Genomic DNA, 47098 nt, shown 5'->3' with positions numbered 1-47098 from the left:
TAAAATTTAAAAATATATTTCTTTTAATAATACTTCTTGTAATTGTTTTAAGTTTTTAAAAGCTTGATTTATGCTAGAAGTATTTTTTAAAGCATAAATGATATTTTCATCTTTAGAAATTGTTCTATTTATATTATATTGCAATAAAGGATTTTTATAAAGTGTATCACTATTGATCAAGATATTGATATGAAAAGATTCTTTACTTTTATTAGTTAATTGAAGCAAAAATATAACATCTTTTATAACTTGTAAAATATCATTTGCTACTTCACCATAGCCCCAAGTAAAGATAATATGATTATCATCTATATTTGTAGCACCAAATAATAAAGAAGGTGCAAAAATTAAAGCACTAAGGAATAAAATGTAAAATCTTTTCATCAATTGTATTAAAGAAGTTAAAGAGTTTGTTTGGTATAATTATATTAAGGGTGCAACGCCAAAGGGGCGCAACCCTTTAGCGTTAATTTACCGCCCAGAAGGGAGGTGAGCATAATGCTAACAAAAATTATCCTTATAATTATACTCTTAACACTTTGCTATGTCAAGGCTCATTGAGTACCCCCTGCTTTTGCAGGGTTTAGGATAATCCCTTTGGCTTACCAAACAAACTTTTAACTAAACTCTATCTCCTTTCTATAGTTTTATTTTTCTTTTTAATTAGTAGGTTTTCTTGTTAAATTCTCAAGATTGCTTTCAATCTTTTCTTGTATTTTTATAGAATCAGCTTGTATTTTATCCACATCAATACTTCCAACAATATCAGCAATAAATTCACTTAAATCTATTTCACTAAAATCTAACTTTTGAAATTCTTCTGGAGTAAATCCTCTACAATCAGGACTTTTTGGAGAACCCCAACCTCTTCCAATTTGTGGGCGTCCTTGTTCATTAAATATTCTTGCTAATTTTGAGTTAAAACAACAGTGTGTTTTTTTATGCTGAATACAACCTATGAATTTAATTTTTTTAGAGCAATATTCACCAACTTCTACACATCTATTTTGCTTATTGAGTTTTGCTAGCTTTTTTTCATCTTCTTTACAAGGTACAAGCCCTATAAATACTTTATCTTTATCACAGCAACCACCACCAGTTAAGCCAAAAATTTGTCTTTAGAGCGACATCTATTATCTTTTCCATTAAAGATAAAAATTTGTCCTCTATAAGAACCATCATCTTCCCAACCATTATTATTTTCATCATTAATACCAACTTGAGCATCATCATCTTCGATATGGCTAGTGCTTTTTTAAAACACAACTATTACATTAAAATAGTTATTGTTTTAAACATACAATATCTTTACTAACTTCTAAAACTATCTAAAGCATAGCATTTATATTTTATTTTACAGTATAAACAGGACATAAAATAAAATATTTAGTATAGTATAATGTAGAAGAAAAAATTTAAATGGTAATGATTTTAAAAATGTTTATAGCTTTGAAAAAATAGCTAAAATTATACTAGGGGTTAAATCTTTAAAATAAGATTTAATCTACTTTAGCAATTCATATAATAGCAAATATTCTATTTTTGAAATTGTTTCTTGAATATATTAACACTTACTCTTCATTAGTCAGGCAGTATTTTTCTTTATTAGAATTTAAATTCACAATATTCTTTCCTTGAAATTCACACTCTAAAAATTTTAATACATCACCTATTTAGCAAAACAATATCACTTTTTTACACATTTTTACAATAAAATACAAAGTATGTGCAAAAGTATGTGCAAATGAAAAATATTTCATTAAAGTATGGATATTTAGGAGTTTAGTTGGTAAATTACACGCCTGCTAAATCCACCATTTGTATTTACACTTCTTGTAATTTTTTAATCTAAACTCTATTTTATTTCGAATTTTCTAAGCTAGGTAGTTTAATCTCTTCTATTTCATAGGTTAGCGATGAAGATGCTATAAATTTTATATTTAATTTAGGATATAAAAAAGAAGTATAAGCCCACATAAAAGCCATTACAGGTGTACCTGGGCTTAAAAATATTTCTATGTATTCTTGATCGCTTAATTCTTTCAACACATCATCGATTGCTTTATGCATAGCATAAGTATCACTAAGACTATCTAAAAACACATCATAAACTACAATATCAGCTTCTGCATTCTCTTTCAATAATTTTTCTTGCAACCATGATTTGAAATTTTTATTTGCATATAAGGTATTAGAGTATTTTTTTATAATTTCTACTATGTCTAATCCTTGAAAATCGCTAAAAAACTCATCTATTTTTTTATCCTTATCAACATAACCCAAAATTATAGCTTTGTCGTATTTTCTTTGCTTTATAGCGTTAAAAATAGGTCCATTGTTCTCATCAAGCTTAAAAGAAGCTTTTAGATCTGTTATACCATACCAAGACAATAAAATCTTTTTCATACTACCACTCTAATAATCCTTTTCCTTGGCAAAGTTTGTCTATAACATCTTCTTTGTTTTTACATTTTATTTCTTTTTGATAAAGTTTTGAGAGAGAATTTAAAGACACATAAATGGCCTCACTATCATTTTCAGCTCTTGCTTGATGAAAATTTTCTAAAAAAGCATCTATAGCAAATAATCTTTCTTGATGAATTTGAGTAATCATAATTGTTAATTCTTTTCTTTTTGCTTGCAATATAGGTATTTTTTCCATGCATAGTGCTTTTATTTCTTCATATCGAATTTGAGATAAACTTTTACGGCTCATATCCATATAATACATAGCTACTGCTATAGCAATCCCTGTCAAAACACCAACAAACACAGAAGTTATCACACTAGAAAACATACCTAAACCCAAAGAAACCAAAAATGCTTCCAAACTTTGCTCTATAAATATTCCAAGTCCTGTGATACATCCTGCTACAAATAACTTTTTCGCCTCATGCCACGCATCTTTAAGGCTCATTCCATCTGGTGGAAAAAGTAAAATTTTTATAGCCTTAAAAAAAGAAAAAATCCCTTCTCTAATCACACGTACTATTCTTGAAGATGTTGTTACAAAAATATTAATCGCAGTTGTAGTTAAATTTGAAATCACACCAGATAAAAATCCATCGCCAAAACTTGAAACAATAATACTCCATTTATCTTTAATACGCTCTGCAACTTTGCTTGCAACAAGTTTAATTCTCTCTTTTAAGGTATAAAAAAATCCCTCGCCTTCAAAATTATTATAAAAGCCATTTTTATAAATATCAACAATCTCATCTAACAACACACTAAAAAAATCCACCAAAATCAAGCCAAATGCTTGCTGAATTCCCATTTTAGCACCTTCTATAGCAGAGCTTTGTGCTACATTTTGAGCAAATTTAGCACTAGTATAGTATTCTTTTTCTATAATGCTATTTATATGCTCTCTAGCTTTTTTATCAGCTTCTAGTGCTTTTTCATCATCGATTTTTAACTGCTTTTTTAATTTTTCTAATTCATTAAGCTCATTAGAATTTAAAGAACGTTTTTGCTCTAGTTTTTCTATCGCCTCTAATCTTTTATCCCTTCTTTTTAAAAATTCCTCCATAGATAAAGCGCGCTTTGATCTATTTAAGCTACTTTGAGTTAGTTTTAAATTTTCTTTATTATTAGCTAGTTTTGTTCCTTCTACTTCAGCTAAAATTCTACCAGCGTCATTGTGAATTTCATAAGCAGAAACAATATGATCTAAATCAGTTTTTTCATTTTGAATGATTTTCTCACCAGTTAAATAATCAACAGCCAAACCAGCCTTTTTTTGCCGTGATAATTCTTTATTGATATTTATAAAGTTTGGATCTTTATGGTAAATATCACTATTGTATTTTTCATTTTTTTTATACTTTTCTTTTTCGGCTTGAGTGGCGTATATTCCTTTACGCGCATTATGTATGGTATCTACATTTGCACCTACTTGATCATAAATAGCCATAAATCTTCCCAAACCAAAAGGCGTGATTATAGATCTTATCACGCTTTGTTTGCATTCTTTTATAAGCTGATCAAATCTATGATTTTTACTTCCACTACGATAGTAATCATCAATAAATTTAGCGGTTTCTTTTTGATTTAAATATATTGTTTCTGACATCTTAATCCTTTATCAAGACCATTTTTCTTCTATTTCTTTATTTAGCTTTACGCATTCTTTTTGCAAAGATATGATTTTTTGCGTAGTTGTATCATTATCACTTAAAATAGGCGATTTAATGATATTTACCATAGCTTCTGAAATTTGTATCATTTGTTTGAGAATTTCAAATTCTTCTTCGCCCCATTCTTTGACTTTATATCCTTTTGCATGAGCTATTTCTTCTACTTTGTATATAACATCACGCAAATCATCATCAAGCTCTCTAATAGAAAGCATTTGCTCTTTAGTTTTATTATGAATTTCATTCCATAGCAAAGCTTCAGCTTGCATTGTTTCGCTTAGTGCTTTAACAGAGTAATAATAACTTCTTGCATCATATTTTTTATCCTCAGCCATAGAAGCAAAAATACTCCCAGCTACAGCTATAATAGGTGCAGCCACAATACCACCAAGCACCAAAGTACCACCAGCCATACCAAATCCACCAGCAGCCAAAGAACCACCTCCAAGCCACGCAAGTGTCGCATTAGTAGCAGCTACTCCACTTAAACTTCCTATAGCCGTGCCAGTTGAAGCTGTACCCAAAAGTCCAACAGCTCCATAAGCACCAAATCCAGCCATAGCTCCAGCAGTACCACTACTTAACAATCCTCCAACAGCCATTTGTATAGTTATTAGTTCTTGATTAAAACTAGCAATACTTTCAAAATCAACACTTTGTAATACCTCATCGATATTTTTTTGATAATCAATATCTAATTTTTCTATAAGTACTTGGTATTGTTTTAAACTACCTTCAACAATTCTTGCTTTTATTTTTCCAAGTTTTTCAAATTCATTTGTAGCAGTCTTTTTGCTCTCTTTTAGCTTAGCATTAGTACTATCAAACAAATTTTCAGCTCTTTCATGATACCTTTGTGCTTCTTTTGTATCACAATATCCATCATATCCTTTTTTAGCACCATATCCTGCCGCACCCAAAGCAGCAGCACCTAAAATAACAGGTATAAGAGGTAATGGCATTTTACATCCTTTTTAATTTTTATTAAATTTATCTTGCAACTTTTGACAAGCTTGCATATTTATATGTATAAATTCATCTTCTGAATAATATTTTTTAAAAAATTTTTTATACATAAAACCAACATCACAAACATCGGGTCTTTTTTTATAAATTTTGCATTTATTTGTTTTTAAATCCAAAAATTTACATACTCCATTTCCAAGATCAAAAGAAGCTAGTTCTTTGATATTTGATATGTTTTTACAACAAAGCCCACATTGCGTACAAGGAAAAAGCATTATAGTTCTATTAAAGCTTTTCCTTGGCGAGTTAAAGACAATACAGCCTTAGTCCATTCTGCATACACAATAGCTAAGTTTTTAGACAAACCAAACTCTTCTAGCATAGCTTCGATAACACTTTTTTCCTCTTTATCTAGCTCTTCAAAATGCGTAAGTTCATCAGCCATAGCAAGCGCCATAGTTTCTAGCAAAATGATTTTTTGACTTTGAGGGGATTTGATATTTTTTAAAGTCGATCTTAAATCAAATTTAGAATCATCATAGCTTATATTTGCTATTTGCATTTCAGCACAATACCCGCTAATAACTACAGACTCAGCATTTGAAACACTACCATCGCTATGAGCTAAATGATGTGCTATCTCTAAAAATGAAATTTTTTCTTCTGGTGTTAGTAAATTTAAAAACATGTATTTTCCTTTTGTTATAAATTTTTAAATTTTATATATTTTACTTTAATTTACATTAACTTTTATGCAACCTCCCTATTTTTTACAAAATTTACCACAAACAAATGACAGCTTGTGTCATAAATCCCTTTTAATAAGGTCATATTGTATTATTTGTAGCTATTAACTTAAATACTGGTTGGTTTAAAAGTTGCTTCAATCCCTTTTAATCAGGTCATATTGTATTTTTATTTATGTGGAACAATGGTGAGGAACGTGATAACTTGTTTCAATCCCTTTTAATCAGGTCATATTGTATTTTTATTTATGTGGAACAATGGTGAGGAACGTGATAACTTGTTTCAATCCCTTTTAATCAGGTCATATTGTATTTTTAAAAAATGTTAGAAAAATTAAATCAGATAGAGAGTTTCAATCCCTTTTAATCAGGTCATATTGTATTTTTGATTTATAAAAGAATGTTTTAAAGATAATGTTAAGGTTTCAATCCCTTTTAATCAGGTCATATTGTATTTTTTCCATATAGAAGTATGATAGCTAGTTATAACGCTGGTGTTTCAATCCCTTTTAATCAGGTCATATTGTATTTTTACCAGCGCCATATGGTTATGACACAAAATATAAACCACAATTGTTTCAATCCCTTTTAATCAGGTTATATTGTATTTTTTAGAGTGAGTGAGAGATTATTTACAGATAACTCTAAAGAGTTTCAATCCCTTTTAATCAGGTCATATTGTATTTTTGAACACTACAATAAAGGAATTGAAGCTACTACTGTTTCAATCCCTTTTAATCAGGTCATATTGTATTTTTTTCAGCTAATGTAAAAGAAACAGCTAGAGAATTAGCGTTAGTTGTTTCAATCCCTTTTAATCAGGTCATATTGTATTTTTTTAGAAGTAGATGTTATGAAAACAGCACAAATTGTAGAGAAGTTTCAATCCCTTTTAATCAGGTCATATTGTATTTTTTTTAAAGGTAGTTTCTCAGATTTATCATTTTATCTATTAGGAGTTTCAATCCCTTTTAATCAGGTCATATTGTATTTTTATAGTAGATAATGCGAAGGAGACTTATAATATTAAGTTTGTTTCAATCCCTTTTAATCAGGTCATATTGTATTTTTAATAGCTATATACTTATTCACGCAAGTGATAGAGTATAAGATGTTTCAATCCCTTTTAATCAGGTCATATTGTATTTTTAGCTTAATTTTGAATGTTTAAAAAGATATGAGATTATAACATCTTTTTATAAATACCGATGTGATAGTCATTTGAGTTATGTAAATAAAAAGTTGGCAAATGTAGGTTAATTACGATTTTTAAAAAGGGTGTTTTTGATTAATTTTTGCTTAAAATGACTATATTTCAATACTTCTAAATATCAAAAAAGTTCGCAAATGTTTTTAGGAAATTTTACAAAACCACATTTTGTGATTTTTTTGGAAATTTTAAGTTTGCAAATGCCTAAATTTTCAGCAGTAAAAACTTAAAAAATTATAAAAGTTAGCAAAAGTATTTTTAAAATGCATAAAAACACAAAATTGCGAAGTCATTTTAAAAATATAGTCTTTAAATTCAAGCTTTTAATGCTTAAAAAGTTCGCAAATTAAAAAAACAAATCATTATCTGGAGTAAAAACATTTTTGTCTTTATTAGGGTGTAGTATAAAGGATTTTTCTATGCATTTTTGGCATAAAAAATAAAATCTAATATTATCTGTTTTTGGATTTAACAAAGTCAAAAGCTCTGCTTTTAGTTTTTTAAATTTTGTTTGATTTATCTCGCATTCAAAGACAGAGTAATTAACCCTATATCCATAAGCTTCTAGGATGTGTGCTATTTTATTGCGTTTTTTATCATTTGGGATATCATAGCTTATGAGAATTTTCACTAGTATTTTCCTATAAAACCATTGTATTTTTTATCTTTATTATTGATCACTCTAGCTAAATGATAGCATTGATGTTGAATGATGTTTTCGCATTTGATGGATTGTTTTTTCCATTTGGTATATGAGTTTAATTTCTCGTTGATGTTTTTTATGATGAGAATTTTTGATTGTTTATCTAACATTCCATTAGAGTCTATTTTTAACGGCTCTTCTTTATTAAACATGGAGATTATGGTTCTATCTACTATAAAGGTTCTAAATTCTTCTATCATGTCAAAACACAATGTTGGTTTATTTGAGTCTATAGCGTGCAAAAAAGAAATGTTTAAGTTTAATCCAGCTTGTACTAAATAATGTTGAATTTTTCCATATAAAATAGCATAAGCGTAATTTAAAGATGAATTAACTAAGTCTTTGGCTTTATAAGTAACTCTAGCTTCAAAAGGAAAATCAAAATTTTCTTTAAAACAAGAATAATAAATATTTGAAACTATCCCTTCATATCCTAGCAATTCATCGGTATTTTGTGCTTTTGGTATTTTTAGTTTTATTATTTTTGTGATTTGATTGATATAGCTTGTTAAGTTTTTATGGTATTTGTTAAGGTATTTTAGATAGTTTAGTTGATTTGTTGTTTTTGAAGTGATGATTTCTTTTGCTATTTCTAGCTTTCTTGGTGAATTATAAAATTCTAATTGCGCTAGAGCTGTTTTAGAGGCTATATTTTTATAGCTTATTAATTGCGCATAAGAAATAGAATGATGATCTATAAAATCTATGGAAATTTGATTTTTTGCACAATAATAAATAAGATCAGTAGAAAATGAAACACCTTGACCTTCTAAAATAATCCTTTTGATTTTTTCTTTGGGAAATTTCTTTATGATTTTATTTTTCATTTTAAGTACAAATGAATTATGGTTTATGCCGATGAAGCTTCCTGCTTGAGATATATACAAAGTGCTAGATTGAGCAAATTTTTTATCATACTCTCTTGCTTTTTGATTTAGCTTTTTATCAGTTTGTGAAAAATCTATGCTTTTGTTAAATACATCAGAAACAATAAGCTCGATTATATCATCTATAAGATGAGCATCTATAATATAAGATAAATTAAGTTCTTTAAGTAAGTTTTTAAAGTCCTTTTTAAAGATTATGGTTTTTTGATTTTTATATGAAATCAACTTTTGAGTAAGAGAATTTAAAAAAGAATTTTTAAGCAAAATATAATCACTACAATCTTTGGTAAGAATTTTAAAATAATAATTTTTTAAACTTTCTAATAACACATTAGCTTCTTTTATGAAGTCCTTTTCGTATGCCAATTTTTTTATTTTCGATAGTATCTTTTGCAAAGAACTTTCTTTTAGATTTCTTTGTGAGCCTATAAATTCTACACCTAAAAAAACAAAGCCTTTTTGGTAATTTGTTATATATGTTTTTTCTTTATTTAAAGACAAATCAATTTTGCATAAAAAATTTTCTATATCCAAAAGACAGTGTTTTGCTTGCTTTTCTTCTTTAAATAAAACAACAAAATCATCTGCATAGCGTATAAATTCATAGTTTTTTGTTTCTAAATATCTATCAAAGGAATTTAAATAGATATTTGAAAGTAAAGGTGATAATATATCGCCTTGATGAATTCCTAAGATGTGTTTTTTATAATCTATATTACAAAATGAGCCGTTTTTGATAAATAAAGCTAAAAGCTTGATAATGTTTTCATCTTTGATGTATTCTTTTAGTAGATTTATTAGTCTGTTTTGGTTGATACTATCAAAAAATTCTTTAATATCGCTTTTGAGTATAAAATGATATTGCTGGGCTAATAAACTATTAACACGATTAAGTGCTTTTACAATGGATTTTCCTTTTCTATAAGCATAAGATCGATTGCTAAATAAAGACTCAAAATATACGCTTAATTTGGTGTATAAAACTTTTTGTACTAGCTTATCTTTGATAGAGCTTATAGCTATAGGTCTTTTTTTATCATTTTCTTTTTCGATGTAAATTTGTTTTAATGGTTCTGGTGTATAGGTATTTGTCAATATAGAATTTTTTAACTCATCTAAATTTGTATTTAAATTCACACAAAAATCTTTTTTGCTTAATTCATCTAAGCCTGTATTGAAATTTATACTTTCGAATGCTTCATATAAAGCTTTGAAAGTATAAATTTCTTCTAATGTTTCTTCATACATATTAAAATAATAATTGCTTTAAATTTCCAAAAGGATTGTTTGGTTCATCTTTGCTTTGCGTGCTGTATTTATCATAAGATTTTTTTTGAGATGATTTGTTTTTACATTTTTCTCGCATTTGTTTTTTGATATTTGCAAAATCTTTTAATTCTAGGTATTTTAATTCTATATCGTTTGGCATTTTTTTAGCAATGCTTTTTAATTTTTCAATTTGTTTTTGGATATCAAAGCCATTTTCTTGCAATAATTGTTTATATTGAGAGATGAGAGTGTTTAATTTTTCATTATCAAAATTTATTTGTATATGACAATCCCCATATCCAAAAGCCTTTGCGCCACCTATTTTATAATAATACTCTTGAGAATCAAACACACTAAGAGTAAGTAACAATAAGCCCAATTCTTGTGGAGTGAGATTAAAATAACGCATTTTTCCTTCAAAGACAGCACCTTTATCAAGAGCTTGTATTTTGGTATCTATCTTTGGATTTTCTTTGTTATTTTTTTGATACATATTGTTTTTTGGTACATAAAATTTAAACCCGCTAAGCTTTGCATTTGCATCATCATAAGTAAAGCAAGTATCATTACCTTGAAGTATATAATAAGGATAAAAAGTAGGTCTTGGAGATGATAAAATCAAAGAGATCGGTTGTAATTCTTTAGCATTATGGGTGTAAAAATTTGAAAAATTTACCCTAGATTTTAAAGCTTCGTCTTTTTTTACATAGCCAAAAATTCTCTCTACCATATCTAATTTATCATCATCATAATTTATTTGGGTTTGTTTTAACAAATCTAAGGTGGATTTTTTATAAAACAATTTTTTTGATTTATTATAAGAAAGTCTTAGATCTTGAGTTTTTAATTTTGCAAAACTTAAAACCTCAGCTAAGGTTCTCACAACCCCACGAATACTACTAGAAGGAATGCAAAATTTCTCATCTATTTTAAAAAATTTAACTTCTTTATCATCTTCACTTTTTTTATCACCTACAAAAATAGGACTTTTGGCAATGATTTTTATATCTATAACACCACTTTGCTCATCTTTATATGGGACATCAAAGCTTATTTCTTCATCTTTTGGATAAAAAACTTTTTCATGTAAATTTACAAAACGATATGGAGCGATTATTTTCATTTATTTCCTTTCTCTAAAAATCCTGCAAATAAAAGCATAGTAGGTCTTAAGCTCGTATATCCATTGCAACTTTCTTCTTTGAATTCTTGCCATACTTGATAGAATTTTATTTTAGAATTTTTGCCTAAGAAAATTTGCTCGTTTATATGCTCAAAAGATGTGATTTTTTCCTTTACTATCATAAAACCTTGATTATAATGGCGTATAGCCATAGAATATTCTCCATCAAAAAAACAAGCTTCTAATATGAAATTTTTTCCATTATGTAGCAACTCCCAACTTGGCAAAAGTGTGTCGTTTTGAAAAAATAATATTTCTTGACTATCTGACATTTGTATATACGCTTGAGCATTTTTTGGAATGCTTTGATAAAATTCTCTTGTTTGATCTATGGTTTTTAGCATATACTTTCTCCATTTTTTATAACTTTTCCATAAAAATAACCATGTCCTTTAGTGCTTTTACCCCCAAGAGCTAAATTAGCCTTTGCAAGATCACATAAAGCAAACTCAAAAGCTTCAATGGCTTCTTTATCTTGTATATCTTTTTTTAGATAAATATCCAAACAATACTCATTGCAAGAAATAGCTTTTTCTTGAAATAAAGCACCATTTATCGCACCAGAAGTAAATCTATCTATACCTACATGATTAAAGACTTTTTCTTTCGTTTCTTGTAAAAAAACATCATGGATTAAAATTTTTGCTTTACTGCTATTAGTCTGTTCTTTTTTACTTCCAAATATACTTTCGACATTATCAACAACGGTATTTGAACCTATAAAATTACCTTTTAATTTATTATAATGAAAACATGTTCTATGCGATAAAGCACCTTTTATAGAACTAGCAGGTATAACACACAAATGCTTACTTAAACATTGATTAGCATAATCTATGGCTTGTTCTTTTAAATTTACATCATCTGCTTCATTATCAGCACATGAAGAACCAAAAATAAAATAATCTTCTGGACTTAAAAGCAATCTATAATGATCAAAACTATCATCAATATTTTCTTTTATAGGATATTCTTGGCTTAGATTTTCATTTAAAGAACTAGAAAAATCAATATATTTTTGCGAAGAGCTTTCAAAAATATCGTATTTGATAGAAATAACCTTGATTTCTCCATATCCTTTTGTACTACCCCCACCTACTCTAAAAGTGTTTTTAGATAATAAATCAAGAATATGGTTAAAATCTTTTTCATCTTGCTCTGAATTTACAGGCATTTCCATGCTAAATTTAAAACGACTTCCTTTGTAGATTATTTCCTCATCAAATTTAGCCGCATTTTTTGTAACGCCTTTAGATGATATGCTATTATGATCTCTTTGTGTTAATCTTGAGGCTAGTTTTAAAAACTCACTTTTTTCAAGGATTAAATCCTCATTGACTTTTTCATTTTCATCTAAAAACAAAGCATTTGAAAAAATAATTTTAGAGGCATTTTCTTTTCCAAAAATTTCATCTTCATTATCATAAGCATAATCTTTTCTTAAAATTCCACACAAAGAAGTCCCTAAAATCATAGGCAAATCATTCCAGTCTCTTTGTATAACACTATCTTTGAAAAAATCAAAACGATTAGATGAAACCTTTAGTGGAGTTTTTGCTTCAAAAACAATATGAGCTATGATTTTTTTACACATTATCATTCCTTGTGTTGATTTTTGGCATTAAAACAGCCAGTAATCTTGTGTTTTCTTTACCATATTTGCTTATAAAATCTAACAAATCCTTGGAGCCACTTTTCCATTGAAATTGTGCATTTGCGGTAGTGATTTGCTCTATTACTTTGTCTAAAAATTCTTCTTGATGACAAAGTTGTGTTAGCATTCTGATTTGACCCCATTGAGAATTAGAAACACCTAGGAAGCTTTTTTGATGTTTTTGGATAAAATCTTGTACTATTTGCAAATTACTTGTTTGTGATTTTTCTAAAGAAGCTTGATGGCTTAGATAATTGCATAATTTATTTTGAGTTAAATCTTTTTGAATTTGTTCATGTTTTTTTAAGCTTGCTTTTTTAAGAGTAAATTCCTTTTTTAATAAAAATTTAGGATTGATTAAAATTTCTCCATAGCCTTCGCTTAAAAAGCCACCCAAACCTTGTTTAATACGCTTAGCTTCTTCTTGAGTTAAATTTTTTAAAGCTATTACACTACCTTGTTCAATCACTAGCCTAGAATAATCATTGTTTTGTCTTTTAAAATTAAATGGAGTAAATTCTCTTGTTCTAATTTGAGTTTTTTCCCATATAATTGCAGCTTGATCTAGCTTTAAATTATAACGATCTAACATATAACTTGCAAAACCTTGCTCATTAAATAAAGCCAAAGAGGACTTAAGATATAAATAATCCACTTCGCCAGTGATTTCTTGCTCTATATTTTGAGTGAAATTATCATATTTTTCGATAACAACTCTTCCATATTGAGATGTTTTTGATTTTCCAATATGATGATGACCTAAAAGATGAGAAATGACTTTTTCTCTTTCAACTTGTGCAACATCATCATCAAAACATACACTAAATATCCACTCTATACCACTCTCTATCGCACTATATCCAAACATACCACCTTTTTTTGAAGCACCTGTTTCTGGGTCTTTAGATGATTTTTGTGTATAAACATAGGGTATCTCATAAACTTCTAATTCTTCATTAATATAACCACTACGAATTTGCTGTAACTGCATAGAAATTATACTAGGATCTAAAACATCAACCAAGTGGATATTATAAGCTTTATCTTTGTTTAATTTTGGAGCATAAAAAGAATAAGGAATTTTATAAAATTCTTTAGCATTGAAAAAAGGCTTAGCTTCACCAAATCTTACACTAGAACTATGAAAAATTTTAAAAGGGTCTTCAAATTCATCATAATATCTTGCAACTAAACCTAAAAATACAGTTCCGCTTATATAGTCTAAATTCTGACCACCTGCTTGAGTGTTTGAGTTTTTTAACAAAACCACATCATCTAAAAATCTAATCTTAAAATATTCTTTTTTCATATTCTACTCACCTATCAATTCTATTTTACAACGTCCTAGTCCTCGGTTTCTATTTAAACCCATTCTTTTGATACTTTTTAACGCATTAGCTATACTGGCTTCGTATTTTGGTGGTATATTTTCAATACTTCCAAACAAACTCAAAGGTTTAACAACTTCTAATTCTCTTAAAGAGCCATCTTTTGTCACACCACTATCTTTTTCTATACTAATATTTGCAAGTTCATCATATAAATAAAATTTCATACTAGGGTCATTTACTATAAAAGCTCTTACTTCATCTTCTAAAAAAGCATTACTAAAATAACAACAAGCTATTTTTTCTCCCTCATCTCCAAAGCATACCCTTAAAACTTCCTCATCTTTTATAAGATCTCTTAATAAACCCTTTATAGTTTTCCCTGGAACATAAGGTAAGCCTTGAGAATCTTTAACTACACTTTCATCAAATTTAGCACCACCACTAAGGCCGCTACTTAAATGCCAAAAATCTAAAAAAGTTATTTTATATTTCATTTTTAACCTCTTGCTTGCACTGATAAAATTTGCAATATATCATAGACTGGAGTTATGATTTTATTGTCTTTTTGGATTGTCAATTGATTTAAAGATAATTCTGCATGTAAAGATTGTAATTTAGAGCTAACTTGATCATCTTCATTAATAAAATCAAATCTATTTAAAAATTCTTGAGCTAGATTTTTATCTTTTTGCAAGATACTAAGCCATTCTCTTAATTTTGCATAAGCAAAATCAGATGTTTTTAGCCAATCAATAATTTCTTTAAATTTTTTAATATTAGGATTGTGTTTTTCATTTAAATAATATGGGCCAAAATTACAATATACATCATTGATTATTAGCTCATTTTGTATGATTTTTTCATAACTTTCAATGTTGCATGATTTTATATTATGAAACATCAAAGAAGAAGGTGGATTTTCTTGGGATATATTTTTTGAATATTTTTTTGCATAAGAACACAAAAGCTTAGCTAGCTTAATAACATAGTGTATAGGGTATTTTTCATTAAAATATACCAAAACACCGCATGCACTTAAAGAAGAATTTGCATAAATATCTTTTGTGTTAATTTCAAATCTTTCTAAAAAATTAATACTAAAATCTAATGCAATATCTGCATCACATACCATAACTAAATCATCACCGCCTAAGATAATATCTCTAATCTTATCATTAGATATTTTTTCTTTGCTCTCTTTGTATGCTTGTTTTGTTGCTGTATCGAGTTTTTTTGAAAAGTTTGCAAATTCATCAGCATTTTTTATCATAGCAACAATTTTTCCTAAGCTATTACCATCTGCATAAAATAAGGCAAGTTTTCTTTTTGAATTTGCTAGATATGAAAGTTGAAGTTTTTCTTTTTTATCAATCCTTATACACTCATCAAAACATTGTCTTTTTTGCTTGCTTGATTGATCGATAATTTCATCCTCATCATAATCTACAGCAGGTAGGGATGTTTTTGGATTTTGTTTTAATACACTAAAATGAAAATCCAAAGGTATGGTTTTTTTATTTCTTTCTATTTTTAATAAATGCTCTAATTCCCTAGATGCACTAGAATAATCACCTGTATATACTACAAGTGCTTGTGCGATATTAAGCCCATAAGCTTGTTGTATTATAAATTTTGGCAAATATTTTACTATCTTTTTAACATCTTCTTCATCATCAACAATAGCTCTAATATTTCCAGCAGCTTGGATGATGATTTGTGGTTGTTTTGATAGGTCAAATTCTTTTTTTAAGTCTATGTTTTCTATATTTTTTATGATTTGACTTGCTCCGATGATCTCTTTTAATTTATTAGTTTTAAAAATAAATTCTTGAACACCTTGAACGCTAAGTCCGTATAAAAAACTACTCATTTTCTTCCTTTATGATGATTTTTCCAAGTCCAAAGACACATTGTTTTCCTACTCCAATATACTCTCCAATTTTAAGCAGCTTATATGTTTGATGATTTAAATCTTGTATTTTTATAGTGCCTATTAAACCACCTAGCTGCATTTTTGTATTTTGTCTATTGCTTTTTCTATTTAGCTCTTGATAGGATAAGTTTTTACTTACAATCTTACCTTCTAGATTGATTTTAAAGTTAGCTTGATTATATATAAAAGAATATCTTTTTTGTATAGAGTTTATAATGTCTAATAACTCTATATTCATATCTCTTATGAAAACATTATTTTTCTTTATTCTCAAAGGTGTTAGTAGGATTAATTCTATATTTTTGGAAAAGGTATTTAAATTAATATTATCAATGTAATTTTCAAGTTGATAAAAATGATTATTTTGGTAAATTTTCTCATCATTTACATAAATACTAAAATCATTAATGATTTCTCTATTTTCACCTATGCCAAATTCAGTAAGCATTTTATGAATAGCACTAATATAGTCAAAAACATACTCACACTCATCATCAAAAACATAAAGATTAAAATCATAATATGGTTTGTTTAACTCAAAATCTAAGCGGTATTTATGATAAGAATTTTTTTCTTCAAATGCGCGATAATATACACAGTTGTTATAAAATTCACAATTTTGACAAATTTTACTTTTATCTTTACAAGCAACATCTTTTAAAGCATATCCTAAAGCACCTCTAAGCTGACTACCTATAAAATACGGAGGTTTATTTTTGCTTTTAAATAAAACACTAATCTTACAAAAGCACATGCTTATCATCTTCTCTTATGAAAATTGTTATCGAATTTGCTTTTCCTTTTTGAATATTTAAAACATCTTGCATAAATTGTGGCTCTGTTAGATATGCTATATTAAAATTTTGTGTAGAATTATTATAAATACCAAGATAACCCAAAAGCTCAGCTCTAGTAAAATTACGTCTTAAAATTTTTACCGGAAGGGTTTTTGATTGTGAATTTGTTTGCAAGATGATGGTGATTTCATTGTTTTCTTTAAGTTTTTGTTTAAAACTTAAAACAACTATTAGCATAGTTATAAAACTAAATACTATAGTACATTGATCTAAAATTTCAATCATTAATTTAAAAATTTCCATTTTTTATCCTTGACTTTTTTAAATTAATTGTTATTATATAATAAATAATTAAAAAAGAAAATAAAGGCTTTATTGATGCATATTATAAATTTTTTAGGACTTAGTGGAGAGTTAAAAGTAAATTATGGTAAACTTGAAGAATTAAATTTAAACGAAACAAATAATAAATATTTTAACACAACGCAACTTCTTTTAGAGCATTTTCATTCTAAAGCTACTTTTAGCTTTATCGGAACTAAAGAATCAATACAAAAACAACGCGAATTATTAAAAGAATACAACTACTCAATCAATATCTTAGAATACTCAAAAGAAATAAACGAGCACGAGCCGTCTTTAATCTTCAACACCATATTAGAAATTATCAAAGAACATCAAAATGATTATATTATCTTAGATATCACTCATGGTTTTAGAACATTACCACTTATTGCTTCTTTTGGGAGTATTTTTGGAAAAATCAACTACACAAATAAAATAAAAATCATCTTTGCACAAGAAAATATCAAAGGTAAACAATATGATTTTATATCTTTGGATCGTTATTTAGATATTAGCGTTTTGGCTGTATCTTTAGATACTTTTTCAAAAACACTTAATCTAATCAAGAACCACTACACAGATGATTTGATTTTGGCTTTAGAATCTTTTAGTCATAGTTTGCACGCAAATGCCTTTAAAAAACTTTTTAAAGAAAATTTAATAGAAGCAAAAAAGCAAATAAACATTGCAAAGACTAATGAATTTTATCAACCGCTAAATAATATTTTGTGTGAAATAGAAAACATACTTAATTATTTTGAAAGTATAAAAGATAAAAAAGAATATGAAAAGTATTTTTATATAGCCAAAATTATGTTTGAAAAAAACTATTATCTAGCTAGCACAACTTATATTTTTGAAGGATTATCAAAATATATTTTAGAACATTTTAAAGATTTAAAAATCTTACGTAACAACCAAGAAAATTCTTATGATAATTCTCAAGCTATTAATAATTTTATTTTAAACAACAGTGCTAATAATAAAATTTTCATTTATTGCAAGGCTAAATTCTATAAAAATAAATACAAAGCTGAATTTGATATAATATACAAACTTTTAACAGACATCAAAAATCTAAGAAATAATCTTGCTCACATCTCTCAAGAGCTTGAAGATAATATCAAACAAAATCTTTCAAAAATCATCAAAGACTTTAAAACACACATCATTGATAATAAAATACTTCCTTATTATAATCTTGATAATATATATGATGATTTTCAACTAGCTCAAGATATCAAAGCGTATATAGAAAATAAAATTCCAACTTCTACTAATCTTCCAAAAGATTTAAAATCATGGATAAATTTTAGTCAAAGTTACAAGAAAAATAAAAATATATTACAAAATTTCCTAAGAGTAGAACATAGAAAGGATATTTCTTTATTAGATAATAGCTTAAAACCTATATTAAATTGTCTTTATTTATATCAAGAAAACAATACTTGCAACATAAAGCAAGAACATTACGAAAAAATTATCACTATAATAGGAAAAAATGACTTTTGAATTAACGTATTTTAGAGATAAGTAAAAATTAAAAAAGTTGGTTGCGAAGGGGAGATTTGAACTCCCGACCTTCGGGTTATGAGCCCGACGAGCTAACCACTGCTCTACTTCGCGGCATCATATGAAGTGGATGGGGTAAAGGGATTCGAACCCCTGAATGACAGGACCAAAACCTGTTGCCTTACCGCTTGGCGATACCCCAATAAATGAAGTAATTTCTAAATTAGAAATGGTATTATATATTATTTTTTACATAATGTCAAGAAAAATGTTATATAATTTCTTAAAAAATAAAAAAAGGAGATTAATAGTGGGATATATTAGTGTAGAACAAGCTATAAAAGAACTTCAAGATGGCAAAATGCTAGTTATGGTAGATGCAGAAGATAGAGAGAATGAAGGAGATTTAATTTTCCCTGCGCAATTTAGCTCACAAGAAAAAATAAATTTTACCATTACTCACGCAAGAGGTGTGGTGTGTGTAGCATTGAGTGAGAACTTAGCTAAAAAATTTGAACTACCTTTAATGGTACCTAAAAATACATCAAATCACGAAACAGCTTTTACTATCACTGTCGATGCAAAAAATGCAACAACAGGAGTAAGTGCTTATGAAAGGGATATGACTATACAAATTTTTGCTGATGATAATGCAAATGCAAGTGATTTTGTACGTCCTGGTCATATTAATCCTTTGATAGCAAAAAAAGGCGGGGTTTTAGAAAGAACAGGTCACACAGAAGGCACGGTGGATTTATGTCGCTTGGCAGGTCTAAAAGAAGCATGCGTGATATGTGAAATTGTTAAAGATAATGGAGATATGGCTAGAAGAAGCGATTTGCTTGAGTTTTGCAAAAAACACGCTATTAATATGATTACTATTTCAGATTTAATCGAGTATCGTTTAAAAAATGAAAGTTTGATTTCTTTAATCAAAGAAGAAGACAGTATTTTAGCAGGTTTTAAAGCCAAAAAAATGACTTTTAAAGATCATAATGAAAATGAACATATAGCTTTTAGCTTTGGCACTTTGAAAGAATGTGAGAATGTTAAATTTTATCTTAGTGGAAGCGATTTTGAGCTTCTAACTTCTAATAAATTTAATGAATTATTAAAACAGATTGAGTTTTTAAGTCAAAAAGGTGGTGTAATCATTTTCATGAAAAATGAAAAACAAGAAAACACACAATATAAAAATTATGGCATAGGAGCGCAAATTTTAAGGTATTTAAAAATTTCAAAAATCAAACTTCTAAGTCAAAATACCGATAAAGAATTTATAGGCTTAAAAGGCTTTGGGCTTGATATTACAAGCAGTGATTTTAAAGCTTAAATTCTAAAAACTTAAACTTATCGCCAAAGTTAAACATCAAATTTTTACTTTGGCTGATAAAGTTTTTATAAATTTGGAGGTTAATATTTTTAACTTGCTCGATAATTTCTTCTAAGCCAAAATCAATTAAGGCTTGATTTTGATTTTTATATTCTAACACCTCAAAGCCCTCTTCTTTTAAAACTTGTAAAAAATGATCAAAATTTACATTATATGTAATATCGCTTTTAGCAAAAAAATCTTTTAAGTTTTCTTCAAAAAGATTATACACTTGGTGATTTTTATACATTCTAATACTAATTTTTTCTTCTTTTTTTGCATAATCAAAACATGCAAAAGTTAGTTTTTCACAAGTTTGTTTTAGTTTGGATAAAAAAGGTTTATAAGAGATACAAAGCTCACTATTAGTGATAGCATATTTTTCACATTCCTTTAAAAGTTCTTCACTCATAGGCTTAAAAACAATGTTTAAATCATCACCAACATATGCCATTGTTTTATCTTTTATAAGTTCACATGCAAAACAATCAAATAATTCATTAGCATAAAAAAAAGCATTTTTAAAATGACATTCTTCTAAAGAATTATAAATTTTCACGTCCAAATCATACTCATCAAAAAGTTTTTTTTGAACACATCTTAACTTTTCATACGGTTCTATAACAAAACACTCAATCTGCTCTAAAACACCGGCTCTAAGAGTGTATAAAGCTTGTATGAAATCAAGCATTAAATGCCCTTCATTTGCTCCTATTTCTACAACTTCAACCGGTAAAGTTAATTTTTTATCATCTATAAGTTTTAAAAAATGCTTAGCTAAGAGCACTCCAAAAAGATTTCCCACACTAACTGCGGTATAAAAATCTCCATTTTTGCCAACACTCACAGCTTGGGAGTAATATTTATCAATCCAATTTTGAAAAAACTCACTAAAAGCTATCATTATAAAGCATTAAATTTAGCGATAAAATCAAGTGGATCAACTTGCACACCATTAACTAAAATTCCAAAATGCAAATGTGGTCCTGTAACCCTACCACTAGCTCCACTCAAACCTACAAGCTCGCCTTTTTTTACCTTTTGTCCTACTTTTACATTAAGTTTTGATAGATGATAATATTGAGAATAAATCCCATATCCATGGTCAATCACCACTGAATTTCCTGCATAGTAACGATTTGAAGCAATCCTTACAATACCATCATTGCTCGCATAAATTTTTGTTCCACTTGCTGCTCTAAAATCAGTTCCGCTATGATAACTTTTAAGAGTATCATTAAACAATCTTGCTTTTCCAAAATCACTTGTAATTTTACTTTCTAAAGGGTATGTAAAATTGCCTTCAAATAAAGCTGTATTAGTATAAGTATTATAAACCTTAATAGCTTCTTGATATTCTTTGCTAATGCGATTAAGTGTTTCTTTAGGTGGATTGACCTTAGAAGCGCTAACTTTTAAAAATTCTTTTTTGTAATTTCCTTGGCTAAATTTTATGTTAATTTCTTCTTTGGAATTATCTTTAAATTCAGCTATTAATTTTCTATCTTTGGGGTTTTTATAAGGCATAGCTATACTAACAATAACTTTATTTTTATACTCAAAAAAAGGAAGTTTTTTAGAATTTGAGCTAATTTGTAAAAAATTACTTTTATCAAATTCTAAAAAAACTACTTGCCCTTTTATAAGCTCAATCTCTCTAGCTTCTAAAGTAAAAATCAAAAAACATAGAAAAAAAAGAATTCTTCTCATACACTAAGCTCTTTAATATCAGCTATTTTTAAAAACTCACGATAAATTGCACATACTAAAGCTTGGCGATTGTTTTTAATATTTTCATCTTTGTCATTAATCATTACTTTATCAAAAAAAGTATCAATTTGTGGTTTGAGTGCAAAAAGGCTTTCTAAAAGCTCTTGGGTATTATTTTCTTTTGTTTTACACTGCATAAAAGCTTGGTATAAATCTTTTTCCTCTTGAGTGTTAAACAAATTCTCATTAACTTGAGCTTCGCTTAATACTGCAATATTTGCCAAACGCTTAAAAGTAGCAAAATTTTGACTAAAATCTGCCTTATTTGCGCTTTGAATCAAAGCTTTCATACAAGAATCAATATAAATAACATCATAAGTTTTAGAGCTAAGCACAGCTTTAACAAAAGAAGCATTTACTTCATAAAAAGTATATAAACGCTCTAAGATAAAATCTAATAAAATTTTCAAATCAAAGCTTTTATACTCACTAGCTATTGCTTCTAAAAATATCTTAAGATCAAAATTTTTATTTAAAGCTAGGATAATTTTTAAAACACCATTTGCTGCTCTTCTTAAAGCATAAGGGTCTTTTGTACCACTTGGGATTTTCCCCATTGAAAAAAGCCCCATGAGTGTATCAAACTTATAAGCTAAAGCTACAATAGAGCTAAATTCATTACTTGGCATAGCTGAATTATCGCCATTTGGAAGATATTGTTCTTTAATCGCCAAAGCAAGCTCATCGCTCATACCCATAGCCTTGGCATAATAAGATCCCATAATGCCTTGAAGATCAGTAAATTCATACACCATTTGAGTACTTAGATCAGCTTTTGAGTATTCTATAGCTTTTAAAATTTCATCTTTTTGAGTATTAGCAAAAACCTCACAAAGCTTAGCGGCGATTTTTTGTTCTCTAATGATTTTATCTTTTAAGGTTCCAAGTCCTTCAAGATAAACCATTTGGCTTATTTTATCATTATTTAAGCCCTGTGCTAAGTCATTTTTCCAAAAAAACATCGCATCGCTTAATCTTGCTCTTAAAACTCTTTCATTTCCATTAATGATTTTAGAATAATCCTCACAAACCGCATTAGAAACTACAATAAAATGATTGCTCAAAGTATTGTTTTTAAATACTGCAAAATAGCGTTGGTTTTCTCTCATGGAAGTGATGATTACCTCACTTGGGATTTCTAAATACTCCTTTTCAAAACGCCCTAATAATGCCTTTGGATACTCTGTGATAGCTACAACTTCAGCTAAAAGCTCATCATCTTCTGCAATAGTAATATCATTTTCTTTTTCAAGTGTCTTTAACTGTTCAATGATAAGTTTTTTTCTTTGTTCTTGATCTAAAATAATATAATTTTGCTCTAAAGTTTTAAAATACTCATCAATGCTTTCAAAAGCTATCAAATCATAACTAACACTTCTATGCACAAAAGTACTTTTTGCACTTTTAACACCATAGCTTTCAAACTCAATCAACTCATCATTTAAAATACAACAAAGCGAGCGAATAGCTCTGATAAATTCAAATCTACCATCACCCCATCTCATAGTTTTACCAAAGCTCAAGCTTTTCAAGAAAGCTTCGATCATTTGAGCTAAAACTGCCTTGCTTTGTAAACCTTGCACTTGTTTTTGACAATACAATACTTCTTTACCTTTAATTTCTTTAAATTCAAGCTCTTCTTCTTTTAAACCACTTTTTTCTAAAAAACTAAGCCCTGCTTGAGTAAGTTTTCCATCTTTATAAGCTATCGCCCTAGGTGCGCCTATAAATTCCACAAAAGAATCATCTTGTTTTTCTTTAAAATTTTCATGGATAAAAACCAATCTTCTAGGAGTATAGAAAAATTTAAATTCAGATTCTAAATGATACTCTTGTAAAATCTTTTCCCATTTTTTAGTAATATTTGGAAGTTCTTTTAATAAAGGAATAGCAGGAAGCTCTTCTGTGCCTATTTCTATTAACAATTTCATTTTACACTCTTTTTTAAAAATTTTTAGTGTATTTTACCTATTTTTTTTAAAATCTTTCTTTGTTTTTAGTTTTTCTTCTCTTTGTTTAGCTTTTTCTTGCATTTGGCGGTTAAAGCCAAACACAAGAAAAACCATAAAAGCTACAAACAAAGCAATAATAATATAATCTATCATTAATCCCAACACTCTGCGTTTTTAATACCAAGCTTTGAAGCGCTAAATACCGGATCTCTGCCTTGTCTTTTTTGTTCGCTAAAGTCTTTTAATACCTTTTTCACTATACCACCAAGCAATAAAATAGAAATGATATTAATCGTAGCCATAAACGCCATAGTAGTATCAGCTAAATCCCACGCAAATTTTAAATCCATATTTGCACCAATAAAAATCATAAGCACAGCGCTTGCTTTAAAAAGATTGATAATAATAGGATTTTGAGTAAGGTATTTAATATTTGCTTGAGCATAATAGTAATTTCCTATCAAAGAAGTAATAGCAAATAAAACTATACTAACAGTAGTAAAATGTACACCTAAATTTCCATAATACTCTCTCATAGATTCTTGCACCAAAGGCAGGGCTGTTAAAATAGGCTTGCCATCTACGCCGATATTATTTGCATAAGCAAGTGAAAATAACACTAAAAATCCTGAACTTGTACAAATAATCACATCAATTAATACAGAAAATGCTTGAATAACCCCTTGTTTTGCAGGGTGAGTTGTAAGAGCTGAAGCTGCTGCATTTGGCGCTGAACCCATACCCGCTTCATTAGAAAATAATCCTCTTTTTATACCTATAACCAAAGCAGAACCTGCAAATCCGCCAAAAATAGCTTCAAAATCAAAAGCACTTTTAAAAATCATAGAAAACACTTCAGGAATTTTATCAAAATTCATAAACATTGCTATGATAGATAAACCCACATAAATCATCGCCATAATAGGAACGATAACCGAACTTACTTTACCTATTTTAGTGTGATCACCAAAAAACATATAAGCAGCAAAAACAGCTAAAATTGCTCCTATTACAATAGGCCACCAACTTTGAGCAAAACTCACTTCGCTAGCATCAACCATGCCTTTATAGTAAAACTCAAATGCTGAAGTCATAGTTTGGCTTTGAAGACCATTAAATCCATAAGCATAAGTGATGATCAAAATCACCGCAAAAACAGCTCCAAGCCATTTTAAATTTAAGGCTTTGCTAATATAATAAGCAGGACCACCTTTAAAACTTTTACCATCACGGCTTTTATAAACCTGTGCTAAAGTACTTTCTGCAAAAGCTGAGGCACCACCAAAAAACGCCATAGCCCACATCCAAAACAAAGCACCTGGCCCACCCAAAACAACAGCTACTGCAATACCTGCGATATTTCCTATACCAACTCTTGAAGCTGTTGAAATCATCAAAGCTTGAAAAGGAGTAATATGGTGCTTTTCATGCTTTTCTTGCTTTTCTGTTAAGATATCAAACACATAAGGAAGCATTCGAAATTGCACAAAACCCGTCAAATAACTATAATAAAACCCTGTGACAATAAGTAAAATTACTAAAATAGAATAATACTGATTATTCACAAAGGCAACAAATTGGGATATTAAATCCATATTTATCTCCTTTTTTTATAATTTCTGAGCATAAATTTATCATAAAAAAATGAATTTGTCATAAAAAAATATAATTTTAGGTTAAATTTATTTTATTTTTTGAAGCTATGTGAAAATTTAACTCAAAATACTAGTAATAAAATCACATAAGACACCTTTAAGTAAAAAGAAAACTTAATTTTTATACACTTAGATTTTTAAAATTTTACAAGGTGTGTAAGTTGAAACAAAATACGATGAAAATTTTTGTATTTTTTGCCATTATTGTTTTTTGGGCTTATTTTTCATTTCCTATTGAAATTTTACAAGTTAAAGATCAAAATGGTTTAGCCACAGGTGAATATGCTTATACCATAGAAGCCAAAGCTTATGTTCATAGTTATTTCACAACACTTGGTTTAACAGTGGGTGGAATTTTAATAGGAATAGTGCTTGGTTTTTTCCTAGCATTTTTAAGATTTTTAGAAATCCAAAGTTTAAATTTTATTATAGATGAATACATAGACATTATACGCGGAACCCCTCTGCTTTTACAACTTTTAATTTTTTCAGTAGTGATTTTTGCTACTTGGAGTGATAATTTTTATGTAGCTATTATCGCGCTTGGGCTTAATAGCTCTGCTTATGTAGCTGAAATCGTAAGAAGTGGAATTCAAAGCGTAGATAAAGGACAAATGGAAGCAGCAAGAGCAATGGGACTTAATTATTCTGCTTCTATGAGACTAATCATCTTCCCACAAGCAATTAAAAACATTTTACCTTCTTTAATGAATGAATTTATTTCCTTATTTAAAGAAACTTCAATAGTGGGTTATATTAGCGTTATGGATATTACCATGCAAAGTAAAAGCTTACAAGCAATCTATTACAACCCTAAGCCTATTATTTTTACAGGACTTGTGTATTATGTAAGTGTTAAAATTTTAACACTCATTGCAAGATTTATAGAAGTGAGATTAAATAAACATGATTAAAATAGAAAATTTGATTAAAAAATACGGAGATTTAGAAGTTTTAAAAGATATTAGCGTTGAAGTGCATAAAGGCGATATTATTGCTATTATAGGGCCTAGTGGAGGCGGAAAAAGTACTTTTTTACGCTGCTTAAACAAACTTGAAACACCAGATAGTGGTAATATTTATATTAATAATGTCAATATACTTGATAAAAAAGCAGATATCAATAAAATTCGTCAAAAAGTAAGCATGGTGTTTCAACATTTTAATCTTTTTAATAATAAAAATGTTTTAGAAAATTTATGCTTAGCACCAGTACAAACTAAAATCATGAGCAAAGACGAAGCAGTAAAAAAAGCGCGGGAACTACTCAAAAAAGTTGGCTTAAGTGACAAAGAAAGCTATTTTCCTCACAAGCTTTCAGGTGGACAAAAACAGCGTATTGCTATAGCAAGATCATTGATGATGAATCCTGATGTGATTTTATTTGATGAGCCAACTTCGGCTTTAGATCCTGAGATGATAGGTGAGGTTTTAAACATTATGAAAGAAGTGGCTAAAGAAGGTTTAACTATGCTTGTAGTTACACATGAAATGGGCTTTGCAAGAAATGTAGCTAATCGAATTTTCTTTATGGATAAAGGTATTATAGCAGTAGATGAATGTCCTAAAGTAGCTTTTGAAAACCCAAAAAATGAAAGATTGAAAGAATTTTTAAATCAAGTTTTAAATCATTAAAATTTTTTAAAAGAGGCAAAATTTTGCCTCAAAGCTTCATAACTCACTATGCCTACGCTTGTAGCTAAATTTAAACTTCTGCCACAATCTTTCATCGGTATAGTAATAGCATTTTCCCATTTTTTTTGCATTAAATCCATAGGTAAACCAAAGCTTTCACTTCCAAAAAACAAAAAATCGCCTTTTTGATAATTTACGTCAAAATAAGCTTGAGTGGTTTTAGTTGTTGCAAAGAAAAATCTATCTTGAAATTCTTCATATTTTTTTAAAAAATCTTCTAAATTATCCCATAATAAAGGATTTAACTTTTTCCAATAATCAAGCCCTGCTCTTTTAACCGCCTTTTCATCAATACTAAAAAGTGGATTAATAATATGCAAAGTAAATCCTGCATTAAAACACATTCTACCTATACTTCCTGTATTTTGCGGTATACGAGGCTCAACCAAGACTATATGAAACATCTTTTTCCTTAAATGGTGTCCCCAGCAAGGTTTGAACTTGCGGCCTCAGAATTAGGAATTCTGCGCTCTATCCAGCTGAGCTATGAGGACAAATATTTTTATTATTTTAAGAAAAAATTTATTTTATAGAGCTTAAATTTTAAGCTCTATAAAAAAACATTTTGGATTTTCATCAAAACCTAAAACTCCATTATGCGCATCAATAATTTGTTTTGATAAAGAAAGACCCAAACCATTGCCTTTTAACTTAGTTGTTTTAAAAGCTTCAAAAACCATTTTTTTATCTTTGATACTCACACCATTATCATAAACCTTGATAAAAACCCTATCTTCTTTTTGCTCACATTTAACCTTTATACAACCATCATCATTTTCGCTTTCTTCAATAGCGTCTATGGCATTATAAAGCAAATTTTGCAATACTAATGCAAGCAAAGATTTATCTGCATTGATTTTTAAATCCAAAAATTCAAATTTAAAATCAATATTAGCTAGATAATTATAAGCTCCAATAGCCTGCTCGCATTCATCTTGTAATTCTTTTAAATTAAACTCATTTAAATTAACATGCACACCTTTTGTAAAAAGCAAGGTAGAATTTACAATACGCTCTACTCTTGAAATTGCTTTTTGAATTTCTAAAACTATATGCTTGTTTTTTAACTCACTTCTTTCAAACAAAGTAGAGCTTAATAAAGAAATAGAGCCAATAGGATTGCGTATTTCATGTGCTAAGTGTGCAGCAACTGTTCCCATGCTGGCTAATCTTTCATTTCTTTTTTCATCACTAATATCTGTTGCATTCACTATAAGTTTATCAGTATGAGAGGTAATTTTGATTAAATAAAATTTATGATCAAACTCAAGCTCATAATGCGTTTTATCAAGATCAATACACTCTAAAAGCTTTGGCTTTTGTGTAGCTAAATTATTTTGCAAAATGATATTTTTATTTGCATCTAAAATCCACAAAGCCATAGGTAAAACCTCTATAATCTCACTTACCATTTGTCTTAATGCTGTGTAGTTTTCATTAAGTTGCTTATATTCATTTTCTATAACATAGGTTTGTTCTATTAATGCTTTTAAACCTTGCTGTAAGTTTTCTTTTTCACTAGAATCTAAACTTTTTAAAATATTTTCATCCATATCAATCCTTAATCAAAAAATCAAAATCATCTAAAGCATATAAAAGCAAATTAGGTTCTTTGTTTAATACAAGCTCTTTGCTAAAACCTTGTTTTGAAAAAAGCACATACAAATTTGGTTGGATTTGCAACTGCTTTGCCTTATTTTTTAAAGTATTTAAAATATTTTTACATATTTTTCTTTCTTTAAATTTAACCTCACCTAAAACACAAAAATTATTTTCATGATAATACAAATCTATTTCATGGTGATAATTCCAAAAACTATACACCTGTTCTACTTTAAGCTTTTTGGCTAAAAATTCTTTACACAAAAGCTCAAAAGTAAAGCTTTGATATTTTTCTAAATTTTCTTGGATTATTTCTATTAATTCATTATGTTTTTTCATCGCAACTAGGTTTAAGTTAGGATATATAAAATAAAAGAAAAATCTTAATCCTTGGTTTTTAAAAACAACCTTATCTTGAATACTATAAGAGCGTAATTCTTTTTTAATTTTTTGTCTTTTATTTTTTACAATAGGTTTTTCTTGACTTTTTTCTAAAATCAAAATATTTCTTTCTAAAAGCTTATTGATAAGCCCTAGTGCTTGAAAATGCGGAATGGATTTATTAATAGAATAGCGTTTTCTATCATTTTTACTCAAAACACTTAAAGCTTTTAAGCTATTTTCATCTAAATTTAAATCAGCTAAAATGTCAAAAGCATTTAAAACAAAAACATTTAAAATATTATCATATAAATTTAATTTCAAATCAAATTCAAATTCATCAAAAACACTATAAAAATCAAAAACACTTTTAAGCTCTAAAGAATCACAATGCTTTGAAAATTCACTAAATTTTATAGTCATATCCTTATTTTAAATATTTTGTATGATATAATTTTAACAAATTTTTGGGGGAATTTTTTGAATATTGAAACATTAAAAAAAGATATTATTTTAAAAAAAGGAATATATTATTTTGATTTTACAGCTAGCGCTTTAGCATTAAAAAGCATAGAAAAGGAAATTAAAAAAATTCTTATTACCTATGCAAATACACATTCAGATAGCTCTTTAAATTCTTTCATCACACAACAACATTATGAAAATGCAAGAATAAATTTAAAAAAATACCTTGAATTAGATGATAGCTTTGCTCTTATAGCTTGCGGGAGTGGATCTTCAGCTGCTATTAAAAAATTTCAAGAGCTTTTAGGTCTGTACATACCCCCGCTTATTAAAGAAAAATATTTTAAAAATACAGATAAAAACACCTTGCCTTTAGTTATAGTAGGACCTTATGAACACCATTCTAACGAACTTTCATTCAGAGAGGCTTTGTGTGAATGTGTTCGCATACCCTTAGATAAAAATGGCGAGCTAGATTATGTTTTTTTGAAAAAATTATTAAAAAAATCTAAAAATAGACAAATCATAGCAAGCTTTAACGCAGCTTCAAATGTCACAGGAATTTTAAGTGATTATAAAAAAATCTATACCCTAATCAAACAATATAATGGCATAGTTGCTTTTGATATTTCCACCTTAGCTCCTTATGCTAATTTAGATCCTAAATTTTACGATGCAGTGTTTATTAGCTCTCATAAGCTACTTGGAGGTGTAGGATCTTGTGGTTTGCTTGCTATTAAAAAAAGTCTATGTGGTAATACTCCTAGCTTTGCTGCAGGTGGAACCGTAGGTTATGTTTCAAGAACTTCTCAGCAATACTTATGCGAGGTTGAAAATTTAGAAGAAGGTGGTACACCTGGAATTATTCAACTAATTAGAGCAAGTTTAGCTTTTAAAGTACGCAATGAAATAGGTTTAAAAAATATAGAAAAAAAAGAAAAAGAGCTTTGTGAGTATTTTTTAAAACAATGTACAAATTTTCCAAAAATGATCTTATATGCAAAAAATATCACTCATAGATTGCCTATTTTTGCTTTTAACATAGAAGGAATTTCTCCTTTTGATTTAGCTTACAAACTAAGCAAAACTTATAAGATAGAAACAAGAGCAGGCTGTGCTTGCGCAGGACCTTATGGGCATGATTTACTAAAATTAAAAGATAATCAAGAATTAAAATCTAAACCAGGTTGGCTAAGAGTGGGTTTTCATTATACGCACACAAAAGAAGATATAGAGTATTTTTTTAAAGCCTTGAAAGCAAGTATCAAGGCTTTAAGTTAATTATTGTAAATCGTATTTTTCTACGATTTTTTGGTAAGTACCATCAGCTTTAACTTTTTCTAAACCTGCATTGATTTTTTGAACAAGCTCAGTTTGCTTTCCTTTATCAAAAGCTACACAAAAACCTGAACTTCCATCATTTTCTTCTAAAAATGCTTCTAATTCTTCATTAGTTTTTAAATAACCTTTACCGATATCTTTATCTGTTAAAACTGCATCAACTTTACCAGCTTTTAAAGCTAAAATCGCGGCTAACATTTCCTCGCTAGCTACCACTTGAGCATTTGGAATAGCCTTAGCAGCACTTTCTTGAATAGTTCCAAGTTGAACACCTATTTTTTTACCTTCTAAACTTTGCTTATCACTAACACTAGAATCTGTTTTTAATTTTAAATATAAATTTTTAGTATTAAAATAAGTATCACTAAAATCCATACTTGTTAATCTTTGTGGTGTTGAGCTCATAGCAGAAGCTATCATATCAATCTTTCCAGCTTTTAAAGCAGGGATTAAACCATCAAAACTCATATTTACCCACTCAAGTTTTAAATTTTCTCTTTTTGCTATCTCTTCTAGCAAATCAACATCAAATCCGGTAATTTTTGCATCTTTAATAAAATCAAAAGGAGGATAATTTGCTGCTATACCTACTTTATAAACCTTTTCACCAGAAGCACTAGCTTGACTTTTATCGCTTGAGCAAGCACCTAAAGCTAATATACCAAATAACGCTAAAACAACATATAATATTTTTTTCATTTTTAATCCTTTAAATTATATTTAACTAAAAATTTTTCTAAAGTGCCATCTTTTTTCATTTCTTCTAAGTGTTGATTAACTTTAGAAATTAAATCCTTAAATTCATTTTTTCTAAATGCTATACCAAAACCTTCACTTCCATCATCTTCTTCATAAAAAGCAGTTACGTTAGAATACTGTTTTAAAAAATTCATAGCACTTGCTTTATCAGTTACCACAGCATCAATTTTTTGAGCATCTAAGTTTAAAAAACAATTTAGCATACTTTCATTAGCTACTACAACTGCATTTGAGATTTGCTTTGCAGCATTTTCTTGGATAGAACCGAGTAAAACACAAATATTTTTTGATTTTAAATCCTCTTTTTTTGAAAAATTGCTAATTTTATGTTTTAAATATACATTTTTATCTTTAAAATAAGAAATACTAAAATCAACATTTTGTGCTCTTTGAGGAGTAATTCCCATAGAAGAAATAATAAGATCGATTTTCTTACCCATTAAGGCTGGAATAAGAGCATCATAACTCATATTAATAAATTCTATTTTAAAATTAGCTCTTTTTGCTAATTCCTGGATAATATCTACATCAAAACCACTGAGTTTTCCATCTTGCATAAATTCATACGGTGGATAACTTGCTTCTATGCCTACCTTTAAAATCTTATCTTGATTTTCGACTTGTTTTGAACAAGCACTTAAAATCAAAACACCAAATAATATTAAAACAACACATAATATTTTTTTCATTTTATCTCCTAAAGATTAAATTAATAAAAGTTACAATGTGTTTAAACGCCTGTATTTTTTCATTAGCACTCCTTTGTTTTAGTAAATTGTCTAAAATTATAGCAAAAAAATATTTTTTTAATATTTTAATTTCTATAGTTTAATTTTTATTTCATTTCTTTAAAAATAAATTATAATTGTTTTTTTAAAAAACAAAGGAGTGCTTTAACCACATAAAGACGATTTACAGCTTCTTCAAAAATAACTTTAGAATGCTTCTCAAAAATTTCTTCACTAACTTCAAAACCTTTGTATGCAGGTAAACAATGAAGCAAAATAGCGTCTTTATTTGCATATTTCATCGCTTTATTATCAATCATAAAACCATCAAAGTCTTTTATTTTATTTTCTTTTTCAACTTCTTCGCCCATTGAAACCCATGTATCAGTCACAACAACATCTTTGTCTTTCAAAGCTTCAAATTTATTATGAAATAACGAAATTTTTGCACCTGAAATTTCTGATTTTTTTGTAGCAAAATTCCAAACTTGTGTATTTATACTATAATTTTTTGGTATAGCTATACTAATTTCATAACCTAAAATCGCAGAAGCTATCAACCAAGAATTACATACATTATTACTATCTCCTATAAAAGCAATTTTTAAATTGTTATCTTTTTCCTTACCTTGTTCTTTAATAGTTAATAAATCTCCTAAAATCTGTGTTGGATGATAAAGGTCACTTAAACCATTAATAACATGAGCTTTAGAATATCTTGCAAATTCTACTAAACTATCATGATTTTTTACTCTCATCATTATAAAATCCACCATAGAACCAATAACCCTAGCTGTATCTTTAATAGATTCACCTCTACCAAGTTGCAAATCATTACTATTTAAGCATATGGCTTTCCCACCAAGTTCTGTAATTGCAAGTTCAAAAGCCATTCTTGTACGCGTAGAATTTTTTTCAAAAATCATTGCCAAGGTTTTGTCTTGCAATAATTTTTTTGGATTTTTTTTCAAATCAGCAGCATGATTAATAATATTTAAAATATTTTCTTTAGTAAAATCCATCAATGTTAAAAAGTGTTTCATTTACATATCCTTATTTTTAATATATCAACAAAAAATAATATAATATAGTTTTATTTATAAAATATTAATAATATTGTATATTATATAAAAACTTTAACAAATAAATACAAATTTATATTTTTACCTTTTTACTAATCATTAAAACATAGCCTATTCCAAGACAAATAGACCACATAGAACTGCCACCATAACTTAAAAGTGGCACAGCAACTCCTTTTAATGGAGTTAAAGAAATAATTCCAAATGCATTCATAAAAAATGAAAATAATAAAAGTAAAGCTACACCTGAACAAAACAAAAAATGAACCTTATTTTCACAACGCCCTGCTATTCTAAAAATTCTAAGTATCACCATCAAATAAATAAAACATATAATGCCTAATCCTAATAGCCCTATTTCTTCAGTAATCCCTGATAAAACAAAGTCTGTATGCACTTCACTTAAAAATCCTAGTTTAAAAGTTCCAAGCCCTAAACCCTCTCCAAAAAATCCACCATGAGCTATAGCATTTAAACTATGTGAAATTTGATAAGGTTCTGAATTATGGCTTACCCTTAAAGCACTTGCTAACCAATCAGGAAAGAAAGGCAAAAATGCATCTTGGATATTTCCCCACCAAGCAGAAATACGCTGAATTCTTCTTTGATTACTTAAAATCACCAAAACACCAATCATTCCAACAATAACCACACCAAAAGCAAAAAGTCTTTTACTAGCTCCTGCAAAAAAAGCTAAAGCAAAAACCAAGAAAAAAGAAATAACGCTTTGTCCTAAATCATTTTGTGTCATATAAATATAACCAATAACAAAAGCAGCTAAAATAAAATAAGGAATTAAAATTAAAACTTCATGCTTGATTGCTTTTTTACTATCATCAATCCTTCTTGTATAAGACCAAGCAAGGAAATAAATCAAACCTATTTTAAAAAATTCAACTGGAGAGATAGATAAAGGACCAAGCCTAATCCACCTTTTAGCACCACCTGCTGCAGTAGCAAGAAAGGTAGGTAAAAAAGGTAAAATAAGTATAAGCAAAAAGGAGATGAGTAAAACGCTTATCATCAAATAGTGTGCCATTTTACTATCAGGATTTAATCTTGAAACAAAATAAATAATAGCTATACCGCTAAGCCCAAAAAAAAGCTGTCTGATGAAAAAATGAAATTCATTATATTCTAAATAAAGCACAGTAAAAGCACTTAAAGAATAAGAAAAAAGTATTCCTATGGTTATGAGAATACAACTTAAAAAAAATAACTTTCTATCAGCAACCAATATTATTCCCTAAATTTTTATAAAAAAGTTAATTTTAATAAATTGCAACTTAAAATGATGTTATTTTAACTTCAAGTATTATTTTTATATAAAGATTTTAAACTCTCATAAGCAAGCTGAATCTTCTCAAATTCTTCACGACAATAAGCTTGCTCGATCTTACTTTTACCTTGATGGCGATCAGGATGATAAATTTTAACTAAGTTAAGATAATTTTGTCTAATAGTAGCAAAATCATCGCTAGAATTACACCCTAGTGTTTGAAAATAATTTTCAAAAAGCTTTGCTAGTGCATTAAATTTCCAATTAGTACTAGCTTTATTTTTCATTTTATTTCTAAATTCTAAAAGCTGAGTTTCGTTAATCGTAAAATCAACACAATATTTTAAATGCTCATTCACGCTTGCTAAAATTTCTAAAAGATTCAAAGTGTTATCATCTTTGTATTCTACTGAAAAAATACAATTTTTTTCATCATACACACTTTTATGGTCTTTAAAATACTGCTCCAAATACACAGCAAATAATTTTTCATTTGAACTTAGTGTGATTAAAATATTCTTTTGTGCAAAGCCTATTTTAGCAAAGATTACAGGTTTTAAAGTATTTGCTTGAGCAAGGTTTAACTTAAAGGTTTTATAGTGCGCAAAGGCAAGATTATCGATTTGATTTCCAGTATTTTTTTTATACTTGTGATTAACAAGTTTTAAAAAATATCTTCTTTGAGGAATTTCATTTTCTACAAAAAAAGATAATGTTTTATTTTTATTACCTATAACTTTAGAAAAATTTTTACGGATAAGATCTTGAAAATATTTAAACATTAAAAAATCATCAGTATTAACACTAACTGATTCTAAAGTTTGCACTACTTGCATAAAATCCTCTCTATAAACCTAACTCCACAAAAATGCTTGTTCATTTAAAGCACTAGCGTGTTTTAAAATTTCATTTGGACTATAATCGGCTTTATACGATAAAGATTGACACCCTTTTACAAAATATCCTAAATAAATGTATTTTAATTTTTTTAATTGTGCAAGTTTTATTTCTGTTAAAAGTGAGTATTTACCAAGACTTAGATGAGAAAAATCAGGATCATAAAAACAATATATACTAGAAATTCCATCTTCTAAAATATCGATCAAATCAACACAAACTAGCTTATTATCTATATAAAAATCAAGCTCGTATCCAAAAGTACCTGCATTATCTACATAAAGATTGTAATATTTTCTAAAATTTAAATCATAAATTTTCCAATTTCTCTTATCTTTTTGATAATGATGATATTTTTCGTATAATAATAGATGCTCATCACTTAAAGAAGGTTTTTGTAAGATTATTTTAGTAGCTATATTTTTTTTCAAAACCCTGCGATAACTTTTGCTAAAATGAAAATTCTCCACTAAAATACGCAAATTTTGACATTCATTACAATCATTACATATTGGTCTTGAAAAATACGAACCAAAGCGACGCCAACCTCTTGAAACTAATTCTTGATTTTGTGCTTTATTAATAAAAGATATATAATTATATTCATTTCTACAATACCTATTTTCAAGATAAGGGCATTCTTCTTCTAAAGTACAAAAACCAATAATATTATTCATTAGATCTTTTTAATATCGCTATTTTTTACAAATTCCATAAATTCATTAGCCAAACGCTCTTCTTTCAAAAACATATCTTCAAATTCTTGTTCTTGTTTTTTATCCTCATTTTGCCTAGCTAAGTCTTTTTGTATAGTATCTAAGTCAGTATTTTTCATACTCACTCCACTTTTACTCGCTTTAACTTTTTCTTTTTTTATTTGACATTGTTCTTTTTGGAGTGCTTTTTTTATATCTTTTAATTCATCTAAAAAACTCATGATTGTCTACTTTCTTTTATCTTTTGTAAGGCCGCAGCTATAGCAGCAATTACTTCTTCTTTGTTTTCTTGGTGCCTATCTTCTGTTTTTTCTAAAAGCTCTTCCATATGTGTTTCTATAAAAGAAGTATCAAAATACCCTCTTCTAAATTCTCTTATTTTGGTAATTGCAATCAAAAATGGCACAGTTGTTCTAATATCATCAATCACAAATTCTTTTAAAGCTCTCTCAAGTCTATTAACTGCGCTATCATAACTTGAGCCTTTAACGATTAATTTTGCAAGCAAAGAATCATAATAAGGTGGCACAGTGTAGTCTTTATACAAATGACTATCCACTCTTACAGACGGCCCTAAAGCTGGAAAATATTCTGTGATTTTACCCGGACTTGGAATAAAATTTTTCCATACATTTTCTGCTGTAATCCTAGCTTCTATCGCAAAGCCTCTTGGCTTTATATCGCTTTGCTCAAGATCTAAAATTTCCCCATTTGCTATACGAATTTGTCTTGTGATAAGATCAATTCCTGTGATTTCTTCCGTGATTGGGTGTTCTACTTGAATTCTTGTATTCATTTCCATAAAATAAAATCTATTATAATCATCAAGCAAAAACTCAACCGTTCCAACATTGGTATAACCCACAGCTTTTGCAGCAGCTACTGCAGTAACACCTATAGTTTTTCTTAATTTTTCTGAGATACTTGGACAAGGTGCTATTTCTATAATTTTTTGGTGTCTTCTTTGTATTGAACAATCTCTTTCACAAAGATGAATAATATTACCATAATTATCTGCTAAAATTTGAAACTCAATATGCCTTGGATTAATAACATATTTTTCCATAAAAACTTCATCATTTTTAAAAAAACTTAGCGCTTCTCTTTTGCATGCTTCAAAAGATTTTTCTAAATCTTCTTCTTTATGTACTACGCGTATACCTCTACCACCACCGCCACCACTGGCTTTTAAAATCACAGGATAGCCTATTTTTAAAGCTTGAAGTTTGATTTCTTCTAATGTGCAATGATTTAATTTTTCAGTACCTGGAACCACAGGAATTCCATTTTTTTTCATTAGATATCTTGCTATATTTTTATTTCCCATTTTACGAATAACATCTGATTTTGGCCCTATAAATATAATCCCTGCTTCTTCACATTCTTTAGCAAATTCATAATTTTCACTTAAAAAGCCATATCCAGGATGTATAGCATCAGCTCCACAAGCTTTAGCAATTTCAACTATTCTTTTACCATCTAAATACCCTCTTATTGCATCAGTTCCTATTCTATATGCCTCATCAGCAACTTTTACATGCAAGCACTCATGATCAGGTTCAGTATAAACAGCAACGCTTTTTATATGTAAATCCCTACAAGCACGGATTACCCTTACTGCAATCTCACCTCTATTGGCTATTAAAATCTTATGTATCATTACTTTGCCTTAAGCTAAAATATTATTCAAAGAAGATTAGCATAAAAATATAAAAATTCTATAAAATTGCTTATTTTTGCTAATTTTAAGAATTTTTTGATAAAATTACTCTTTTATTTTGCGCCCATAGCTCAGCTGGATAGAGCATTTGATTGCGGTTCAAAAGGTCAGAGGTTCGAATCCTCTTGGGCGTACCACTTTATTTATATTCTTTGTCTATAAAATTCTTTTCTAAAATTTTCAAATTCATCTTTGATAATAGCTTCTCGCATTTGCTTTACCAAATTTAGATAGTAATGCAAATTATGAATACTTGCAAGTCTAAAAAAGGTTAATTCTTTAGCTTTAAATAAATGATTTAAATAAGCCCTTGAAAAGTTTTTACATGTATAACAAGAACATTTGTTATCTATAGGGGCATGATCAGTGATAAATTCTGCTTTTTTGATATTAAATTTTCCAAAGCTAGTAAACAAAGTTCCATTTCTTGCATTTCTTGTTGGCATCACACAATCAAACATATCCACACCTCTTGCTACATTTTCTACTAAATCTTCAGGTGTGCCAACTCCCATTAAATATCTAGGACGATTGCTATCAACATAAGGCATCATAGCCTCAACCGTATCATACATAGCCTCATTTTCTTCTCCTACGCTTAATCCACCTATAGCCAAACCATCAAAGTCCATCTCACAAAGTGCTTGAGAACAAATTTTTCTAGCTTCAAAATCAGTCCCACCTTGGATAATACCAAAGATATTTTGCCCTATTCCCACACCTTGACTTTGCTTTAATTTATGATAATCAATAGCTTCTTTTGCCCATTTTATAGTACGTTTTAAAGAAAGCTCTATCCTTTCTTTACTTGCAGGCAAGGCCACTAAATCATCTAAAATCATCATAATATCTGAATTAAAATCATACTGTGCATCTAAAACACTTTGCGGGGTAAAATAATGCAAACTTCCATCAATATGACTTTTAAATTGAATTCCTTTTTCATCAGGTTTGGAATTTTTACTTAAAGAAAAAGCTTGAAAACCTCCACTATCTGTTAAAAAAGAACCATTAAATTTACTAAAACCATGCAAGCCACCCATTTGCTTAATCACCTTAGAACCTGGTCTTAAATACAAATGATAAGTATTTGCTAAAATAATTTTTGCATTTAAAATTTCACTCATATCAACAGCATCTAAACTTTTAATCGCAGCTAAAGTCCCAACTGGCATAAAGATGGGAGTTAAAATTTCACTATGTGTAGTTTTTATACGACAAGCTCTAGCATTTGCACTTTTATATTGAACTTCAAATTCCATTGATTTTCCTATATTTTTTGCATAATCATACCAAAGACTTGCTTATAAGTTTTTTGAAAGAAAGCCTGTTTTTAACAGGCTTAAGAAATTAGTAGTTTTTTACAAATTCAACGATTTTTTCACAACCTTCAATGATATCTTTTTCATTAGTTGCATAAGAAAGTCTAAAATACCCTTCCATACCAAAACCTATGCCTGGTACTAAAGCTACTTTTTGCTCTTCTAATAATCTTTTACAAAATCTCATAGAATCACTATCAACTTCTTTACAAGAAATAAATAAATAAAAAGCTCCTTGTGGAATTTGTTCTAATTTTAACTTATCGCTTTTAGCTAAAATTTCACACGCTAATTCTCTACGCTTTAAAAAAGCTTGTCTCATCATTTCAATATCACTATCTGCTTTTCCAAGCAAGGCTGGTAAAGCTGCGTGTTGAATGATTGAACAAATATTTGAAGTACTTTGTCCTTGTAATTTTTTAACAGCATTGTTAAACTCACTCATTTTGCTCGCCATATAACCAAAACGCCATCCTGGCATAGCACCGCATTTACTAAGACCATTAATACTTACAGTTCTATTTAAAGCATCTTCGCTCACTTGTGCAAAAGCACAAAATTCTCCATCATAAACTAATTTTTCATAAATCTCATCACTTAAAACTACGATTTTAGTTCCTTCTAAAACCTTAGCCAAAGCAGTAATTTCTTCTTTAGAATATATTGCCCCTGTAGGATTTGATGGGGAATTAAACATCAAAACTTTAGTTTTTGGAGTAATAGCTTGTTTTAATTGCTCAGGAGTAATTTTAAAGCCATTTTTTGCTTCACCTTCTATAAATACAGGAGTTCCACCTGCAAATTTCACCATTTCAGGATAACTCACCCAATAAGGACTTGGTATGATAACCTCATCACCTTCTTCAACTAAACACTCAATCGCCATAAATAAAGAATGCTTAGCACCAACATTAGTAATGATTTCACTTGCTTTATATTCTAAATTATTATCATTTTTAAATTTATATTGTATAGCTTCTATAACTTCTTTTATGCCAACAACTGGCGTATAAGCCCCACAACCTTTTTCAATAGCTTCAATTGCTGCTTTTTTAATGATTTCTGGAGTATCAAAATCAGGCTCACCTGCTGAAAAACTAATAACTTTTTCACCATTTGCTTTTAAAGTTTTGGCTATATCAGTCATTACTAAAGTTAAGGATTCTCCTAGATTTTGAGATCTTTGACTTAGCATTTTTTATCCTTTATTTTTTGCTTTGATTTTTATTTGTGTTAATTGTTACAACTTGGAGCTTAAAAAAATCTACGAATAAAATTAAGAGTGTATATTTTTATAAATTTGTGTAGAAACTATACATTTTCTACACATAAAAATTTTATATTGTTTCTTTGAGTAATTATTCTAAAGCTTCTATATCGCTTTCATTATGATGGATAAAACGCTCATCTTTTTCTATAGTTTCAACCAAACGCCCTACTCTTTCCCATCTAACTTTTTTATTTTCATCCCATGAAAAATAAATAAACCAAGGTTGACCAACTATATATTTATAATCTACACTTCCCCAAAATCTACTATCACTGGAGTGATCACGGTTATCTCCCATCATAAAATACTCATTTTCAGGCACTTTATAATAATAAGCATTAAAACCATAAATATTATTAGCACCTAATTCATCAAAAGAAGCAGGCTTCATAGCAAATTGACCTAAATTTAAATAGCGAAAAAACACACTTTCTATATCCACTCTAGAATCATAATGTATTCCTTTTTCTACAAAAGGTTCTTTTACAAAAAGTCTTCCGCCTATGATTTTTGTTTTATTAGGATAATAATCTTTCATATACTCATCACCCTCAACCATACGCACATATAAGGTTTTATTTGCAAAAACAACCTCATCTCCACCCTTAGCTACACATCTTTTTACATAATGAATTTTTGGCTCATGTGGATATCTAAATACTACAATATCTCCTCTTTTAGGACCTTCAGCGCTTACCAAATGTCCATTTTTATTAAAATCAGGCAAAACAGGCACTTCTATCCAAGGAATATGTGGAGTTGGAATACCATAAGAGAATTTTTTTACAAATAAAAAATCCCCTACTAATAAAGTATTTTTCATAGAACCACTTGGTATAGTAAAAGCTTGTATAAAGAAAAATATAATCAATAAAACAACTATTAAAGTCCCTGTCCAAGATTGCGTGAATTTATAGATTTTTTTCAAAAAATTCATTTTTTAATCCTATTTTTAGCTGATTTTATAGTATTTTCTAAAAGCATTGCTATAGTCATAGGCCCTACCCCACCTGGTACAGGAGTAATATAACTAGCTTTTTTACTTACATTTTCAAAATCAACATCACCTACTATTTTTCCATCAACTCTATTAATCCCTACATCAACTACTATCACACCCTCTTTAACCATATCTTCTTTTAAAAGATTTGGACAACCTGCTGCTACGATGATAATATCAGCATTTTTTGTATAAGCTTTTAAATCTTTTGTATAAATATGACAAATACTTACACTAGCATTAGCATTTAATAAAAGCGTAGCCATAGGACGACCTACTATATTAGAAGCTCCTATTACAACTACATCAGCACCTTCTAATTTTATATCATAATGCTCTAAAATTTTCATAACACCCAAAGGCGTACATGGCAAAAAACCACCTTTTAAATTTAAATTTAAATTCCCGACATTAAAAGGATGAAAACCATCTACATCTTTATTAAAATTAATACTTTCTAAAATGATATCTTTATTAATATGTGCTGGTAATGGAAGCTGAACTAAAATTCCATCAACACTATCATCATGATTTAAGGTATTAATCAAAGCCAAAAGTTCATTTTGAGTTGTGTTTACATCAAGTCTATAAACCAAAGACTTGATCCCACATTGCTCACAAGCCTTTGCTTTAGAACCCACATAAGTAGCACTAGCAGGATCTTCACCTACTAAAATCACAGCCAAACAAGGCTCTATGCTTTGGGTTTTAAGTTCTAATACTTCTTGTTTTAGATTATTTTTTATCTCATCACTTAGCTTTTTACCATCTAAAAGTGTCATTTCTTTCCTTAAATTTATAGCTTTCTTTAACTTAAAAAATTGTATCATAATAAAACTTCTTTTTTGTTAAAGGTGATAAATGAAAATTATTTTATTTTTGTTTTTTATAGTTTATGGTGTTTGGGCTGAAGATTTTATCTCACCTAAAGAATACCAAGAATCCCTTTACAAAAATCCAAGAGGCATAAGTTGTGCTAAATGCCATGGCGATGGAGGACAACAAATACTAGGATATTATACTAAAAATGGAGAAAAAACACCTTTTATAGTGCCAAGTATTAAAAACACTCCTTATACACGTTTTAGAGAAATTTTAAGCCAACCTCAAGAGGCAAAAAGCATTATGCCAACTTACTCATTAACAGAAGATGAGATGAAATCGCTTTATGATTATATTACTAATAACAAAAGGAGTAAAAAATGAAAAATAATAAAAAAGCCTTTGAAGAAGCTTGTGAATATATAGCGGGCGGGGTTGATTCTCCTGTGCGTGCTTTTGCAAGTGTAGGTAGCAATCCTTTATTTATCAAGCAAGGAAAAGGTGCTTATATTAGCGATATAGAAGATAATACTTATATAGATTATGTACAAAGTTGGGGGCCTTTACTTTTTGGGCATTGTGATGAGGATATTGAAAAAGCTTGTAAAAAAGCATTAGAACATGGTTCAAGCTTTGGCGCACCAACCCTAGCTGAAACTAAGTTGGCTAAATTTATCTTAAAAGATTGGCCACATTTAGACAAAATACGCTTTGTAAGCAGTGGCACAGAAGCCACTATGAGTGCTATTCGTCTTGCAAGAGGATTTAGCAAAAAAGATAAAATCATCAAATTTGAAGGATGTTATCATGGGCATTCTGATTCTTTACTAGTAAGCGCTGGAAGTGGCGCCGCTACTTTTAACACCCCAAGCTCACTAGGAGTTTTAACTGATGTAGCTAAAAATACCTTAGTAGCTATTTATAATGACATTGAAAGTGTTAAAAACTTAATCAATAATGATGACAATATAGCTTGTATTATTATAGAGCCAATTGCAGGAAACATGGGCCTAGTACCTGCTAAAATAGAATTTTTACAAGAGCTAAGAAAACTATGTGATGAGCATCAAATTCTTTTGATTTTTGATGAAGTTATGAGTGGCTTTAGAGCTTCATATCTAGGCTCTTTTGGAATTAATAATATAAAAGCTGATATAGTAACTTTTGGTAAGGTTATAGGCGGAGGTATGCCTGCGGCTGCTTTTGCTGCAAGAGCTGAGATTATGGATTTATTAAGTCCTTTGGGTGGGGTATATCAAGCAGGAACACTAAGTGGTAATCCTCTTGCTATGGCTGCAGGTTATGCGAGCTTAAAAAAAGCAAGAAATTATGAAGGTTTATATGAAAAATTAGAAAAACTAGGTAAAAGACTTACTCAAGGCTTTAAAGAAGCTGCAAATGATTATAAAATTCCTTTGCAAGTTAATTGCGTTGGTTCTATGTTTGGATTTTTCTTTTGTGAAAACCCTGTTAATAATTATCAAGATGCTTTAAAATCAGATACTAAATTATTTGCTAAATTTCATACACAAATGCTAAGCAAAGGCGTGTATTTAGCACCATCTCAATTTGAAACAGGTTTTATATGTGAATGTATGGATAAAAAAATCATTGATAAAACTATACAAGCAGCACAAGAAAGTTTTAAAGCCCTATGAATAAAAGACAAAAAATCATTCGCAAAGGTATAGAAGCTGCAGATGGATTAAGCCTTGGCATATCCATGGTTGTAGCTGTTTTAATCGGAGTTGGTATAGGCTATTTTTTAAAAAACTTAACCGGTATAGCTTGGCTTTTTTGGGTAGGAGTGTTTATAGGAGTAGCTGCAGCGATTTTAAATGTTTATAAAGCTTACAAAGCACAAGTAAAAAGCTATGAGGAATTTAAAGAAGAAAATCGCTATAAAGATTTAAAAAATGATCCTAAAGCCTAAAATTTTACTAAAACTCTTGCTAGGATTAAATTTACTTTTCTTAGCAGGAGTTTTTTTCTATAAAGAGTTAAGCTTTAAAACCTTTATAAGCTTTGAATTTGGCTTTTTAGCTCAAAATTTAATCATTCTGATATCTTTTTTAAATTATAAAAATTTTATTTTTAAAGCAGCTAAAAATTATGATTTTACACAAAGGCCTTTGCAAATTTTTGCTAAAAAACAATATTCTTTGCCAAAAATTATAAAATTTATCCATATAGATGACGATTTAAAACCAAAATTTAAAAGTATTTTTAAAAACGCATTGGCTTTTTTTTCTTTATTTAAAATTTTTGCTTATGTGTTTTTAATAGCAGGATTTTTATTTTTAGAGTTTCAAGGCTTAATGAGTATTTTTGCCTTGTTTTGTGCAATGTTTGTCACACCCATAGCGGTATTAGTATATAATTTTTTAATAAGAAAATGTTGAGCTCAAAGAGAACGATTAGATCATTAACTGCATTGTTTTTTGGTATGATTTTTGTTTTTATAGGAAGTGCTTTAACGGTAAATTCTATAGCAATTATTCTAAAACATAACGATGTTAGTAATTTTTATATAGGGATAATAGGAAGTTGTTATTTTCTTGGTGCCATGGTAAGCACTATTAGTGCCCATAGGATAGTCTCTAAAGTAGGACATATAAGATCTTTTGGAATTTTTGCCATCATTTTTGGTATAGCTACTATGCTTCATAGTTTAAATTCTAATCTATATTTTTGGATGGTTTTGAGATTTTTGCTTGGTTTTTGCTATTATGCACTTTTAATGGTCATAGAATCATGGCTTAATGAAAAAGCAAAAAATGCTATTCGCTCAAGAGTAATAGCCTTTTATGAAGTAGTATTTTACTCATCATCAGGCTTTGGAATTTTACTTATGTCATTTGATTTCCCAAGTAATACAGTATTTATTTTAAGCGCTAGTTTTATCATGTTTGCTTCTATTCCTTTATTTTTAATCCGTATTAAAGAGCCGGTTTTACCACAAAAAACCAAAATTTCCATCCCTAAAGTTTTTGATATAGTGCCTTTAGCTTTAGTGACAAGCTTTATAGCAGGTATGCTTTTGAATGGATTTTTCTCCATGGCTTCTTTATTTATACTCATACAAGGATTTGGCGCAAAAGAAGCTTCGATTTTTATATTTTGTACCATGTTAGGAGGATTTATATCTCAACTTTTCATCGGAACCCTTTCTGATAAAATTAGTCGTAAATTTGCTATTATTTTATGCGCTTTTACCGCTTTAAGTGCTATGCTTTGTATTTTATTATTAAGCTATAATATTTATTTAAAATACTTTTTTGGCTTTTTACTAGGTATGGGAATGTGTTGTTTATATGCTCTTTCTTTAGCTAGAGCAAATGATATGCTTGATGATTCTAGCAAAAGAGTTGAGCTAGGCAGAGCCGTTCTTTTTACTTATTCTTTTGGTGCTTTATTTGCGCCTGCTGTGCTTGGAACTTTGATGTATTATTTTGAAGGCAATGGTTTTATGTATTTTTACATCGTTTTGTTAGCTGTTTTAATTGCCTTTGCTATAGATAAACCAAAATTTAAAAATCTAACCAAATTTAAAAGAAAACCAGGTAATATGGTAATGCTAGATGATAACTAATATTTCTAACAATCAAAATCAATTTGCAAAAAACGAAACAAGCAAAGACAACAAAAGTGAGAAATCAGACAAAAAAACCTCACTCAATGATGCTTTAAAAAATCCTTTATTTTCTAAAAACAATCCTGAAGTCAAATTACCTAAAGATTATGTAAGCAAAATCGATCAAAAATTACAAGAATTATTAAATAAACTTTTAGATCAAATCAAAACCAACAAAGATCCTGATTTAGCAGTATTAAAAAATCACAAAGATTTAAATTTTGCACCTAATTTTGCTAATGAAATTAAAAAACTTCAAGCAGAGCTTTCTAAAAATCCTGAATTTGAAAAACTACTTAAAGTTTTAGAAGATCTAGTTAAACCCGCTAAAGATATCAACAATAAAAATCTTTCATCTTTGGTAAAAAATTCAGGTGTATTTTTAGAAGCAAAACTCAATCATTCTTTAAAAGAACAAAATTTACCACAAAGCTTTTTTAATCTTTTAAATACCATAAAAGGGGCTACTAGCGAAAATCTAAAACGTGATATAAGTAATTTAGATCTTAAAAATCTTGACACCACAAGTACACTAAAAGAACTTATTCGCATCTTACAAAATCACAAAAAAGATAATAAAATTTCTTTAGAAAATACAAACTACAAGACACTTTTTAAGCTATTTGATAAAATAGAAAATTTTAAAAATTATATCAATAAAAACCCAAGTTCTATTAGTCAAGAAAAACTCCAAAATATTGCGGATAATTTTATCAAAAATCTTAATAAAAATTTAACACTTATCAACAAAGAACTAGCTAAACCAGAAAACATAAAAATTCAAAACACTCATATACTAAAAGAGCTTAGCCAAAATATAAAAGATTTTATAATACTTTTAAAAGATATAAAAAATCACAAAAACAAAACCGAAACAACACAAGAAAATTTAAATAAAATTCCACACACTAAAGACATCAAAGAAGAGTTAAAAGAAGAAATAAAAACTCCACAAAAAAGC

The 47098-nt window shown here is 28.6% G+C and carries 47 protein-coding genes, 4 tRNA genes, 1 pseudogene and 1 CRISPR repeat array; of the genes and pseudogenes, 12 read left to right on the top strand and 40 right to left on the bottom strand.

Translation table 11 applies throughout. The features are described from left to right. Positions 1-6 precede the first annotated feature (6 nt). The 17 genes from L8W68_RS05755 to L8W68_RS05675 all read right to left on the bottom strand — a co-directional run bounded on the left by L8W68_RS05755 (position 7) and on the right by L8W68_RS05675 (position 17121). Positions 7-384, bottom strand: a complete 378-nt coding sequence (locus L8W68_RS05755; protein WP_263675331.1) for a hypothetical protein — start codon at positions 382-384, stop codon at positions 7-9. A 275-nt stretch (positions 385-659) separates the two neighbouring features. After that, positions 660-1064, bottom strand: coding sequence for a conjugal transfer protein TraN (gene traN / locus L8W68_RS05750; protein WP_263675334.1), 405 nt, complete (start codon positions 1062-1064; stop codon positions 660-662). Positions 1065-1860: 796 nt separating this feature from the next. Further along, positions 1861-2406, bottom strand: a complete 546-nt coding sequence (locus tag L8W68_RS05745) for a hypothetical protein (RefSeq protein WP_263675329.1) — start codon at positions 2404-2406, stop codon at positions 1861-1863. Position 2407: 1 nt separating this feature from the next. Continuing rightward, a complete protein-coding gene (locus tag L8W68_RS05740; protein ID WP_263675327.1) occupies positions 2408-4075 on the bottom strand; it encodes an SLC41A family transporter in 1668 nt (555 codons plus the stop codon). A 12-nt stretch (positions 4076-4087) separates the two neighbouring features. After that, positions 4088-5101, bottom strand: a complete 1014-nt coding sequence (locus L8W68_RS05735; RefSeq protein ID WP_263675326.1) for a hypothetical protein — start codon at positions 5099-5101, stop codon at positions 4088-4090. A 12-nt stretch (positions 5102-5113) separates the two neighbouring features. Then, the gene (locus tag L8W68_RS05730; RefSeq protein WP_263675325.1) at positions 5114-5380 is read right to left on the bottom strand and encodes a YkgJ family cysteine cluster protein; all 267 of its coding nucleotides are present in this window, start codon (positions 5378-5380) and stop codon (positions 5114-5116) included. Then, on the bottom strand, positions 5380-5793 hold the full coding sequence (locus tag L8W68_RS05725; RefSeq protein ID WP_214135851.1) for a hypothetical protein: 414 nt from the start codon (positions 5791-5793) through the stop codon (positions 5380-5382). Before L8W68_RS05725 ends, L8W68_RS05730 begins: the two co-directional genes overlap by 1 nt. Before the next feature lie 117 nt (positions 5794-5910). Then, positions 5911-7001: direct repeats of the CRISPR family, unit length 37 nt; unit sequence GTTTCAATCCCTTTTAATCAGGTCATATTGTATTTTT. Between the two features lie 406 nt (positions 7002-7407). Further along, positions 7408-7692: a CRISPR-associated endonuclease Cas2 gene (gene cas2 / locus L8W68_RS05720; RefSeq protein ID WP_214097598.1), complete on the bottom strand. Its 285-nt coding sequence runs from the start codon at positions 7690-7692 to the stop codon at positions 7408-7410. After that, a complete protein-coding gene (gene cas1, locus L8W68_RS05715; protein WP_263675323.1) occupies positions 7692-9899 on the bottom strand; it encodes a CRISPR-associated endonuclease Cas1 in 2208 nt (735 codons plus the stop codon). The genes cas2 and cas1 overlap by 1 nt, the downstream gene beginning before the upstream one ends. A gap of 1 nt (position 9900) precedes the next feature. Next, on the bottom strand, positions 9901-11043 hold the full coding sequence (locus L8W68_RS05710) for an RAMP superfamily CRISPR-associated protein (protein WP_263675322.1): 1143 nt from the start codon (positions 11041-11043) through the stop codon (positions 9901-9903). Further along, positions 11040-11447 (bottom strand): TIGR04423 family type III CRISPR-associated protein, encoded by a 408-nt coding sequence (locus tag L8W68_RS05705; protein WP_087700546.1) that lies wholly within the window; start codon positions 11445-11447, stop codon positions 11040-11042. Before L8W68_RS05705 ends, L8W68_RS05710 begins: the two co-directional genes overlap by 4 nt. Next, positions 11441-12697 (bottom strand): RAMP superfamily CRISPR-associated protein, encoded by a 1257-nt coding sequence (locus L8W68_RS05700; RefSeq protein ID WP_263675321.1) that lies wholly within the window; start codon positions 12695-12697, stop codon positions 11441-11443. The genes L8W68_RS05705 and L8W68_RS05700 overlap by 7 nt, the downstream gene beginning before the upstream one ends. Then, complete coding sequence (locus L8W68_RS05695; protein ID WP_263675320.1) at positions 12690-14066, bottom strand: hypothetical protein; 1377 nt, start codon at positions 14064-14066, stop codon at positions 12690-12692. Before L8W68_RS05695 ends, L8W68_RS05700 begins: the two co-directional genes overlap by 8 nt. Positions 14067-14069: 3 nt before the next feature. After that, entirely contained in the window at positions 14070-14582 is a 513-nt protein-coding gene (locus L8W68_RS05690; protein WP_263675319.1) for an RAMP superfamily CRISPR-associated protein, read from the bottom strand. A gap of 2 nt (positions 14583-14584) precedes the next feature. After that, complete coding sequence (locus L8W68_RS05685) at positions 14585-15958, bottom strand: Cas10/Cmr2 second palm domain-containing protein (RefSeq protein WP_263675318.1); 1374 nt, start codon at positions 15956-15958, stop codon at positions 14585-14587. After that, positions 15951-16775 (bottom strand): CRISPR system precrRNA processing endoribonuclease RAMP protein Cas6, encoded by an 825-nt coding sequence (gene cas6 / locus L8W68_RS05680; RefSeq protein ID WP_263675317.1) that lies wholly within the window; start codon positions 16773-16775, stop codon positions 15951-15953. The genes L8W68_RS05685 and cas6 overlap by 8 nt, the downstream gene beginning before the upstream one ends. After that, positions 16762-17121 carry a hypothetical protein gene (locus tag L8W68_RS05675; RefSeq protein WP_263675316.1) on the bottom strand — a complete coding sequence of 120 codons (360 nt, stop codon included), beginning with the start codon at positions 17119-17121 and terminating at the stop codon, positions 16762-16764. Before L8W68_RS05675 ends, cas6 begins: the two co-directional genes overlap by 14 nt. A gap of 75 nt (positions 17122-17196) precedes the next feature. On the opposite strand from L8W68_RS05675, the gene L8W68_RS05670 reads away from it, so the two are divergent. Beyond that, the gene (locus tag L8W68_RS05670) at positions 17197-18675 is read left to right on the top strand and encodes a TM1812 family CRISPR-associated protein (RefSeq protein ID WP_263675315.1); all 1479 of its coding nucleotides are present in this window, start codon (positions 17197-17199) and stop codon (positions 18673-18675) included. Positions 18676-18713: 38 nt separating this feature from the next. On the opposite strand, the gene L8W68_RS05665 is transcribed toward L8W68_RS05670, so the two are convergent. Further along, positions 18714-18789: transfer RNA gene (locus L8W68_RS05665), tRNA-Met, on the bottom strand. 13 nt (positions 18790-18802) lie between these two features. Then, a tRNA-Gln gene (locus L8W68_RS05660) sits at positions 18803-18877 on the bottom strand. Positions 18878-18985: 108 nt separating this feature from the next. On the opposite strand from L8W68_RS05660, the gene L8W68_RS05655 reads away from it, so the two are divergent. Continuing rightward, positions 18986-20008 (top strand): bifunctional 3,4-dihydroxy-2-butanone 4-phosphate synthase/GTP cyclohydrolase II, encoded by a 1023-nt coding sequence (locus L8W68_RS05655; protein ID WP_263675314.1) that lies wholly within the window; start codon positions 18986-18988, stop codon positions 20006-20008. Here the strand turns inward: L8W68_RS05655 and L8W68_RS05650 are convergent. The 5 genes from L8W68_RS05650 to L8W68_RS05630 are packed head-to-tail and all read right to left on the bottom strand — an operon-like array spanning position 19998 to position 25364. Further along, a complete protein-coding gene (locus L8W68_RS05650) occupies positions 19998-20948 on the bottom strand; it encodes an SAM-dependent methyltransferase (protein WP_318529703.1) in 951 nt (316 codons plus the stop codon). The two genes, L8W68_RS05655 and L8W68_RS05650, sit on opposite strands and share 11 nt — an antisense overlap. Before the next feature lie 2 nt (positions 20949-20950). Then, positions 20951-21757 (bottom strand): M23 family metallopeptidase, encoded by an 807-nt coding sequence (locus L8W68_RS05645; RefSeq protein ID WP_263675312.1) that lies wholly within the window; start codon positions 21755-21757, stop codon positions 20951-20953. Then, a complete protein-coding gene (gene glyS, locus L8W68_RS05640; RefSeq protein WP_263675311.1) occupies positions 21754-23748 on the bottom strand; it encodes a glycine--tRNA ligase subunit beta in 1995 nt (664 codons plus the stop codon). Before glyS ends, L8W68_RS05645 begins: the two co-directional genes overlap by 4 nt. 33 nt (positions 23749-23781) lie before the next feature. After that, a complete protein-coding gene (locus L8W68_RS05635; RefSeq protein ID WP_087685579.1) occupies positions 23782-23922 on the bottom strand; it encodes a hypothetical protein in 141 nt (46 codons plus the stop codon). After that, positions 23922-25364 carry an alanine/glycine:cation symporter family protein gene (locus L8W68_RS05630; protein WP_115645335.1) on the bottom strand — a complete coding sequence of 481 codons (1443 nt, stop codon included), beginning with the start codon at positions 25362-25364 and terminating at the stop codon, positions 23922-23924. Before L8W68_RS05630 ends, L8W68_RS05635 begins: the two co-directional genes overlap by 1 nt. A 221-nt stretch (positions 25365-25585) precedes the next feature. Here L8W68_RS05630 and L8W68_RS05625 point away from each other — a divergent pair, with 221 nt between their 5' ends. Both L8W68_RS05625 and L8W68_RS05620 read left to right on the top strand, forming a co-directional pair. After that, positions 25586-26338 carry an amino acid ABC transporter permease gene (locus L8W68_RS05625; protein WP_039617975.1) on the top strand — a complete coding sequence of 251 codons (753 nt, stop codon included), beginning with the start codon at positions 25586-25588 and terminating at the stop codon, positions 26336-26338. Next, on the top strand, positions 26331-27059 hold the full coding sequence (locus tag L8W68_RS05620) for an amino acid ABC transporter ATP-binding protein (RefSeq protein WP_039617973.1): 729 nt from the start codon (positions 26331-26333) through the stop codon (positions 27057-27059). The genes L8W68_RS05625 and L8W68_RS05620 overlap by 8 nt, the downstream gene beginning before the upstream one ends. On the opposite strand, the gene L8W68_RS05615 is transcribed toward L8W68_RS05620, so the two are convergent. From L8W68_RS05615 to L8W68_RS05600, 4 genes are all read right to left on the bottom strand, one after another. Beyond that, positions 27056-27523, bottom strand: a complete 468-nt coding sequence (locus L8W68_RS05615; protein ID WP_257938675.1) for a tRNA (cytidine(34)-2'-O)-methyltransferase — start codon at positions 27521-27523, stop codon at positions 27056-27058. The two genes, L8W68_RS05620 and L8W68_RS05615, sit on opposite strands and share 4 nt — an antisense overlap. A gap of 13 nt (positions 27524-27536) precedes the next feature. Continuing rightward, positions 27537-27613: transfer RNA gene (locus L8W68_RS05610), tRNA-Arg, on the bottom strand. Positions 27614-27655: 42 nt separating this feature from the next. Beyond that, positions 27656-28672, bottom strand: coding sequence for a sensor histidine kinase (locus tag L8W68_RS05605; protein ID WP_257938676.1), 1017 nt, complete (start codon positions 28670-28672; stop codon positions 27656-27658). 1 nt (position 28673) lies between these two features. Continuing rightward, positions 28674-29525, bottom strand: a complete 852-nt coding sequence (locus L8W68_RS05600; protein ID WP_263675310.1) for a DUF234 domain-containing protein — start codon at positions 29523-29525, stop codon at positions 28674-28676. 57 nt (positions 29526-29582) lie between these two features. Between L8W68_RS05600 and L8W68_RS05595 the strand changes: the two genes are divergently transcribed. Next, entirely contained in the window at positions 29583-30848 is a 1266-nt protein-coding gene (locus tag L8W68_RS05595) for an aminotransferase class V-fold PLP-dependent enzyme (RefSeq protein ID WP_263675309.1), read from the top strand. Here L8W68_RS05595 and L8W68_RS05590 read toward each other — a convergent pair whose 3' ends face one another. From L8W68_RS05590 to L8W68_RS05555, 8 genes are all read right to left on the bottom strand, one after another. After that, on the bottom strand, positions 30849-31607 hold the full coding sequence (locus L8W68_RS05590; RefSeq protein ID WP_263675308.1) for a basic amino acid ABC transporter substrate-binding protein: 759 nt from the start codon (positions 31605-31607) through the stop codon (positions 30849-30851). A 2-nt stretch (positions 31608-31609) separates the two neighbouring features. Beyond that, positions 31610-32356, bottom strand: a complete 747-nt coding sequence (locus L8W68_RS05585; protein ID WP_263663956.1) for a transporter substrate-binding domain-containing protein — start codon at positions 32354-32356, stop codon at positions 31610-31612. Between the two features lie 170 nt (positions 32357-32526). Continuing rightward, on the bottom strand, positions 32527-33438 hold the full coding sequence (gene argF / locus L8W68_RS05580) for an ornithine carbamoyltransferase (RefSeq protein ID WP_263675307.1): 912 nt from the start codon (positions 33436-33438) through the stop codon (positions 32527-32529). 112 nt (positions 33439-33550) lie between these two features. Further along, positions 33551-34714, bottom strand: a complete 1164-nt coding sequence (ftsW, locus tag L8W68_RS05575; protein WP_263675306.1) for a putative lipid II flippase FtsW — start codon at positions 34712-34714, stop codon at positions 33551-33553. A 71-nt stretch (positions 34715-34785) separates the two neighbouring features. After that, on the bottom strand, positions 34786-35592 hold the full coding sequence (locus L8W68_RS05570; protein ID WP_039617961.1) for an adenylosuccinate lyase: 807 nt from the start codon (positions 35590-35592) through the stop codon (positions 34786-34788). A gap of 18 nt (positions 35593-35610) precedes the next feature. Then, on the bottom strand, positions 35611-36330 hold the full coding sequence (locus L8W68_RS05565) for an arginyltransferase (protein WP_263675305.1): 720 nt from the start codon (positions 36328-36330) through the stop codon (positions 35611-35613). After that, complete coding sequence (locus L8W68_RS05560) at positions 36330-36590, bottom strand: hypothetical protein (RefSeq protein WP_263675304.1); 261 nt, start codon at positions 36588-36590, stop codon at positions 36330-36332. The genes L8W68_RS05565 and L8W68_RS05560 overlap by 1 nt, the downstream gene beginning before the upstream one ends. Beyond that, positions 36587-38029, bottom strand: coding sequence for an acetyl-CoA carboxylase subunit A (locus tag L8W68_RS05555; RefSeq protein WP_039617956.1), 1443 nt, complete (start codon positions 38027-38029; stop codon positions 36587-36589). Before L8W68_RS05555 ends, L8W68_RS05560 begins: the two co-directional genes overlap by 4 nt. A gap of 120 nt (positions 38030-38149) precedes the next feature. On the opposite strand from L8W68_RS05555, the gene L8W68_RS05550 reads away from it, so the two are divergent. Next, positions 38150-38226: transfer RNA gene (locus L8W68_RS05550), tRNA-Arg, on the top strand. Positions 38227-38232: 6 nt separating this feature from the next. Here the strand turns inward: L8W68_RS05550 and tgt are convergent. The 4 genes from tgt to folD form a co-directional block, all read right to left on the bottom strand. Beyond that, positions 38233-39351 carry a tRNA guanosine(34) transglycosylase Tgt gene (gene tgt, locus L8W68_RS05545; RefSeq protein WP_263675303.1) on the bottom strand — a complete coding sequence of 373 codons (1119 nt, stop codon included), beginning with the start codon at positions 39349-39351 and terminating at the stop codon, positions 38233-38235. Between the two features lie 88 nt (positions 39352-39439). Further along, positions 39440-40606 carry a pyridoxal phosphate-dependent aminotransferase gene (locus tag L8W68_RS05540; RefSeq protein ID WP_257927784.1) on the bottom strand — a complete coding sequence of 389 codons (1167 nt, stop codon included), beginning with the start codon at positions 40604-40606 and terminating at the stop codon, positions 39440-39442. Positions 40607-40769: 163 nt separating this feature from the next. Further along, positions 40770-41618, bottom strand: a complete 849-nt coding sequence (lepB, locus tag L8W68_RS05535; RefSeq protein WP_039617949.1) for a signal peptidase I — start codon at positions 41616-41618, stop codon at positions 40770-40772. Continuing rightward, positions 41615-42463, bottom strand: coding sequence for a bifunctional methylenetetrahydrofolate dehydrogenase/methenyltetrahydrofolate cyclohydrolase FolD (gene folD, locus L8W68_RS05530; RefSeq protein ID WP_257904703.1), 849 nt, complete (start codon positions 42461-42463; stop codon positions 41615-41617). The genes lepB and folD overlap by 4 nt, the downstream gene beginning before the upstream one ends. A gap of 79 nt (positions 42464-42542) precedes the next feature. Between folD and L8W68_RS05525 the strand changes: the two genes are divergently transcribed. From L8W68_RS05525 to L8W68_RS05500, 6 genes and pseudogenes are all read left to right on the top strand, one after another. Further along, on the top strand, positions 42543-42887 hold the full coding sequence (locus L8W68_RS05525) for a c-type cytochrome (RefSeq protein ID WP_012661297.1): 345 nt from the start codon (positions 42543-42545) through the stop codon (positions 42885-42887). Further along, positions 42884-44161, top strand: coding sequence for a glutamate-1-semialdehyde 2,1-aminomutase (gene hemL / locus L8W68_RS05520; protein WP_263675302.1), 1278 nt, complete (start codon positions 42884-42886; stop codon positions 44159-44161). The genes L8W68_RS05525 and hemL overlap by 4 nt, the downstream gene beginning before the upstream one ends. Beyond that, a complete protein-coding gene (locus tag L8W68_RS05515) occupies positions 44158-44436 on the top strand; it encodes an AtpZ/AtpI family protein (protein ID WP_039617942.1) in 279 nt (92 codons plus the stop codon). The genes hemL and L8W68_RS05515 overlap by 4 nt, the downstream gene beginning before the upstream one ends. Further along, positions 44420-44905: a hypothetical protein gene (locus tag L8W68_RS05510; RefSeq protein ID WP_263675301.1), complete on the top strand. Its 486-nt coding sequence runs from the start codon at positions 44420-44422 to the stop codon at positions 44903-44905. Before L8W68_RS05515 ends, L8W68_RS05510 begins: the two co-directional genes overlap by 17 nt. Further along, positions 44902-46095, top strand: a complete 1194-nt coding sequence (locus tag L8W68_RS05505; RefSeq protein ID WP_263675332.1) for an MFS transporter — start codon at positions 44902-44904, stop codon at positions 46093-46095. Before L8W68_RS05510 ends, L8W68_RS05505 begins: the two co-directional genes overlap by 4 nt. Next, a pseudogene (locus tag L8W68_RS05500) lies at positions 46085-47098 on the top strand (flagellar hook-length control protein FliK); the annotation flags it as partial. The gene L8W68_RS05505 and the pseudogene L8W68_RS05500, both read left to right, overlap by 11 nt.

Origin of the sequence: Campylobacter sp. FU_497 (genome assembly GCF_025772425.1) — a bacterium.
GTDB lineage: Bacteria > Campylobacterota > Campylobacteria > Campylobacterales > Campylobacteraceae > Campylobacter_D > Campylobacter_D lari_C.
This window is presented reverse-complemented; position numbering and strand designations above follow the sequence as displayed.

Excerpts from the sequence above, each read along its gene's own strand:
- glyS (WP_263675311.1), bottom strand. The coding sequence starts at position 23,748 with ATGAAATTGTTAATAGAAATAGGCACAGAAGAGCTTCCTGCTATTCCT.
- L8W68_RS05585 (WP_263663956.1), bottom strand. The coding sequence starts at position 32,356 with ATGAAAAAAATATTATGTGTTGTTTTAATATTATTTGGTGTTTTGATT.
- L8W68_RS05740 (WP_263675327.1), bottom strand. The coding sequence starts at position 4,075 with ATGTCAGAAACAATATATTTAAATCAAAAAGAAACCGCTAAATTTATT.
- L8W68_RS05670 (WP_263675315.1), top strand. The coding sequence starts at position 17,197 with ATGCATATTATAAATTTTTTAGGACTTAGTGGAGAGTTAAAAGTAAAT.
- L8W68_RS05635 (WP_087685579.1), bottom strand. The coding sequence starts at position 23,922 with ATGATAGATTATATTATTATTGCTTTGTTTGTAGCTTTTATGGTTTTT.
- L8W68_RS05710 (WP_263675322.1), bottom strand. The coding sequence starts at position 11,043 with ATGAAAATAATCGCTCCATATCGTTTTGTAAATTTACATGAAAAAGTT.
- argF (WP_263675307.1), bottom strand. The coding sequence starts at position 33,438 with ATGAAACACTTTTTAACATTGATGGATTTTACTAAAGAAAATATTTTA.
- L8W68_RS05745 (WP_263675329.1), bottom strand. The coding sequence starts at position 2,406 with ATGAAAAAGATTTTATTGTCTTGGTATGGTATAACAGATCTAAAAGCT.
- L8W68_RS05570 (WP_039617961.1), bottom strand. The coding sequence starts at position 35,592 with ATGCAAGTAGTGCAAACTTTAGAATCAGTTAGTGTTAATACTGATGAT.
- L8W68_RS05675 (WP_263675316.1), bottom strand. The coding sequence starts at position 17,121 with ATGGAAATTTTTAAATTAATGATTGAAATTTTAGATCAATGTACTATA.
- L8W68_RS05705 (WP_087700546.1), bottom strand. The coding sequence starts at position 11,447 with ATGCTAAAAACCATAGATCAAACAAGAGAATTTTATCAAAGCATTCCA.
- L8W68_RS05560 (WP_263675304.1), bottom strand. The coding sequence starts at position 36,590 with ATGAGTTTTTTAGATGAATTAAAAGATATAAAAAAAGCACTCCAAAAA.
- L8W68_RS05755 (WP_263675331.1), bottom strand. The coding sequence starts at position 384 with ATGAAAAGATTTTACATTTTATTCCTTAGTGCTTTAATTTTTGCACCT.
- cas6 (WP_263675317.1), bottom strand. The coding sequence starts at position 16,775 with ATGTGCTTTTGTAAGATTAGTGTTTTATTTAAAAGCAAAAATAAACCT.
- L8W68_RS05540 (WP_257927784.1), bottom strand. The coding sequence starts at position 40,606 with ATGCTAAGTCAAAGATCTCAAAATCTAGGAGAATCCTTAACTTTAGTA.
- L8W68_RS05555 (WP_039617956.1), bottom strand. The coding sequence starts at position 38,029 with ATGATACATAAGATTTTAATAGCCAATAGAGGTGAGATTGCAGTAAGG.
- L8W68_RS05590 (WP_263675308.1), bottom strand. The coding sequence starts at position 31,607 with ATGAAAAAAATATTATATGTTGTTTTAGCGTTATTTGGTATATTAGCT.
- L8W68_RS05695 (WP_263675320.1), bottom strand. The coding sequence starts at position 14,066 with ATGAAAAAAGAATATTTTAAGATTAGATTTTTAGATGATGTGGTTTTG.
- L8W68_RS05725 (WP_214135851.1), bottom strand. The coding sequence starts at position 5,793 with ATGTTTTTAAATTTACTAACACCAGAAGAAAAAATTTCATTTTTAGAG.
- L8W68_RS05690 (WP_263675319.1), bottom strand. The coding sequence starts at position 14,582 with ATGAAATATAAAATAACTTTTTTAGATTTTTGGCATTTAAGTAGCGGC.
- L8W68_RS05645 (WP_263675312.1), bottom strand. The coding sequence starts at position 21,757 with ATGAGAAGAATTCTTTTTTTTCTATGTTTTTTGATTTTTACTTTAGAA.
- L8W68_RS05685 (WP_263675318.1), bottom strand. The coding sequence starts at position 15,958 with ATGAGTAGTTTTTTATACGGACTTAGCGTTCAAGGTGTTCAAGAATTT.
- L8W68_RS05615 (WP_257938675.1), bottom strand. The coding sequence starts at position 27,523 with ATGTTTCATATAGTCTTGGTTGAGCCTCGTATACCGCAAAATACAGGA.
- L8W68_RS05515 (WP_039617942.1), top strand. The coding sequence starts at position 44,158 with ATGAATAAAAGACAAAAAATCATTCGCAAAGGTATAGAAGCTGCAGAT.
- hemL (WP_263675302.1), top strand. The coding sequence starts at position 42,884 with ATGAAAAATAATAAAAAAGCCTTTGAAGAAGCTTGTGAATATATAGCG.
- L8W68_RS05735 (WP_263675326.1), bottom strand. The coding sequence starts at position 5,101 with ATGCCATTACCTCTTATACCTGTTATTTTAGGTGCTGCTGCTTTGGGT.
- L8W68_RS05565 (WP_263675305.1), bottom strand. The coding sequence starts at position 36,330 with ATGAATAATATTATTGGTTTTTGTACTTTAGAAGAAGAATGCCCTTAT.
- L8W68_RS05630 (WP_115645335.1), bottom strand. The coding sequence starts at position 25,364 with ATGGATTTAATATCCCAATTTGTTGCCTTTGTGAATAATCAGTATTAT.
- lepB (WP_039617949.1), bottom strand. The coding sequence starts at position 41,618 with ATGAATTTTTTGAAAAAAATCTATAAATTCACGCAATCTTGGACAGGG.
- cas1 (WP_263675323.1), bottom strand. The coding sequence starts at position 9,899 with ATGTATGAAGAAACATTAGAAGAAATTTATACTTTCAAAGCTTTATAT.
- L8W68_RS05525 (WP_012661297.1), top strand. The coding sequence starts at position 42,543 with ATGAAAATTATTTTATTTTTGTTTTTTATAGTTTATGGTGTTTGGGCT.
- tgt (WP_263675303.1), bottom strand. The coding sequence starts at position 39,351 with ATGGAATTTGAAGTTCAATATAAAAGTGCAAATGCTAGAGCTTGTCGT.
- L8W68_RS05510 (WP_263675301.1), top strand. The coding sequence starts at position 44,420 with ATGATCCTAAAGCCTAAAATTTTACTAAAACTCTTGCTAGGATTAAAT.
- L8W68_RS05620 (WP_039617973.1), top strand. The coding sequence starts at position 26,331 with ATGATTAAAATAGAAAATTTGATTAAAAAATACGGAGATTTAGAAGTT.
- folD (WP_257904703.1), bottom strand. The coding sequence starts at position 42,463 with ATGACACTTTTAGATGGTAAAAAGCTAAGTGATGAGATAAAAAATAAT.
- L8W68_RS05605 (WP_257938676.1), bottom strand. The coding sequence starts at position 28,672 with ATGGATGAAAATATTTTAAAAAGTTTAGATTCTAGTGAAAAAGAAAAC.
- L8W68_RS05600 (WP_263675310.1), bottom strand. The coding sequence starts at position 29,525 with ATGACTATAAAATTTAGTGAATTTTCAAAGCATTGTGATTCTTTAGAG.
- L8W68_RS05730 (WP_263675325.1), bottom strand. The coding sequence starts at position 5,380 with ATGCTTTTTCCTTGTACGCAATGTGGGCTTTGTTGTAAAAACATATCA.
- L8W68_RS05700 (WP_263675321.1), bottom strand. The coding sequence starts at position 12,697 with ATGTGTAAAAAAATCATAGCTCATATTGTTTTTGAAGCAAAAACTCCA.